General features: G+C 46.6%; 61 protein-coding genes, 7 pseudogenes and 1 riboswitch (2 of these 69 running past the window's edge). Of the genes and pseudogenes, 13 read left to right on the top strand and 55 right to left on the bottom strand.

Features of this window, described 5'->3' with window-relative positions:
* The 4 genes in view from P8F77_RS09325 to P8F77_RS09310 are tightly spaced (at most 13 nt apart) and all read right to left on the bottom strand, a layout consistent with a single transcriptional unit that may run on beyond the window.
* Positions 1–675, bottom strand: the 5' portion of a protein-coding gene (locus tag P8F77_RS09325; protein WP_024727589.1) for a purine-nucleoside phosphorylase. Its footprint begins 159 nt before the window's first position; the window shows 675 of its 834 coding nt (coding positions 1–675); the start codon lies at positions 673–675; its stop codon lies off the left edge, out of view.
* A gap of 13 nt (positions 676–688) precedes the next feature.
* Positions 689–1,252: a SprT family zinc-dependent metalloprotease gene (locus P8F77_RS09320; protein WP_287519704.1), complete on the bottom strand. Its 564-nt coding sequence runs from the start codon at positions 1,250–1,252 to the stop codon at positions 689–691.
* A complete protein-coding gene (locus P8F77_RS09315) occupies positions 1,237–1,839 on the bottom strand; it encodes a YdcF family protein (protein ID WP_024727591.1) in 603 nt (200 codons plus the stop codon). The genes P8F77_RS09320 and P8F77_RS09315 overlap by 16 nt, the downstream gene beginning before the upstream one ends.
* A gap of 13 nt (positions 1,840–1,852) precedes the next feature.
* Positions 1,853–2,254, bottom strand: a complete 402-nt coding sequence (locus P8F77_RS09310; RefSeq protein WP_148460015.1) for a hypothetical protein — start codon at positions 2,252–2,254, stop codon at positions 1,853–1,855.
* Between the two features lie 249 nt (positions 2,255–2,503).
* Between P8F77_RS09310 and P8F77_RS09305 the strand changes: the two genes are divergently transcribed.
* Positions 2,504–3,700: an FprA family A-type flavoprotein gene (locus tag P8F77_RS09305; protein ID WP_024727593.1), complete on the top strand. Its 1,197-nt coding sequence runs from the start codon at positions 2,504–2,506 to the stop codon at positions 3,698–3,700.
* A gap of 64 nt (positions 3,701–3,764) precedes the next feature.
* Here P8F77_RS09305 and moaA read toward each other — a convergent pair whose 3' ends face one another.
* From moaA to cobA, 19 genes and pseudogenes are all read right to left on the bottom strand, one after another.
* Complete coding sequence (moaA, locus tag P8F77_RS09300; RefSeq protein ID WP_287519708.1) at positions 3,765–4,739, bottom strand: GTP 3',8-cyclase MoaA; 975 nt, start codon at positions 4,737–4,739, stop codon at positions 3,765–3,767.
* 15 nt (positions 4,740–4,754) lie between these two features.
* The gene (locus tag P8F77_RS09295; RefSeq protein WP_024727595.1) at positions 4,755–6,125 is read right to left on the bottom strand and encodes an aldehyde dehydrogenase; all 1,371 of its coding nucleotides are present in this window, start codon (positions 6,123–6,125) and stop codon (positions 4,755–4,757) included.
* The gene (locus tag P8F77_RS09290; RefSeq protein WP_270430491.1) at positions 6,122–6,730 is read right to left on the bottom strand and encodes an SOS response-associated peptidase; all 609 of its coding nucleotides are present in this window, start codon (positions 6,728–6,730) and stop codon (positions 6,122–6,124) included. The genes P8F77_RS09295 and P8F77_RS09290 overlap by 4 nt, the downstream gene beginning before the upstream one ends.
* Before the next feature lie 16 nt (positions 6,731–6,746).
* Positions 6,747–7,365 (bottom strand): annotated as a pseudogene (locus P8F77_RS09285) (V-type ATP synthase subunit D).
* Positions 7,366–7,393: 28 nt separating this feature from the next.
* Positions 7,394–8,500, bottom strand: a pseudogene (locus tag P8F77_RS09280) (V-type ATP synthase subunit B).
* A 45-nt stretch (positions 8,501–8,545) separates the two neighbouring features.
* Positions 8,546–10,064 (bottom strand): annotated as a pseudogene (locus tag P8F77_RS09275) (V-type ATP synthase subunit A).
* A 65-nt stretch (positions 10,065–10,129) separates the two neighbouring features.
* Positions 10,130–10,561 (bottom strand): hypothetical protein, encoded by a 432-nt coding sequence (locus P8F77_RS09270; protein WP_287519711.1) that lies wholly within the window; start codon positions 10,559–10,561, stop codon positions 10,130–10,132.
* A gap of 24 nt (positions 10,562–10,585) precedes the next feature.
* Positions 10,586–10,690: pseudogene (locus tag P8F77_RS09265) on the bottom strand (ATP synthase subunit F); the annotation flags it as partial.
* A pseudogene (locus P8F77_RS09260) lies at positions 10,688–10,786 on the bottom strand (ATPase); the annotation flags it as partial. The pseudogenes P8F77_RS09265 and P8F77_RS09260, both read right to left, overlap by 3 nt.
* Before the next feature lie 142 nt (positions 10,787–10,928).
* Positions 10,929–10,997: pseudogene (locus P8F77_RS09255) on the bottom strand (hypothetical protein); the annotation flags it as partial.
* Complete coding sequence (locus P8F77_RS09250; protein WP_287519727.1) at positions 10,988–11,530, bottom strand: hypothetical protein; 543 nt, start codon at positions 11,528–11,530, stop codon at positions 10,988–10,990. The pseudogene P8F77_RS09255 and the gene P8F77_RS09250, both read right to left, overlap by 10 nt.
* 2 nt (positions 11,531–11,532) lie before the next feature.
* Positions 11,533–11,787 (bottom strand): hypothetical protein, encoded by a 255-nt coding sequence (locus tag P8F77_RS09245; protein WP_024727603.1) that lies wholly within the window; start codon positions 11,785–11,787, stop codon positions 11,533–11,535.
* The gene (locus P8F77_RS09240) at positions 11,784–11,966 is read right to left on the bottom strand and encodes a V-type ATPase subunit (protein WP_287519712.1); all 183 of its coding nucleotides are present in this window, start codon (positions 11,964–11,966) and stop codon (positions 11,784–11,786) included. The genes P8F77_RS09245 and P8F77_RS09240 overlap by 4 nt, the downstream gene beginning before the upstream one ends.
* A gap of 87 nt (positions 11,967–12,053) precedes the next feature.
* Positions 12,054–12,716, bottom strand: a complete 663-nt coding sequence (locus tag P8F77_RS09235) for an HAD family hydrolase (protein ID WP_287519714.1) — start codon at positions 12,714–12,716, stop codon at positions 12,054–12,056.
* 8 nt (positions 12,717–12,724) lie between these two features.
* Positions 12,725–13,384, bottom strand: a complete 660-nt coding sequence (locus P8F77_RS09230) for a ribonuclease H family protein (protein ID WP_287519715.1) — start codon at positions 13,382–13,384, stop codon at positions 12,725–12,727.
* Positions 13,385–13,498: 114 nt separating this feature from the next.
* Positions 13,499–13,753, bottom strand: a complete 255-nt coding sequence (locus tag P8F77_RS09225; protein WP_009289659.1) for a hypothetical protein — start codon at positions 13,751–13,753, stop codon at positions 13,499–13,501.
* Positions 13,754–13,863: 110 nt separating this feature from the next.
* Positions 13,864–14,202: a helix-turn-helix transcriptional regulator gene (locus P8F77_RS09220; protein ID WP_024727606.1), complete on the bottom strand. Its 339-nt coding sequence runs from the start codon at positions 14,200–14,202 to the stop codon at positions 13,864–13,866.
* Between the two features lie 421 nt (positions 14,203–14,623).
* Complete coding sequence (locus tag P8F77_RS09215) at positions 14,624–14,908, bottom strand: cysteine-rich small domain-containing protein (protein ID WP_148460024.1); 285 nt, start codon at positions 14,906–14,908, stop codon at positions 14,624–14,626.
* A complete protein-coding gene (cobA, locus tag P8F77_RS09210; protein ID WP_024727608.1) occupies positions 14,905–16,419 on the bottom strand; it encodes a uroporphyrinogen-III C-methyltransferase in 1,515 nt (504 codons plus the stop codon). The genes P8F77_RS09215 and cobA overlap by 4 nt, the downstream gene beginning before the upstream one ends.
* A 67-nt stretch (positions 16,420–16,486) precedes the next feature.
* Positions 16,487–16,667, top strand: a riboswitch (cobalamin riboswitch).
* 148 nt (positions 16,668–16,815) lie between these two features.
* Here cobA and P8F77_RS09205 point away from each other — a divergent pair.
* From P8F77_RS09205 to P8F77_RS09180, 6 genes are all read left to right on the top strand, one after another.
* Positions 16,816–17,577, top strand: a complete 762-nt coding sequence (locus P8F77_RS09205) for an energy-coupling factor ABC transporter permease (protein WP_024727609.1) — start codon at positions 16,816–16,818, stop codon at positions 17,575–17,577.
* The gene (locus tag P8F77_RS09200; protein ID WP_287519720.1) at positions 17,567–17,899 is read left to right on the top strand and encodes a cobalt transport protein CbiN; all 333 of its coding nucleotides are present in this window, start codon (positions 17,567–17,569) and stop codon (positions 17,897–17,899) included. The genes P8F77_RS09205 and P8F77_RS09200 overlap by 11 nt, the downstream gene beginning before the upstream one ends.
* Entirely contained in the window at positions 17,889–18,662 is a 774-nt protein-coding gene (cbiQ, locus tag P8F77_RS09195; RefSeq protein ID WP_081723837.1) for a cobalt ECF transporter T component CbiQ, read from the top strand. The genes P8F77_RS09200 and cbiQ overlap by 11 nt, the downstream gene beginning before the upstream one ends.
* Positions 18,659–19,501, top strand: coding sequence for an ABC transporter ATP-binding protein (locus P8F77_RS09190; protein WP_024727612.1), 843 nt, complete (start codon positions 18,659–18,661; stop codon positions 19,499–19,501). The genes cbiQ and P8F77_RS09190 overlap by 4 nt, the downstream gene beginning before the upstream one ends.
* Positions 19,502–19,527: 26 nt before the next feature.
* Positions 19,528–20,313 (top strand): sirohydrochlorin cobaltochelatase, encoded by a 786-nt coding sequence (locus P8F77_RS09185; RefSeq protein ID WP_024727613.1) that lies wholly within the window; start codon positions 19,528–19,530, stop codon positions 20,311–20,313.
* A gap of 176 nt (positions 20,314–20,489) precedes the next feature.
* Positions 20,490–21,824 (top strand): MATE family efflux transporter, encoded by a 1,335-nt coding sequence (locus P8F77_RS09180; protein ID WP_287519723.1) that lies wholly within the window; start codon positions 20,490–20,492, stop codon positions 21,822–21,824.
* Positions 21,825–21,870: 46 nt separating this feature from the next.
* Here P8F77_RS09180 and ltrA read toward each other — a convergent pair whose 3' ends face one another.
* From ltrA to P8F77_RS09150, 6 genes are all read right to left on the bottom strand, one after another.
* A complete protein-coding gene (gene ltrA / locus P8F77_RS09175; protein ID WP_347256432.1) occupies positions 21,871–22,968 on the bottom strand; it encodes a group II intron reverse transcriptase/maturase in 1,098 nt (365 codons plus the stop codon).
* Positions 22,940–23,110 (bottom strand): hypothetical protein, encoded by a 171-nt coding sequence (locus tag P8F77_RS09170; RefSeq protein WP_347256132.1) that lies wholly within the window; start codon positions 23,108–23,110, stop codon positions 22,940–22,942. Before P8F77_RS09170 ends, ltrA begins: the two co-directional genes overlap by 29 nt.
* A 548-nt stretch (positions 23,111–23,658) precedes the next feature.
* Positions 23,659–24,294 (bottom strand): CatB-related O-acetyltransferase, encoded by a 636-nt coding sequence (locus P8F77_RS09165; RefSeq protein ID WP_334300198.1) that lies wholly within the window; start codon positions 24,292–24,294, stop codon positions 23,659–23,661.
* A gap of 231 nt (positions 24,295–24,525) precedes the next feature.
* On the bottom strand, positions 24,526–25,125 hold the full coding sequence (locus P8F77_RS09160) for a reverse transcriptase domain-containing protein (protein WP_235824669.1): 600 nt from the start codon (positions 25,123–25,125) through the stop codon (positions 24,526–24,528).
* 202 nt (positions 25,126–25,327) lie between these two features.
* Positions 25,328–27,055 carry a DUF2075 domain-containing protein gene (locus P8F77_RS09155; protein ID WP_330625617.1) on the bottom strand — a complete coding sequence of 576 codons (1,728 nt, stop codon included), beginning with the start codon at positions 27,053–27,055 and terminating at the stop codon, positions 25,328–25,330.
* A gap of 93 nt (positions 27,056–27,148) precedes the next feature.
* A complete protein-coding gene (locus P8F77_RS09150) occupies positions 27,149–27,415 on the bottom strand; it encodes an isoprenylcysteine carboxylmethyltransferase family protein (protein WP_347256440.1) in 267 nt (88 codons plus the stop codon).
* On the opposite strand from P8F77_RS09150, the gene P8F77_RS09145 reads away from it, so the two are divergent.
* The 4 genes and pseudogenes from P8F77_RS09145 (at position 27,318) to P8F77_RS09130 (ending at position 30,557) form a co-directional block, all read left to right on the top strand.
* Positions 27,318–27,530, top strand: a complete 213-nt coding sequence (locus P8F77_RS09145; protein ID WP_347256451.1) for a hypothetical protein — start codon at positions 27,318–27,320, stop codon at positions 27,528–27,530. The two genes, P8F77_RS09150 and P8F77_RS09145, sit on opposite strands and share 98 nt — an antisense overlap.
* A 314-nt stretch (positions 27,531–27,844) precedes the next feature.
* Positions 27,845–28,321 (top strand): annotated as a pseudogene (locus tag P8F77_RS09140) (hydrolase).
* Positions 28,322–28,496: 175 nt separating this feature from the next.
* Complete coding sequence (locus tag P8F77_RS09135) at positions 28,497–28,760, top strand: CD3324 family protein (protein WP_287518321.1); 264 nt, start codon at positions 28,497–28,499, stop codon at positions 28,758–28,760.
* A 462-nt stretch (positions 28,761–29,222) separates the two neighbouring features.
* On the top strand, positions 29,223–30,557 hold the full coding sequence (locus P8F77_RS09130) for a hypothetical protein (protein WP_287518324.1): 1,335 nt from the start codon (positions 29,223–29,225) through the stop codon (positions 30,555–30,557).
* Here P8F77_RS09130 and P8F77_RS09125 read toward each other — a convergent pair.
* From P8F77_RS09125 to P8F77_RS09115, 3 genes are all read right to left on the bottom strand, one after another.
* Entirely contained in the window at positions 30,554–31,714 is a 1,161-nt protein-coding gene (locus tag P8F77_RS09125) for a cation diffusion facilitator family transporter (protein ID WP_287518327.1), read from the bottom strand. The two genes, P8F77_RS09130 and P8F77_RS09125, sit on opposite strands and share 4 nt — an antisense overlap.
* Positions 31,701–33,095 (bottom strand): MATE family efflux transporter, encoded by a 1,395-nt coding sequence (locus P8F77_RS09120; RefSeq protein WP_287518330.1) that lies wholly within the window; start codon positions 33,093–33,095, stop codon positions 31,701–31,703. The genes P8F77_RS09125 and P8F77_RS09120 overlap by 14 nt, the downstream gene beginning before the upstream one ends.
* 112 nt (positions 33,096–33,207) lie before the next feature.
* A complete protein-coding gene (locus P8F77_RS09115) occupies positions 33,208–33,768 on the bottom strand; it encodes a TetR/AcrR family transcriptional regulator (RefSeq protein ID WP_024727624.1) in 561 nt (186 codons plus the stop codon).
* Positions 33,769–33,956: 188 nt separating this feature from the next.
* Between P8F77_RS09115 and P8F77_RS09110 the strand changes: the two genes are divergently transcribed.
* Together P8F77_RS09110 and P8F77_RS09105 are read left to right on the top strand one after the other, a co-directional pair.
* A complete protein-coding gene (locus P8F77_RS09110) occupies positions 33,957–34,394 on the top strand; it encodes a MarR family winged helix-turn-helix transcriptional regulator (RefSeq protein ID WP_287518336.1) in 438 nt (145 codons plus the stop codon).
* A gap of 19 nt (positions 34,395–34,413) precedes the next feature.
* Positions 34,414–35,181, top strand: a complete 768-nt coding sequence (locus P8F77_RS09105) for a sulfite exporter TauE/SafE family protein (protein WP_024727625.1) — start codon at positions 34,414–34,416, stop codon at positions 35,179–35,181.
* Here P8F77_RS09105 and P8F77_RS09100 read toward each other — a convergent pair.
* From P8F77_RS09100 to hemA, 23 genes are all read right to left on the bottom strand, one after another.
* Complete coding sequence (locus tag P8F77_RS09100) at positions 35,156–35,479, bottom strand: isoprenylcysteine carboxylmethyltransferase family protein (protein ID WP_081723839.1); 324 nt, start codon at positions 35,477–35,479, stop codon at positions 35,156–35,158. The two genes, P8F77_RS09105 and P8F77_RS09100, sit on opposite strands and share 26 nt — an antisense overlap.
* A gap of 109 nt (positions 35,480–35,588) precedes the next feature.
* Complete coding sequence (locus tag P8F77_RS09095; protein WP_347256431.1) at positions 35,589–36,188, bottom strand: polysaccharide biosynthesis C-terminal domain-containing protein; 600 nt, start codon at positions 36,186–36,188, stop codon at positions 35,589–35,591.
* 91 nt (positions 36,189–36,279) lie between these two features.
* Complete coding sequence (locus P8F77_RS09090) at positions 36,280–36,909, bottom strand: precorrin-8X methylmutase (protein WP_287518349.1); 630 nt, start codon at positions 36,907–36,909, stop codon at positions 36,280–36,282.
* A complete protein-coding gene (locus P8F77_RS09085; protein ID WP_287518352.1) occupies positions 36,909–38,423 on the bottom strand; it encodes a cobyric acid synthase in 1,515 nt (504 codons plus the stop codon). Before P8F77_RS09085 ends, P8F77_RS09090 begins: the two co-directional genes overlap by 1 nt.
* Entirely contained in the window at positions 38,405–39,472 is a 1,068-nt protein-coding gene (locus P8F77_RS09080) for a threonine-phosphate decarboxylase (RefSeq protein WP_024727629.1), read from the bottom strand. The genes P8F77_RS09085 and P8F77_RS09080 overlap by 19 nt, the downstream gene beginning before the upstream one ends.
* Positions 39,473–39,489: 17 nt before the next feature.
* Complete coding sequence (cbiB, locus tag P8F77_RS09075) at positions 39,490–40,458, bottom strand: adenosylcobinamide-phosphate synthase CbiB (protein WP_287518356.1); 969 nt, start codon at positions 40,456–40,458, stop codon at positions 39,490–39,492.
* Positions 40,449–41,057, bottom strand: a complete 609-nt coding sequence (locus P8F77_RS09070; protein WP_287518359.1) for a histidine phosphatase family protein — start codon at positions 41,055–41,057, stop codon at positions 40,449–40,451. The genes cbiB and P8F77_RS09070 overlap by 10 nt, the downstream gene beginning before the upstream one ends.
* Positions 41,054–41,437, bottom strand: coding sequence for a bifunctional adenosylcobinamide kinase/adenosylcobinamide-phosphate guanylyltransferase (locus P8F77_RS09065; RefSeq protein WP_287518361.1), 384 nt, complete (start codon positions 41,435–41,437; stop codon positions 41,054–41,056). The genes P8F77_RS09070 and P8F77_RS09065 overlap by 4 nt, the downstream gene beginning before the upstream one ends.
* 10 nt (positions 41,438–41,447) lie before the next feature.
* Positions 41,448–42,212, bottom strand: coding sequence for an adenosylcobinamide-GDP ribazoletransferase (locus tag P8F77_RS09060; RefSeq protein ID WP_024727633.1), 765 nt, complete (start codon positions 42,210–42,212; stop codon positions 41,448–41,450).
* A gap of 9 nt (positions 42,213–42,221) precedes the next feature.
* Entirely contained in the window at positions 42,222–42,734 is a 513-nt protein-coding gene (locus tag P8F77_RS09055; RefSeq protein ID WP_270432952.1) for a bifunctional adenosylcobinamide kinase/adenosylcobinamide-phosphate guanylyltransferase, read from the bottom strand.
* A gap of 12 nt (positions 42,735–42,746) precedes the next feature.
* Positions 42,747–43,796, bottom strand: coding sequence for a nicotinate-nucleotide--dimethylbenzimidazole phosphoribosyltransferase (gene cobT, locus P8F77_RS09050; protein ID WP_270432949.1), 1,050 nt, complete (start codon positions 43,794–43,796; stop codon positions 42,747–42,749).
* 1 nt (position 43,797) lies between these two features.
* Positions 43,798–45,186, bottom strand: a complete 1,389-nt coding sequence (locus P8F77_RS09045; RefSeq protein WP_024727636.1) for a cobyrinate a,c-diamide synthase — start codon at positions 45,184–45,186, stop codon at positions 43,798–43,800.
* Positions 45,176–47,188 (bottom strand): precorrin-6A reductase, encoded by a 2,013-nt coding sequence (cobK, locus tag P8F77_RS09040; protein ID WP_287518370.1) that lies wholly within the window; start codon positions 47,186–47,188, stop codon positions 45,176–45,178. The genes P8F77_RS09045 and cobK overlap by 11 nt, the downstream gene beginning before the upstream one ends.
* Entirely contained in the window at positions 47,181–47,864 is a 684-nt protein-coding gene (gene cobJ / locus P8F77_RS09035) for a precorrin-3B C(17)-methyltransferase (RefSeq protein WP_051405212.1), read from the bottom strand. Before cobJ ends, cobK begins: the two co-directional genes overlap by 8 nt.
* A 40-nt stretch (positions 47,865–47,904) precedes the next feature.
* A complete protein-coding gene (locus tag P8F77_RS09030) occupies positions 47,905–48,951 on the bottom strand; it encodes a cobalt-precorrin 5A hydrolase (RefSeq protein ID WP_024727639.1) in 1,047 nt (348 codons plus the stop codon).
* Entirely contained in the window at positions 48,948–49,709 is a 762-nt protein-coding gene (gene cobM, locus P8F77_RS09025; RefSeq protein WP_024727640.1) for a precorrin-4 C(11)-methyltransferase, read from the bottom strand. Before cobM ends, P8F77_RS09030 begins: the two co-directional genes overlap by 4 nt.
* Entirely contained in the window at positions 49,706–50,401 is a 696-nt protein-coding gene (gene cobI, locus P8F77_RS09020; protein ID WP_024727641.1) for a precorrin-2 C(20)-methyltransferase, read from the bottom strand. The genes cobM and cobI overlap by 4 nt, the downstream gene beginning before the upstream one ends.
* Positions 50,398–51,546, bottom strand: coding sequence for a cobalt-precorrin-5B (C(1))-methyltransferase CbiD (cbiD, locus tag P8F77_RS09015; protein ID WP_024727642.1), 1,149 nt, complete (start codon positions 51,544–51,546; stop codon positions 50,398–50,400). The genes cobI and cbiD overlap by 4 nt, the downstream gene beginning before the upstream one ends.
* A 178-nt stretch (positions 51,547–51,724) precedes the next feature.
* Positions 51,725–53,017, bottom strand: coding sequence for a glutamate-1-semialdehyde 2,1-aminomutase (gene hemL / locus P8F77_RS09010; protein ID WP_024727643.1), 1,293 nt, complete (start codon positions 53,015–53,017; stop codon positions 51,725–51,727).
* Positions 53,017–54,000, bottom strand: a complete 984-nt coding sequence (hemB, locus tag P8F77_RS09005) for a porphobilinogen synthase (RefSeq protein ID WP_024727644.1) — start codon at positions 53,998–54,000, stop codon at positions 53,017–53,019. Before hemB ends, hemL begins: the two co-directional genes overlap by 1 nt.
* Positions 54,001–54,024: 24 nt before the next feature.
* Positions 54,025–54,903 (bottom strand): hydroxymethylbilane synthase, encoded by an 879-nt coding sequence (gene hemC / locus P8F77_RS09000; RefSeq protein ID WP_024727645.1) that lies wholly within the window; start codon positions 54,901–54,903, stop codon positions 54,025–54,027.
* Positions 54,885–55,343 (bottom strand): bifunctional precorrin-2 dehydrogenase/sirohydrochlorin ferrochelatase, encoded by a 459-nt coding sequence (locus tag P8F77_RS08995; protein ID WP_024727646.1) that lies wholly within the window; start codon positions 55,341–55,343, stop codon positions 54,885–54,887. Before P8F77_RS08995 ends, hemC begins: the two co-directional genes overlap by 19 nt.
* Before the next feature lie 12 nt (positions 55,344–55,355).
* Positions 55,356–56,142: the 3' portion of a glutamyl-tRNA reductase gene (gene hemA, locus P8F77_RS08990; protein ID WP_270432939.1), read on the bottom strand. Its footprint extends 443 nt past the window's final position; only the last 787 of its 1,230 coding nucleotides appear in the window; the start codon falls outside the window, past its right edge — the gene reads right to left on this strand; it ends in the stop codon at positions 55,356–55,358.

The following is a 56,142-nucleotide window of genomic DNA, read 5'->3' as shown; positions in this document are numbered from 1 at the left end:
TCCCATATGCTTTGCGGCTACGGCTTCGCAGGCCGTACTCATGCCGACCGCATCCGCACCCAGTATTCTGCACATTTTGATCTCCTGTGGAGATTCAAAATTCGGTCCGCTGAGCTGCACATAGACGCCTTCCTTCAAATCGATTTCAAGTGTCCTGGCGATTCTGCGAAAAATGTCCTGGAATCTGTCATTATAAATGCCTGTCATATCACAGAAACGTTCTCCCAGCTTTTCCAGGTTCGGTCCGATCAGCGGAGAAGGAACGAAGGTAGAAATCTGGTCAGTGATCATCATGAGATCACCGGCGTCAAATTCGTCGTTGACGCCTCCTGCCGCATTGGTAAGGATCAGGGCTTTGGCACCCATCATTTTCATCAGACGGATTGGCAGGACCACATCTGTCATGTCATAACCTTCATAGTAATGGACTCTTCCCTGCATGATCACCACGGGTACCTTTTCTACATAACCAAAGATAAATCTTCCTTTATGGCCTTCCACTGTGGACACCGGAAAATCCGGCAGATCCTTATAGTCTACGGTTGTCTCGATCTGAATATCCTCTGCAAAATCGCCGAGTCCTGATCCAAGTACAATGGCTATCAGCGGCTTAAAATCTGTTTTTTCCTGCATGCTCTCATAGCATATCTGTAATTTTTCATAAACCGCATTCATTACGGTCCCTCCTTTATGAAATCAACTGAACTTTATATTCTGCACCATGTTTCGACAGCCATGTTTTCGGCTGTTCATAATCCGGCATATACTGTGCGACTGCCTGATAAAATGCCGGGGAATGGTTCATGACTTTTAAGTGGGCAAGTTCATGTACCACCACATATTCAAGAACTTTTCGCGGCATCAGTATCAGCTTCCAGTTAAAATTTAAGTTTCCTTTGCTGCTTGCGCTGCCCCAGCGTGTCTTCTGTTCACGGATCGTTATTTTCCCGTAAGCAACTCCCATCTGTCCTGCATATATCCGACAGAGCCGTGTGATCACAGTTTTCGCCTCCTGTATATAGGTTTCCCGTTCTTCGGCCGTCATACGGATATTTTTCTGATTACTTTTTCTCTCCTCTGAAAGCTTCACGTGGTGTCTGATCCAGTCTTGTTTATCTTCGATAAATCTGCGGATCTCACTTTTTGGAAATCGTTCGGGCGCTCTGATAATCACCTGTCCGTCCGCAGTCACTGTGACGGCCAGAGTTTTTCTGCTGCTGTAAATCACTCTATAGTCTAACGCCTGATCCACTGATAAACCACTCCCTCCAGCAGTGCCTTGGATGCGGCAAAATATTCCCGTACTCTGTCTTTGTGTCTGCTTTGATAGATCATCGTATCTGCGATAACCGCATGGGCGTTAAGTCCTGCGGCTTCTGCCAGATAATCTGTCCTTGGGACATACAGCTTCTGCGTGCACACATAAAATGATTTTCCGCGAAACGCGGAACTTGTATTCTTCATTGTGCGGAATGTATCGAATCCTTCTCGGTCTTCATATAGATTTTCCTTTGGAATTCCTCTTAAAAGCAGGTACATTTGCATGAACTTTACTTCCTTTTTCGTTCCTGAGATCAGAATAAACCTGCAGACACCGGCCCGGTAAAGCCTCAGTGCCCCGTCCAGACGGTCCTTAAGCTGTGCGCCTATGACACCGTTTTTTACGAGGGCGCCCGGAACTAAAATGCCGTCCCTCCTTTTGAGCGCCTCACAGAAGAATACATCCGGCACTGCCCTCTTTTGTTTTCCATGCAGCCTTCTATATGAAAACAGAGAAAAACCTGCGGCCAGGATTTCCGGAAGAAACCAGAGCCAAATATGTCTTTTTTTGCCTTTCATCTCTCATAACTCCTTATTGAACGTTATCTTCAGTTTGTTCCTGCTGCTGTTCCGTTGTGGCCGGCTGTTCCGTCGTGGCAGGTTTTGGTGCCTCGGTCTTTTGTTGTGTGGCTGTTGTCGTTTTCTGCCGTTCGGCCGTAGTCCTCTTCTGTCTGCGCGTCGCCGTACTCCTGTGGGCTGCGGTCGTACTCTGTTTTCCGGACCTGGTGCTTTCTGTGCCGCGTTCCGGCGTCTGATGATCTTCGGAAGATCCGGTATCTTCCAACGTTGTCTCTTCCGAGGATGTCTCAGTTACTGCTGAGTCTTCTTTATCCTTTTTAAATCCGCCGGAAAACATTACTACAATGACCATGCAAATGATCACAGCAACTGTCCCGAAGATCAGTGCGATCATATTTTTTTTACTGATCTGCATTGTCTTATCTCCTGTTCTTATATGAATTTTTGTTTTATTTTCCTTCTCTATGCCGTCTCCATTATAAAAGAGGAATGGAAATGTGTCAATTTTTACTAACAAAGAATTTATATAATAAAAGCATGCTGGGAATTATGTAGAATCTTTTTCAGTTGGTATATTTGACTTGTAAAATGCATTTTGGGACATTATACTAGTATTGATATAATATTGACAAAAAATAATCAAACAAGCTAAGGGGATGAAAACATGTATTGTACAAAAAATATTACAGACGACTTATATTGGATCGGAGGAAACGACAGGAGACTCGCCCTGTTTGAAAACATTTTTCCGGTGCCAAACGGTGTTTCTTACAATTCTTATGTGCTGTTAGATGAAAAGACAGTGCTTTTCGATACGGTGGACAAGGCTGTCAGCGAGCAGTTTTTTGAAAACCTTGTCCATGCGCTCGGAGAACGCACACTGGATTATGTGATTATCAACCACATGGAACCTGATCACTGTGCCATGCTCAAAGAAGTAATCATGCGATATCCGGATGTTCAGATCGTATGCAATGCAAAGACGGCGGACATTATCAAACAGTTCTTTAAGATCGAGACAGACGCTGTCATCGTGAAGGAAAACGATACCCTCTGTACCGGAAAACATACTTTCACATTCCTTATGGCACCTATGGTACATTGGCCGGAAGTTATGGTCACATATGATACGACGGACAAAATATTATTTTCTGCAGATGCCTTCGGAACTTTCGGGGCGATCAACGGAAATCTGTTTGCCGATGAGATTGAATTTGAGCACAAATGGCTGGATGACGCCAGAAGATATTATACGAATATCGTAGGAAAATACGGAGCTCAGGTACAGGCTCTGTTAAAGAAGGCTTCCAATGTGGAAATCGGAATGATATGTCCGCTCCATGGTCCGGTGTGGAGAAAAGACCTTGAGTGGTTCATTGAAAAGTATCAGAAATGGAGCACTTACGAGCCGGAAGACCAGGGTGTCATGATCGCTTATGCATCTATTTACGGCAACACGGAAAATGCAGCCAATGTACTGGCTTCCCGCCTTGCTGACAAAGGTCTTAAAAATATTGCCATGTACGATGTGTCTGTAACCCATCCGTCTGTGGTTGTTTCCGAAGCATTCCGCGCAAGCCATCTGGTATTTGCGTCTCCGACATACAACGGCGGTATTTTCCCGAATATGGAGACCGTGCTGCTTGATCTGAAAGCACATAATCTTCAGAAACGTACCATAGCGTTCATGCAGAACGGAACGTGGGCGGCAACTTCCGGCAGACAGATGAACGAGTTGGTGTCAGGTATGAAAGAAATGACCGTCCTGGAACCAACCATAACGATCAAATCTGCGCTGAACGACAGCCAGTCAGAGGAAATCGACGCAATGGTTGATGCAATTTTGGAATCTATGAACTAAATAATATATATGCTAAAAGACGCTTTTAAAGGCCACCTCAATAGGCCATTTAAAAGCGTCTTTTTTATCCTCCGATCTGTGACATTTTCCGGCTGTCTGCTTTACCGTTCGGGTCTCTCTCAGAAAATCGGTGTCCTTCAGGCTTATCCAGGACAGTCTGGCATATGAGTTGTGAAAGCTCTTCTCTTGATATTCCGGATCTTAATTTTTCTCTCAGAGGTATGCCGCGGCTGTAATACAGACAAGGCTTTAAGAAACCTTCTGAGGTGAGCCGGATTCTGTTGCACTTTCCGCAGAATTTACAGTGGACCGCATCGATGAACCCCACGGCTCCGCAAAAACCGGGGATTTTTAAATATCTGGCAGGTCCGTTTCCCCTGACCTGTTCTTCTTTTTTGATGCCGGGATATTTTTCACGGAGCAGAGACATGATCTCATCCGAATCCATTCCGGTGAATTGTTTTCCAAAGCCGATGGGCATTATCTCGATGAAACGGATATCAACGGCATCTTTTCTGCCTATATCCAGCAGATCAAAGATTTCCCCGTCGTTGATACCCTTCATAATCACACAATTTATTTTGGTGTTCAGTCCCATGCAGGCGGATTTTCTGACGGCCGACAAAACCGTCTGTACTCCTGTTTTCCCGGTAACAGCTTTATACTTTTTCTCGTCCAGTGTGTCCAGGCTGACGTTAATGCCGTCGATCCCTGCCTCTTTCAGCCGTTCAAGATATGGTTTTAGGAGGAGGCCGTTGCTGGTCAGGGTGACCTGCCTGACTCCGGGAAGCTGTTTCAGCCTTTCTATAAAGCCAACACATCCTTTCCTCACCAGAGGCTCTCCTCCCGTGATCTTAAACTTACAGATGCCCAGATCTGCGGCGCTCTCACATATGCTTAACAGTTCTTCGTAGCTTAAAATATCTGCATGTTCCACAGATTGAATATCTTCCGGCATACAATACCGGCACCTTAAATTACAACGGTCAGTGACGGAAATCCTCATGTAATCAATTGTGCGTCCGTAGATATCTTTCATCACTGTGTGTCCTTTCTATCTCAAAAACAGATGAAGCAGCCTGTTTTTTCTCTCGTGGTATGGGTGGTACCGGATGGGAAGATCCATCCATGTTGATTTCTTTACAATACTCTTTCTGTGACTGAATGTCCGAAAACCATATTCGCCGTGATAGGACCCCATGCCGCTCTCACCGACTCCTCCGAATCCCAGGTGTGATGTGGCGAGATGTATGACGGTATCATTGATACATCCGCCTCCGAAAGCCAGATTGTTAAGAGTCCATTGTTCCATTTTCTTATTTCTTGTAAACAGATAGAGAGCCAGAGGCTTCTCCATCTGTCTGATATGCCGTACCGCATCTGAAAATCTGCGGTAGGAAATCACAGGCAGCACAGGACCAAAGATCTCTTCCTGCATGACGGGGGAATCCCACGATACCTCTGGAAGGATGGACGGTGCTATTTTCAGTGTTTCTTCACAGCCGTACCCCCCGAAGGCGGCAGTCTCTCCTTCGATCAGCTTCATAATCCTGTGATATTGCTTTTCATTGATAATCTTTGGGTATTCACCGTTTAAGAGAGGCTCCTTTCCGAGCATACGGCAGGTCCAGTAGATCAGTTCTTTTATCAAAGCCTCTTTTACAGATGCATGTACGAGGATGTAGTCCGGTGCCACACAAGTCTGGCCGCTGTTTAACAATTTTCCGAACACAATCCTCTTGGCAGCCAGAGAAAGATCTGCCGTCTTGTCAACGATACAGGGACTCTTTCCGCCAAGCTCCAGGGTTACGGGTGTCAGACGGCGGGCCGCATGTTCCATGACAATTTTTCCTACTGTCTTGCTGCCGGTAAAGAAAATATGATCAAACTTCTGGCTGAGAAGCTGTTGGTTCTCCTCTCTTCCGCCTTCCACAACAGCGATATAACCTGCGGGAAAAGTCTCTTCTACGATGTGCCGGATCAGAGCGGATGTGTTGGATGCGTCCCTGGACGGCTTTAAGATACAGCAGTTTCCGGCAGCCACGGCTCCGATCAGAGGGGCAGACGTCAGCAAAAAAGGATAGTTCCACGGAGCCATGATCAAAACCACACCCAGAGGCTCGGAGATTTCAAAGCTTTTTGCGTGAAACTGGCTAACCGGCGTGGGCTTTCTCTGCGGTTTCATCCAATCTTTTAAATGTTTTTTTGCATAGTTTATTTCACTGTAAAACAATCCGACTTCTGTCATATATGATTCAAAGCCGGATTTATTCAAATCTTTTTTCAAAGCACGTATCAGCTGTTTTTCATGGCTTTTTACTGCCTGTTCTAAACGGCACAGAGCTTCCATCCGAAAAGTATATGATTGTGAAGCACCTGTATAATAAAAATTTCTCTGAAGTTTTACTAATCGGTCAATGGTCATAAAGGTTCCTCCTTATGGAATAAAAAAGAAAAAGTCATCTGTTCATAGTCAGACTTTTTTTCCAGTGGGCCGGGTATTTTCTGTAATATGAATTCGGTCTGTCCGTCATCCATAAGCCATATCCATGCATCTTCCGGGTCCAGGATGAGAGGCATTCTGTGGTGGACACTCTTCACAGATTCATTTGCTTCTGTGGTAAGGATCACGAAACGCTGACAGGCGCCAAACTGATTCCAGCATCCTGCCATCAGGAGCGGTTTTTTGTCTGTACGTTGAAAAGTATATTTCGTCTTTTTGCTGTCCCACTCATAAAAACCGCGGGAAGGCACGAGGATTCTTTTGGTACGGACGCTGTCCCGGAACATCCTTTTTTCGAGTGCGCCCTCCGCCCTCGCATTGAAGATCAGCTGATTTTTTTCAAAACCGGGAAATCCCCATCTCATCCTTTCAAGTCCGATTCCTGCCGGTGTGCGTACCAGAACATCCGCAGTGTCCGCGGGATGAACGTCCTCTGCCGCCGGGACAACATCTTCTGTCCCGGGAATCCTGAATGTATCATAGAGTTCTTCTGCCACTGAAGGGTCTGTAAAATATCTTCCGCACATAGTACTCTCCTGTCCGTTAAGCTTTATTTTTTCTCCGTTTGATCACTTTAAGCCTGGTGAATTCCTCTCTCCTTCTCTTCCAGGGCATTGGATATCTCGGTCACAAGACTCCTATAAGAAGGAATCGTAATATTTTTTAAGGCATTTGTACGCTTCTGCGTCTTTTTGATGCTGGCCGCCAGCCGATAGGCAGAGTTTTCGGCCATGGAAAGCCGGATGGTCAGATCTTTGACCTTCCGGAAAGCCTCTCTTGCTTTGTCTATGGATTCCCCTGTGGTGCTGAAGGAATAGGTCGGAATGTTTTGATCCGGTGTATAAGTCACCAGAGGGATCTCTGTTCCCATGATACTGCGGCTTTTTATTTAAATAGAATCCTCGATGGGCACCGTATAGGCCAGCTGGTCTGTCTCGCTGATGCCGTGTTCGATATTTGCGGCCTGAAGACATTGATAGGCGTAAGTAAAGGTCACATCGATCTGTTTCTGAATATCCTTCGCCTGGTCAATCAGGTTCATAAGCTCTCTGATCAGAATGTTTCGTTTCTTGTCCATCAGATCATATCCCTGTATAGCCAGGGCGAGAGAGTTTTTAGCGAGCATCAGATTACCCTTAGTCGGAAAAGTCCTTGGATCCATACGTCCCCCTCCTTTCTTTCAGCTTGGGCTAAAACATCAAAGAATCTGTTGCCGCCGGAGGCCTGCTGTCCTCCGGTTTTTTGGAATAAGTATCCTTATCCCCGGTCTTTCGATAATAACGGTCCAGAAGTTTCGTATTAACACGGTCCAGTTCCTCTCTCGGAAGAATAGTGAGAAGTTCCCAGCCGAGATCGAGGGTCTCTGTCATCGTGCGGTTTTCCTCACTTCCCTGTTCGATATACCGTTCCTCAAACTCTTTTCCAAACTCTAAATACTTTTTGTCGATCAAAGACAGCTCGTCTTCTCCGATGACAGAGGCCAGATTTCTGGCGTTCCCCACTTTTGCATATGCGGAGAACAGCTGGTTTGCCAGGTCCTGATGATCTTCCCTTGTATAGCCCTCTCATAGATCATTGCCAGTTCACTGTATAAATAACCGGGAAATCCTTTTCTGCTTGGAATCTCTCCTTTGGAGGAGAAAACTTCCCTCATGGCCTCCGCAAAGGCCGTCATGTCGGTCAGAATGACCAAAATATGCATATAATGTTCAAAGGCCAGATATTCTGCCGCAGTCAGCGCCACCTTAGGCGTGATCAGCCTCTCAGCTACCGGGTCGTTAGCCATATTTAAAAACATCGCCACATGGCTTAAGGCACCGCTCTCCTCAAATGTCCTGCGGAAAAAATCCGCGTCGTCGTGTTTGACACCCATGGCGGCAAACACGATGCCGAAGTTATCCATGCTGTCCCCGGATCAGTGTCATCAGGCCGTCGATTGCCGAAATCCCTGTGCATATAAAATTCCTTGGATACTCCCTGCGGACCGGATTCAGAGGCAGTCCGTTGATAGATTTTCCAAGGCCGTTTAATGTCCTTCCAAGGATGTCGGGGGAGAGAGAAATTTCCATGGGATGTCCCGTAAGCCTTGTATGAGTATTGGAAAGCCCCATATTATCTGTCGTGTCAAACACCTGAATGATCGCCTTGTCCTCATAAAGCTCGATGATCTTACCAAGTTTTTTCCTGTTTCCCTCTATGACAAACTCTACTATTTCCTCATAAAAAGCATCTCTGCAGCCCTCCAGTACCACTAAAGGACCATTGATCCTGTCAAGTCCCAAATATTCAATCGGCATGTTAAACACTCCTTTCAGGTACAATCCTTTTACACTGCAGACAATTTAACCGTTTTTCTCGATTATCTTCCGGTAAAAATCATCCACCGCTTTTCGATATTCATCAAACATCTTCAGCCTGTCATTGGGCACATCATATTTCATGGATATCACAGCTTCAAAGATTGTATCGTCTTTATGAAAGGCATTCTGCTGCAAAAATCCAAGACGGATCACTCTGGCGATCTCCAGGATCAGCTTCCGATCAGCTTGACGATTTCCATCAGGCCGCTTTCCTGATTTAAGAGAGCCATGATGCGATTCCTGTGGTCCACAAACTCCATGGAGACGTGTTCGCCATACCAGGGAGCCAGATCTTTTAAGTATTCGCTGTAACTGGTCAGCCAGTGGATAGCGGGGAAATGTCTGGAATATGCAAGACTTTTGTCCAGTCCCCAAAAGCACCGCACAAACCTCTTTGTATTCTGGGTCACCGGCTCTGAAAAGTCGCCTCCCTGGGGCGATACCGCGCCGATGATCGATACGGAGCCTTCCGTGCCGTTTAAATTCATCATCGTTCCCGCCCTCTCATAAAAGGCCGACAGTCTTGAGGCAAGATAGGCCGGAAAGCCTTCCTCCGCCGGCATCTCCTCCAGCCGCCCGGAAAGTTCTCTCAGCGCTTCTGCCCAGCGGGACGTAGAATCTGCCATGAGTGCGGTCCATCAAAGGATTCCCGTTCCTCGGGTCCACCAGTTTTGAAAACTCCTCCAACACCTGTGTCATCTCATTTCCGCGCTCTCCGCATCCGATATAAATGATAATGTCGGCATCCGACCACTTGGCGATCTGGTGCTGGGTCATAGTCTTGCCGGTTCCAAAACCGCCCGGGATGCAGGCCGTACCGCCTTTTGCAATGGGGAACATCGTATCCAGAATTCTCTGACCGGTGATAAGGGGCCTGGAGGCCGGATAGCGCAGACTGACCGGTCTCGGAACTCTGATGGGCCACTGCTGCATCATAGAAAGTTCCCTGAGATCACCATTTTCCTGCCTTACTGTGACCAACGGTTCATCGATGGTATAACTTCCGTCGCAGACAGTCTTTTCAACGATACCCTGAACACCGGGAGGCACCATGCACCGGTGGGTGATGGCGGCCGTCTCAGGCACCCTGGCTATCACATCCCCCGGTTTTATCTGCTCTCCCGCCGATACGGCGATATGTGTTTCCCAGCGTTTTTGAAAATCCAGGGAATCCACCTGGGTTCCCCGTCTGATAAATTTGCCTGACTGAGCAGCGATCTGTTCAAGAGGGCGTTCAATTCCATCAATAATATTGTGGAGAATCCCCGGTGCCAGTGACACAGAAAACGGATATCCGGAGGCCTCTGCCTGGTCTCCGGGACGGATGCCGGTCGTATCTTCAAAAACCTGTACTGTAGCCGCATTCTTGTCCAGAGAGATCACTTCTCCAACCAGTTTTTCCGGTCCCACATAGACCATCTCGGACATTTTAAACCCGATATCCCCCCTTCACGTAGACCACCGGTCCGTTGATTCCGTATATACGGCCTGCCTCAGACATTTTTCTCACCTCCCCGGAACAGAAAATCCGCGTATTCCTTCTCAAGTGCGCGGCTGAAAGAACGATCAATCAGAATATTCTTGGTCCGAATGACTGCCCGGATACCGCCGATAAAATCTTCGCTGCCGACAGTCAGCATAGAGCATGGCTTCTCTGACCTGGCGGCAGAGAAGGTCCAGATATTCCCCGGTTTTCATATAATCCTCAAGCAGATGAAAGACCCGCCCGAAAAGTTTCTTTTTTAACGCTTCCTGATAGTCATTCAGCTCTCTTCTGAGCCTTAACTCATATTCTGAAATCTCTCTGTTTTGCCTTGACCTGGACCGGTTTTTTTCATTCCTGATCCTGTTCTCGGCCTGTATTCTCATTTTCTCCTGATGTTCTGACAATCTCCGGGACATGAAATCCGCATGTCCTTTGATCAGGGCATTTCCCTCGGCCCTTGCCTCTTTCATAGAAACCCTTTGCAGGTTCTGGATTTTTTCTTCCAATGTCATTTGGGGTCACCTTCTTTGCGATCATTAAAGCTTCAGTCCAATGGCTTCATTAACATATGATGTGATAAAGTCTTTCCTGTGTCCGGTTCCGTGGCGGTCTGGGATTTCGACAATCAGGGGCATTTTCCTGGATTTCTTTTTCTGCCCTAAAAGGTAGTATCCGAACGGTATTATAACGCTTAAAATCAAGGCTGCAATCAGCACAAGCTTTGTTAATGTATTCATAGTGAAGACCTCCTTCCATCAGACAGACAAAAAGGTTTCCGAATACGATCACTGCCCAGTTGATATGCCCTTCTTCCGCTCCGGACAGCATCATGACGACTCCCATCATGGCTCCGAACATAATTCCGAAAATAAGCGGGTAAGTCATTGCAATAAATATCGTCGGATCGATTTCATTGTGGGACGGCAGTCCGTACATTTTCACGAACATTTCAAATGGCTTGAGCACTTTTGGATTGTGCAGTTTCGTAGGGGCTCTCCGAAGTAATCCTCGTGTTTGTCTTCCACACATGCAGCCATCTTCCTCACATCAAAATTTGCCGATAAAGCCGCTAAGGTTTCCCTGGCAGCATAAATCTTATCCGCATTTTCGTTCAGTGTCTGTGTCATCTTATTATCCAGAGTCTTCTTTTCTTCTGTGAGAATAGAAAGTTTTCGGTTAAGGTCGTCATAGGCCTCCTCCGGAGTTCCGATGAACTCGTCCGGGATGAAAATCCTTTCAAAGTGAAGAGACTTGAAAATGGCATCGATCTGTTCCGATTTGGACCTGGACGTAAAATAGACCCCATACCCGTAGCTGTTATTTCGTACCCCCTCTACAAAGATCACATCCTGATTGTGTTCGATGAACTCCAGCATCTTTTCAAAGTATTCCAAAGGTACCCGTCCGAAGCGGAATTTCACGAATTGAAAGTGGAACACTTCTCTCAGGACAAACTGCATGGGGCGGAATGGTTCAATCATTTTTATTTGTTCAGTGAGATGCTTTTCCTCAAGCTCCAGTGCTTCTTTTTGAGCCTGAATACTGCGGCTTTATCGACCCGTTCCAGAGGCTTTTTATAAGGGTTCGTATCCGTGAACGGCTGCAGGTTATCAACCGTCTTTAATTCCGACAAAGCATTTTCAAGCTGAATCTCGTATTTTGACAGATAATCGTTGGTGACTCTGTCGATGTCGCGCTTTGGGCCCGTGAGAGTTATAAACTTCATCTTAACAATCATACCCCGATAACTCCTTTCATATAACCTGCCGTCTGTTCAGGAGGCAGGCCGTAACGGACGCGTTCCATAATGGTGATCAGTCTCTGTATCTCCTCTTCCTTATAGAAGAGATATGCGGTCAGGCTTGCGATAGAGCCAGCCTGTTTACAATCGCATCCATCCTCACACCCCCTTCTCAAGTCAAAATGTTTTTTTCATTATACACCTAATGCATAAAAAAAGCATCTGAAAACCCAGAGATGTTTCCCTGTTTCCAGATGCATATTTCAGTCGGACCATTTTGAGTGCAGGATGTTAAACAGACCTTTTTCATCTGACACCGTATAGTCTGGAGATACTTTGCCGTCCGGCAGAATATCCTGTCTCCGGTTCAGCCAAATGCTATTCCAGCCGGCATTTATAGCTCCGCTTATATCTGTGGCATATGTATCCCCTATAAACCATGTATCCTTCCTGTCAAGTCCAAATCTCTGCTCCGCGAGTTTGAAAATCCCGGGGTCCGGCTTGCGGACTCCCTCGTCCCCGGATACAATGATCCGGCTGTCAGGTATCCATGCTTCCAGGTGAAGATTCTTTACTTTGTTCCACTGAGCACGGGAGAACCCATTTGTTATGACTCCGGTGAAAATTCCTTTTTGTCTGCAAAACTCCAGAATGTTTTTCATTCCTTCTGTCAGCGTGATCTTTGTCTGTTCTATCCGGTATACCTCATGAAATTCCATCACCTCTGACTCTGTAATCTGAATCCCGAATTTCCTGAAAGCTTTGCGGATTCTTTCAATAACAGGGATGTCATGAATTCTTCCCGCCAGAAACAGGTCCATAGAAGGAATGGAATATCTCTCTTTAAAAACCTTCTCGCATGCGTTGCAAAAAGGTATGGACACATCATAGAGTGTATCATCCACATCGAACAGTATAGCCAACATCCTCCACCTCACTTTTTCTCTTGATTATTTTGCGGCATCCACCGGTCTGATCCGTCTGAGACAAAGCTTCCGTCACCGATGCCAAGCGCAGACTTTGCAAGCATATCTGCCCTGTCATTGTACTCATCATTGGAATGGCCTTTTACCTTTACAAACCGTACCTGAAGCCGATCCTTCACACTATTGTAGAAGGAACAGTAGGCCTTCGTCCCCTCTTTCTTTGCGGCCCACTCCCCGGTGCACCATTTTGCGATTCCCTCATAATCATAGTAAATGGCCAGCTTTTGATAGCCTCTGTCCACAGCATACTGCATTGCCTTTTGAGCGCCCTTGATCTCGCCGGCCACATTTCTCATAGAGGCTAACGCAGGATCTGCATATTTTTCGGCAAAATACAATTCTCCCTCTTTTTTTCTGATGACCATGCCATATGAAAATTCTTTTTTTCGATGGTCATAGCTCCCGTCTACATAGGCTGTCAGGGTCTGGCCGTCGATCTCCATATCCTGCCCGGCCGAAGAGTTAAGAAATGCCTCGGCCTCGGTCAATGCAGGAAAGCTTTTAAACTGAGCACACGGAAATCCGGAAACCTGTGCCTGACAATCCTTCCATGTGCGATAAATCCCCGGGTTACGTCCTTGTCTGACTGCGTAAAATTTGTTTGCCACGATGTAAATCCTCCATATTTTTTCCGCTTTTTATTATAACAGAAACAGGAAGTATCTGAAAGTACAGATACCCCCTGCCTGATTGCCGCTATTTCAATGATAAAAGATGAAGTTTTAGTTATTCGACAAATTTACAGAAAAACTGTATGTAGCATTTGCTTTGGCAAGGACCTTCTGTTTTACAGAACAATCGTCGATCAGATAGGAAAATTCTTTCATGACATCCCATAAGTCCCTTGCCTCCTGACCGCTTAATTCGGTTGTACGGTCATTCAGTAATTTCCCTACGGCGGCAGCGGTCTGCCTCACATTCTCTGTACTAAAATCATTTCCAAGCAACTCTAAAAAAACTTCAGACATATATTTCATATTTGCTCCTTTTATTATCTTAAAAGTAACACTGCTCATGCTTATAGAGTAAAGCAAAATTCTGAAAAAGTCTATTCTTTTCGACAGACATAAAATGAAGGAATCCGTCTCTATTCGACAGAATCTCCGTTCATACTTTTCTGAAAAGTATCCAGCAAATCTGATAATATACGTTTTTGTTTGGGAGTCAAACTTTCTACTTTCAGGAGAAGTTTATTTTCACTCTCAATTATTTCCGGATCAAATTGATCTTTTAATATTTCATTTGGTGCTGTTTTTAATGCCTGACATATTCTGATGAACAGAGGCAGACTTGGAAGCCTGATCCCTGATTCTATCTGCCTGATGTGTCCGGCATTTACATCACAAATTTCTGAAAGAGCTTCGGAAGTCAGCCCTCTTTCTTTCCGAATCTGGTTAATCCTCTTACCCAACAATCTGCGTTCCATGTGCATGGCTCCAATCGGTATTATTTTCTCTCTCTCATATCCTTTCACAGCCTTATCTATAAGGTTTTAACATACATGTATTTCATTATATACAAAAGGTTTCCCGTTTCACTAGATGCGTAGACGTATGTATTGTCATCTCTCTGCACACAAAAAGATGGATTTGAAAATGCTTCTTCTTTTATGTCGAATTTTGTCATCCATTTTCTATTTATATGATTCATAAGAAAGCCGTCTATCAAACGTGACAGGAACAGGATATCAAAATGAAAATAAATTTATGAGTCATCGGGAGCGCAGCTTTTGCAGCCATCGCTGCAGAGCAGGACACTATTATGGAACTAATGCGGAAGGATATGTCAGATATATCGGCTTCATAAGAGGAAATCGGAACAATGAATGCGGAACTGAAAAGGAAGGATTATTTCTGCTGCTGATCTCTGGAAGCTCTCATTGCAGCGGCAATCTCAGAAAATTTTCCGGTGATATAGCCATAATTTTTTCTTTTATGAGGGATCATGCACTGACTGCAGTCTTTCACGCCGTTTTTTAATCTAAAGCTGCCGCCGCAGTTCTCCCCAAGCATATAAAGCGGACAGTAACAAAAAAGGCAATTAAAGTTATCGATATCATCCGTTTCATGGCAGGGGAAATACTCACAGTCTCTGTGCCGGAAAAATTGATAGTTTTTTTTCTCTTTCTTCATAATTTACTTCCTGTCTGATGTTCTAAAATAAGGCGGACGAGACTTTCGACCGATGCCTGCTCTGCAGTATATACATTCATCTCAAATTCTTTCGCCGCCTGGGCGGTCTGCTCTCCGATACATGCTGCCTTCATCCCTTTGATGCACGTATCCGCCAGGGCGGCCGCAAATCCCCGAACTGTGGAGGCGCTTGTAAAGACTGCCCAATCGATCTCTCCCGATTCGATCATTTCTTTTACAGGGACCAGCTGCCAGTTCTCACATCGAGTCTCATAGATTCCTATATCATCTGTCTGAATCCCGGGCTTTTTCTGAAGAATCCGTACAATTTCCTGATTTCCCGAAGCTGCCCGCGGCATCAGGATATGCTCCGTACCTGAAAGTCTGTCCGCGAGTGCCCTGGAAAGAGAAACTCCGTCATAATGTTCGGGTACCAGATCACAGAACAGGCCTTTCTCTTCCAATGTCTTTTTCGTACCCGCACCGATGGCGGCAATCCTGCAGGAACCAAGGCTCCTGATATCTTTTTTCTGCTTTTTCATTTCTTCGAAGAAAATCCTGACTCCATTGATACTTGTGAACACGATCCAGTCATAAAAATCGATCTTTTCAAGAGCCATGGAAAGTTTCCTCTGGTCTCTTGCCGGCTCTATGCTGATAGAAGGCATTTCCAGGACTTCGGCCCCTTGTTCCCTGAACATGGCAGCCGTCTTTGAGATAAGCTCTTTTGGGCGGGTCAGTAAAATGCGGCATCCCGCCAGAGGAAGGTCTTCATACCAGGCAAAATCTTTTGAAAGTCTGCACACCTGTCCGACGACAATGACCGCAGGAGTCTTTATCCGGCTTTTGCACACGGCCTCCGGAAGTTCACAAAGCGGCGCAGAAACTCTTTTCTGTCCTGCCGTGGTTCCCCTGGAAAGCACTGCCGCCGGCATCTGAGGGTTCATTCCCGCAGAGATCAGGGAGTTTGCGATATCTGGAAGTGATGAAATACCCATCAAAAACACCAGAGTACCTTTTGTCCTCACGAGAGCTTCAAAGTCGATATCATATTCTGCTCCTGCTTTTTTGTGTCCGGTTATGATATGCACGGAAGAACTGAAGTCCCGGTGAGTCACAGGGATACCGTTATATTCCGGCACCGCAACCGGTGAGGTGATGCCCGGAACGATCTCAAATGGAATATAGTGTTCTTTTAATAGTTCCAGTTCTTCTCCTCCTCTGCCGAACAGGAAGGGATCTCCTCCCTTCAGCCGCACGACAAAACGGCCTTTTTGAGCTTCATTAAGAAGCAGCAGATTGATTTCTTCCTGAGGCATCGTGTGCTGTCCGGAACGTTTTCCGACATAAATGTAATCAGCCTGTTTTGGAAGTGCCGATAATATTTCGGTGCCGATCAGGTTGTCGTAAATGATCACATCCGCCTTCTTCAGCACTTCCGCTGCTTTTATCGTCAAAAGGCCGATGGACCCGGGCCCTGCGCCCACCAGCCATACTTTTCCAGTCTTCATCGGTAATTTCTCCTTTTTATTTCCATCATAGCATATTGACAAGGTTCTAACAACTCGATAAAATGGGAGAAATTGAATGTTTACAGGTGCCTTTGATAAAGGAGAATAGGAAAGCGGGTGAGATTCCCGCACGGTCCCGCCGCTGTATAGGAAGAGCCGCATTTCAATTATGTCACTGGGAAACTGGGAAGGCGGAATGCGGCAGTGAAGCCTGAGTCAGAAGACCTGCCGTGAACATGCGATTTACACCGGTCTGCGAAAGACAGCCGGTGTAGAATATACCGTCGAAGGAGCCGCGCCCTTCTGCGCCTATATTCGATGCACCAGTATATCTGGCGCTTTTGGTGTTGCAGTTTTTACACCGAAACACAGTTAAGTGAATCGAAAGGAGCAAACATGAAAAACAATCAAAAAATCATTGTAACCGCTGTACTGGCGGCGGCTGTCATCTTCGGCTTCGGCCGCACAGCCAGCGCCATGCACATCATGGAGGGGTATCTTCCTCCACAGCTCTGTATCTCCTGGGGAGCTCTGAGCCTTCCGTTTTTAGCCGCAGGATTTTTCTCCATCAAAAAGACGGTCAGCAAAGACCGGCGTCTGATGACGATACTGGCTATGTCAGGAGCATTTATCTTCGTTATCTCTTCTTTAAAAATCCCCTCTGTCACAGGAAGCTGTTCTCATATGACCGGCACCGGACTCGGAGCCATTTTGTTCGGCCCTTTGGCTGTGAGCATTCTGGGCATCATTGTGCTGATCTTCCAGGCAGTCCTCTTGGCCCACGGGGGATTGACGACCCTTGGCGCCAATACTTTTTCTATGGCAATTGCAGGGCCATTTTTATCCTTCGCAGTGTATAAGGTCTGTCAAAAATGCCGGCTGAACCGCCGGATCAGCGTATTTTTGGCCGCAATGCTTGGAGACATTTTTACATACTGCATCACCAGCGTCCAGCTGGCACTTGCGTATCCATCAGAGCAGGGTGGCTTTCTGGCCTCCGCGGCAAAATTTCTCGGAGTTTTTGCTCCAACCCAGCTCCCTCTCGCCATCGTAGAAGGAATTCTGACCGTTGTAATCATCATCTCGCTTGAGTCCTATGCCCGCCCGGAACTCAAGATTCTTGACTTCATCAAGGAGGGACATGCATATGAAAAGTGATAAGAAAAAAGTCATCATCCTGCTTTTAGTGGCCGCCTTTATTGCTGTGGTCCCTCTGTTTACCCTAAAGGGCGCCGAGTTCGAAGGCTCTGACGATGCGGGCAGTGTCATGATATCAAAGATAGAGGGAAGGGAATATCAGCCATGGTTCACTCCCGTCCTGGAAACTTTCATTGACAGAGAGCTTCCGGGCGAAGTGGAAAGCCTTCTGTTCTGTGTACAGACCGGGATCGGTGTCGGGATCATTGCCTATAACCTGGGACGTTTAAGGGAACGGAAACGTCTCCTTGCTTCGGCAGAGGCGGCAAATGATGCTGATTGATCAATACGGTTACCGGTCCGGGCTCAGAAAAGTAAACGTCATGGAAAAGTTCTGCTTTTCTGTGACGACGCTTCTGCTCTGTATCCTGAGCAGATCTTTTTCTGTTTCCATTCTGGTTCTTTTAAGCCTTGGATGGCTGACAATAAGAAAAGGAGGTATCCCCGTCCGCCGGTATATAAAGCTAATGCGTATCCCCGCAGTCTTCCTGCTCTTGAGCACGCTGGCGATCCTCGTCAATATTTCCAAAACTCCTCTGGATGCCTATGCAGTGCCGGCAGGTCCCTACTATATAACAGGAAGCACCGAATCGGTCATCTTTGGTCTCAGACTGATCCTGTCATCCCTTTCCGCGGTGTCCTGCCTATATTTTTTGTCCCTGTCAACCCCGGTAACCGATCTGATCGGCATTTTAAAGAAACTTAGATGTCCGGCACTGCTCATAGAATTGTTTCTGCTCATTTACCGGTTTATTTTTGTCTTAATGTCAGAGGCTTCTGCTGTAAGGATTTCCCAGGAGTCCAGACTTTCCTGCCGGAATTTTAAGACGGCAGTCCGTGCATTCGGAGGTATGGCCTCTGCTCTGTTCATTCGGGCAGTGATGCGCTCCGGCAGATTATACGATGCCATGGAATCCAGATGCTACGACGGGACCATACGGGTCCTTTTGGAAGAATATCCGCCGAAGAAGAAAGAAATCATTTGCATGATATTGTTTGAACTTCTTCTGCTGTCTATCACGATAGGAAGGAATATTTACATATGAAAACAGAGTCTATGATAACAGCTGATAATCTGTGGTTTACTTATGACGGAGAGGATATCCCGGCCTTACAGGGGCTTTCTCTGGATATTAAGAGGGGGAGCAAAACTGCGGTTATGGGAGCAAACGGTTCCGGAAAGTCCACGTTTTTTCTCTGCCTGAACGGTATTTTGCGTCCCCAGAAAGGCGCCCTGTCTTTTTGCGGAGCCCCTTATTCCTATGATAAGAAAAGCCTGTTAAATTTGAGAAGCAGGATCGGCATCGTATTTCAGGACCCCGATAACCAGCTGTTTTCAGCCAGTGTCCGGCAGGAGATTTCTTTTGGCATTTTAAATCTTGGGGCAGACAATGAGACAGCCCTGAGAGAGACGGAAAAAATCATGGATGCGCTGGATATTACAGAATTAAAAGACCGCCCTACACATGCCCTAAGCGGAGGACAGAAAAAACAGGTGGCTGTCGCCGATATCCTTGTCATGCATCCTGATATTGTGATTCTGGATGAACCTGCCGCGGCCCTTGACCCGAAGCATACAGACATGTTAAATAAAATCATCGATCAGATGACAGAATCCGGTATTACGGTTCTGATCTCAACTCATGATCCGGACTATGCTTTTTCATGGGCAGATCAGATCATCTTGTTTCATCAGGGCAAAGTTCTCAAAGCCGGATCACCCCTGGAAGTATTTTCTGACAGGCCGGCTCTTAACCTCACCAATTTGTCTCAGCCGGCTGTACTCTCTATATATGAAAGTCTTTGCCGGAAAAAGATGATCAATGAGAAATTTCCGGCTCCCAGAAGTCTCATGGAGCTTTTACATTTCATCGAAGGAATCTGAAGATTCCCTGTCTGCGGAGGAGAATAATGAACGATACTAGAAAAAAAGCAATATTAGCGGTCAGTTTTGGGACCAGCTATGAAGATACACGAAAAAAAACGATCGAAGCAATCGAAGATACATTAAAAGAACATTTTCCGGATCACAAAATGTACCGTGCCTGGACCAGCCGGATGATCCTTGAAAAAATAAAAAAGAGAGACGGAATCCATATTGACTCTGTTCCCGAAGCCATGGAGCGCATGAAAGCCGACGGCATTGCAGATGTGATCATCCAGCCCACCCATGTGATCAACGGCGTGGAAAACGATCAGATGAAAACAGACGCTCTTTCCTTCCGGGACTCTTTTCATTCTATTGTCTTCGGGGCACCTCTTCTCTCATCGGAATCCGACAATGAAACGGTTGTGAATGCGGTGGCATCGGAATTTTCGTGGATCTCTGACAAAGATGTCCTGGTTCTGATGGGACACGGCACTACTCACTATGCCAATACTGTCTATGCTGCCCTTGACTACCGGTTCAAGGATATGGGGTTTAAAAATATCTTTCTGGGTACAGTAGAAGCCTTCCCGAATATGCATTCCCTGATGCGTATGGTAAAAGAATTCCATCCGAAGAAAGTCATTCTTGCGCCTTTTATGATCGTGGCCGGAGATCATGCAAGACATGATATGGCGGGAGACGACCCGGATTCCTGGTACTCTCAGTTTGTGTCGGCGGGATATCAAGTAGAATGTGTAATGAAAGGACTCGGGGAATATGACGGGGTCAGGGAGCTGTTTGCAGAACACGCGAAATCCTGTACCTAGATATTGACTTTCTCAGTCAATATGATATTCTATAAAAAATAGCATAAATGTTAATTACCGCCGGGTAACGTCTTATTCATTCCAGTAGGCCTTTGTTGGAATGAGTAAGACGTTTTTTATGCCATAGGAAAGTCCTGCGGAGATGTACACAAATGCATAAGGAAGGTATATACCATATGAAAGAGATCTCATGTTTTAAAGTTTTTTTGAAGTATTCTTCGCTCAATGTACTGGGTATGTTAGGGTTGTCCTTTTATATCCTGGCAGATACCTTTTTTGTCTCCAGGGCATTAGGCGCTGATGGACTGACCTCCTTAAACCTTGCAATTCCGGTTTACAGCTTTATAAACGGCAGCGGATTAATGCTCGGAATCGGAGGAGGAACAAAATATTCAATTCTAAGAAGCCAGAAAAATAAAGTCAAAGCGAATCAGGTATTTACAAATGCTGTGGTTTTGACCGGAATCATCGCAGGTATCTTCTTCCTGCTTGGTATTTTCTGCTCCGGCCCTATGGTCAGTATGTTGGGAGCCAACGAATCTGTGTTCAAAATGACAAAAACTTATTTACAGGTTATTCTGTTGTTTGCCCCAATTTTTATGACAAATAATCTTTTGCTGTGTTTCATAAGAAATGACGGAAATCCCCAGTTATCCATGACAGCCATGATCTGCGGCAGTCTGTCTAATGTTATTTTGGATTATATATTTATATTTCCGCTCGGAATGGGATTGTTCGGGGCAGCGTTTGCCACCGGACTGGCACCGGTAATCAGCATTTTGATTCTGTCCCCTTATCTGATAAATAAAAGAAATCAGTTTCATTTAAAGAAATGCAGACTTTCGGCAAACCTTCTGCTTGATATTTTTTCAAGCGGACTTCCGTCTTTGATTACAGAAGTTTCTTCCGGTATCGTGATCATTGTATTTAATGTGATCCTGCTGCACATTGCGGGGAACATCGGCGTTGCGGCCTATGGTGTCATCGCGAATCTGTCACTGGTCGTCATGGCAGTCTATACAGGCATCGCACAGGGGATACAGCCTGTCTTAAGCAGCAATTACGGTGCCGGAAACCATAAAAATGTTACTGCGATTTTACGTTACGCTGTCACCGCGGTTATTGTAATCTCCGCCTGCGTTTATCTGTGTATGTTTTTCGGTGCGGAACCGATTACCGGACTCTTTAACAGCAATCACAATAAGACACTTCAGGATATCGCAGCCGCAGGACTGAAAATATACTTTACAGCCTCTGTATTTGCTGGTTTCAATATTGTGGCTGCCGTTTACTTCACTTCAACGGAATACCCCCGGCCGGCACACATGATATCGATCCTCCGGGGATTTGTCATTATCATTCCTATGGCTTTTATATTGTCTGCCCTGGGAGGCATTACAGGAGTCTGGGCAGCCTTTCCCATGACCGAACTGCTTGTCAGTCTGATTGGAATGATCCTGCTTTTTAGGTTTATTACAAAAACACAGAAGCAATCGAGTAGGGGAGATTAAATCTCCCCTCTCACACCACCGTACATGCCGTTCGGCATACGGCGGTTCAACATAACTTCAAAGCATGACGTTCCATGTAATAATCGTAGCAACTCACAAGCCCTGCCTGTTTCAGCTTTTCTTTTGAGATTGCCCTGACTACACAGGTTTTCGTTACTATCCATTGATAGTGGTCTCCCATGTATGATGTCTGTCTTGCAAGGTCTTTTCCTATACCCAGCTTCTGCAATCCCCACTGCCGTTTCTTCGGTACTTTCCATTGTTTCCAGATTATTACTCGCAGTCTTGTACGCAAATGTGCGTCTATGTCGGTCATTGCTGTTTTCATCCTACCTATTGCAAAGTAGTTTATCCAACCTCGGATTACCCTGTTGAGCTGTTTTACCCTTTCCGCAAACGCCATTGATTTTCTTCTTTCTGTCAGCTTCTTTAACGTCCTCTTAAATTTCTGCACAGAATCCTTGTGTGGTCTGCACTTCCATTCTTTCGTCTTGGAATCTTTCCAGAATCCAAAGCCGAGATATTTGAGGTTCATTGGTCTTGTTATGTGTGTTTTATCTGCATTTACTTTCAGACCAAGCTTCCTCTCTATCCAGTCCGTTATCGAATACATAACACGTTTGGCACTTGCTTCGCTTCTGACTGCTATTACACAGTCGTCAGCGTACCTCACGAAGCCCAATCCACGTCTTTCCAACTCTTTATCCAGTTCATTCAGCATGATATTAGACAATAGCGGCGACAGATTGCCACCCTGCGGCGTTCCCTGTTCTGTTTTCTCATACCTGCCCTGCACCATGACTCCTGCTTTCAGATATTTCCGTATCAGCGATTCCGTATCTCCGTCATTTATGATGTTGTGGACAAGGCTCATCAACTTATCCTGCGGTACGTTATCGAAGAATTTCTCTAGGTCTATGTCCACTATCCACTCATATCCCTCATTGAGGAACATGAGCATATCTTTGATAGCCATTTCACAGCTCCTGTTTGGACGGAATCCGTAACTGTGGTCTGAAAACAGCGGCTCGCACATAGGGCTGATTATCTGTGCTATACCCTGCTGGATTACCCTGTCCATGACTGTCGGTATTCCAAGTTTTCTTTTGCTTCCGTTAGGCTTCGGGATTTCTACACGCCTCACGGGTTGAGGTTTGTAACTCCTTCCTCTGATTTGCTCCCTGTTCCATGCCGTCAACGCCGCCTGCACCCTTATTGGCACAGACTTTCTTATATGCTTCGTTCATGTTCTTTTTCTCCAGTATCTTTTCCAACAATTCCGACATACTTTGTGTGCTTCGCTCCTTTCCGCTCCCTGTGATTTGTCCTATGTTTATGCGTTTACAGCTCATATACGTTTCGCCTACATCCGCTTGTCGAATACTCACAGGTACATACATTCGTCTGCACGGTTACATTGTTCAGCCCTTCAGATTTCTCCTACTATGGCTTCTGCTGACTTCTCACAGTTCGTTGTTACTACGGCTGATGAAACCGCCTGTGAGACCTCACGGGATAAGTCCGTGTTCTTTCCTCGTCTACCCTCCCGATTTACGCACATGGGTTACGGCTACCTTTAGGGCTTCGTTGCTTTAAGTCAACTTACCCACCATGTACGCCTTAATATCGGGTTTCTGTCCGTAGGGCTACGATTTCGCTATCCCTTCTTCTCGCCCACACCTCACGATGCAAACCTTGGGAGTCGCTTACAAGTTCGTCGGTAGCTACGCCTATGTGGACTTGCACCACAGAACACGGACATGCCCGTCATACTTAAAAACCCGGTATAGCCTGTTCGGCTATACCGGGTTTAAATTTCATACTCTCCAAATGTTTAGTGTATCAGGCTTTTCAGACCTTTTATATCACCGGACTGAATATAGGGAATGGCTTCGGATATTTTTTCCACAGGCCAATTCCACCATTTGATTTCCTGTAGAAACAAGATATCTTCTTTAGAAAACCGCCTTCGTATTGGCCTTGCAGGAATCCCGGCGACAATCGTATAGGGCGGTACGTCTTTTGTCACGACTGCACGCGTGCCGATCACTGCACCATCGCCGATCGTTACACCCGCCATGATCACGGCTTCAAAGCCGATCCATACATCATTGCCCACGACGATATCTCCCTTGTTGTCCCAGGACTGTTCCGGCGTAATGCCGTGCCCCCATTCTTCACCGAACAGTGGAAACGTATAGCCGGACAGAGAAGACAGCGTATGATTCGCACAGTTCATCAAAAATTTTGCTCCGCACGCGATAGAACAAAATTTTCCGATATACACTTTGTCATGATTGATCGGATAATGATACAGCACACTATACTTCTGAAAATCTCTCGGATCATGTACAAAATCGTTGTAAATTGTAAAATCACCGACTTCTATATTCGGACAGTCGATCACATTTTTTAAATAAATTGTCTGGCTGTCACCGGCTCTTGGATAAATTTTTTTAGTATCTGGAATAGTCATAGCACTTCTCCTATCTTTGCTTCGTGTTTTTTTAGACCATTCCAGTGACTGCAATACATAATTTCATAAAAAGTCGTCGAGTAGACTTTGCCTCGACTTTTCACTTCCTTTCATCTATATTCTCTTGCGATGAGAGGTTCAAGTCTCAAAAGCCCCTCACAGAACCGCACGTGCCCTATTAAGGCATACGGCTCTTCAATAAGCCATTCGCCTAATAAGCACTTGTTACATATATCTTTGGAGTTTCCAGTGGGTGTATCTTCCAAAGGGAAGTATCCTGCTTTTATCCTCTGCGATTTCCAGTCCGAATTTCTTCAGTCTCTCAATCAGAAGCTGATAGAACTTCCGTGCTTCATTCTCGTATTGGAACAGACATACAAAATCATCTGCGTAACGCACCATGTACATCTCTCCCTTAAACTCGCGCTTCTTCACATAGTCAAACCACGTGTCTAAGGTGTAGTGCAGGTACACATTTGCCAGCACTGGCGACATCAGACCTCCCTGCACTGTTCCCGCTTCTGTTTCCAGCCGCTTCCCGTCTTCCATGACTCCGCCTATCAGAAACCGTTTGATATATCGTATAAAGTTCTTATCGGCTATGTCATGCTCCAGAAATTGAATCATCCATTCATGGTCGATGTTATCGAAGAAGCCTTTGATATCGGCATCCACAATATAATTTACCTTGTCTGCCATGATGTGTCTGTTTACTCTCTGGATTGCATCGTGACAACTCTTATTTGGCCGGAATCCAAAAGAAAACTCCTTGAACTTTGGCTCATATATTGCCTCAAGTATTTCCTTGAATACGCCCTGAACCACTTTGTCCTCGAATGAGGGGATTCGTACCTCACTTTCAAAAGTAGTATACCCTCTACTCGGAATAATAGCAATGCTTTCGGAATAATATTTCTCATTTATCGGAACAATATAAATTTCCGACAATCTCACTCATGATTTCGCAGGGCCACAACATCCACAGATACGATATAATCGAGAATATATTTCTATCTTCGAATTTCTCTCATCTGACAGCTTCCTCCAATGCCTTTTTCAATTCTTCATCACAAGCATAAATATACAACCCATTAACTCCCCGAGTCATTAAAACCCTCACTTCATGCTGGATCAACGTTTCTCCAAATTTCTTCATGGTACCATCTGATAATGTACGATTTCTTTTTGCTTTTTCGTTAAAACTTTCACTTGGATCAAAAACAATCTTTCCATCACGATATTTTACAGAAGGCCCAAGAATTACACCTGCATAATTCAAATCGAATCCCTGTATTGTAAATGTGGATCCTACCTCATCAATGGTCTGCGGCTGTTCTGCCCAGGAAAGTGTTTTATTTTTCCGCTTTTGTTTTCTTTCCATATCTTTTTCCAACTCACGGTTCCATGGTTTATGCCAATCACCGATCAGAACCTCCCAATATTTCTTCATTCTCTTTTCCATTGATGAATTTTTGCTATATTCCCAATCATAAGTTGCAATGAGCCTGGATAATTTATGTTCTTGTTCCCCCGCCTTTTCTTTAATTGCTTTCTCAAGCTCTGACGGCTGAGAAAAAACCCTTATTTCATATCCGGTCTTATCTTTTGGAATATCTGATATACGTTTCTTTTTTGTAAAGTCATCGATCCATGAAATTGTTTCGTCCGATGCAGTCACTCTCAACTGTTTTGTCAATTCAAAATAATTATCACTCTCTTTGGCTTGCTCTCTATAACCCTTTAAAATCTGTTCTTCCCAATATTGCTCTGTCGTCAAAATTTGATTTTCGTCAAACATCACCACTGTGACTCTCGCCCTATTTATAATATCCTCAAGTTGGTTTTTTCCTTGGTATGACTGTTTTCCCTGTGTTAGCAGCAAATGAGCCTCATCAATAAATGCTACATCAACCGGCTCATCCATTGAATGATTATTGATAAATGACGTTGGTTTGCACACAACTTCTTTTCCATCTTTATTTTTTAGACCAAGTTTCTCTGCTATCTGTTTATAGACAGTTATCTGCTCATCATGATTTACAATTAAATAACACTGAAGATCATCTTTTTTTCGCTCCTCTGCCTTCAAAAACACCTCATAAAAGGTACTGCTGTTAAGTACAGTTTTGCCTGTTCCTGCTTCACCGTCAATGAATATAAGCTGTCCCTGTTTCTCCTTATCCAAAGCAGTAAAAACCTTCTCAATTATTTTTTCTTTTATCTCTTCCTGCTCCTGCGTTAGCTTATGTAAAGGGGAGGCTTTAAATAAAGCGGAATCTTTTATCTCACTCTCTGCAGGAAATAAAACTTCATCTTTTTTTCTTAAATTGTTCCAGATTTTTCTGAAGATAGCATTTGCTTCACAATCGGGATAATATCTGTTCTGAGGATTTGTCCTCTTATTGTGCATTCTTTTAACAGATTCTGCTCCCATCATATAATGCATTAAACGATTTTCAATATCCAGGGTAAAAGATTTATTGAAATGATCATACCCGATAATATATAAACTAGATGTTTTCTTTTTCAGTTGATACTGCCATTTTGATTTATCCCCCGATTGATCAAAATGCTGCTTTGTCCTCTGGATCACATTATTCGACTCCCCAACATACACCTCATAACCTTCTCCCTTTTTCCAATCATGAATATAAACTGTCGGGTAATCAAACAATACTTCTTTTTCCAAAATTTTATTTTCTAATTTCTCCTGTAAAGTTTGTAAACTATTTAGATCATCATCTATCTTATACACAATAGGTTTCAAGTTCATTCCTTTGTATGGAGTTTATAAAAACGCAACCCCTACATTTCCTTTCTTGTAAAATACATCATTTTTATCAATGCCCTACAGATATCTTCTAACATTCTTCATATAGCTTAAATACTCATCTCCAAATTTATGAATACACCATCTTTCCTCAGAAATAATGATCCAATGTGCAGATATTTGAAATATAAAAAGTGCAAAAAATAACAAAATAGAACGAGTCAAAAGAACGCATCCTAAAAAATATATGAAATATCCGATGTACATTGGATTTCTGGAAACCTTATATATTCCGTTTGTATTTAATCCATCCTGCCTAGGTTTGGCAAATGCAATGGTTGAAATTGTAAGAATGCCAATACCTGCAGCATATATTATTAGGGCAATAAAGGATAGCAGAGTACCAATCCTTATTTGTAATAAAAAAGAATATAAGAAAATAAAAATATTTGAACATTGATAAAATAAGTATGCCGTCCTCTCTCTGCCCTCCAACGGAGCAAAAAAAGCGGCACGGCTTAATGCTTCTTTGTTTATTTGTCCTAACAGGATAAATCTTATGAAAAAAAGTGGTACCATCAGCAGAAATGCGTTCATTTTATTGTAATTCCCCTCTTGAAATTCTTTCTCCTTAAATTCTAATATCTTCCTATATGAATGTCAAACCCAAAACCGTCATAAGATCCCGTCCTTCGCTGTTTTACTTTCCCCATCTCAAGTGCTAAAATAAAACCAAAGCAAATGATAAAACACCATACCAACAAAGGAGGACCTATGGAAGCAACAATAACACGTGATGAAGCCTTTAAGCTTCTAAAAAAATATAATAAAGAACCCTTTCACATCCAACACGCACTGACAGTGGAAGGTGTCATGAGATGGTATGCCAATGAATTGGCTTACGGACAGGAGGAAGACTTTTGGGGGATCACCGGACTTCTTCACGATATTGACTTTGAATTATAACCGGAGGAACACTGCCAAAAGGCCCCGGAACTTTTGCGAGAAGGCGGCGTAGGGGAAGATATGATACGTTCCGTCTGTTCCCATGGCTATGGGATCTGTTCTGACATCCAGCCGGACCACCAGATGGAGAAAGTCTTATTTGCGGCAGGCTGCTCCCGGGATGTGATCTCCCAGGGCGCCCAAAATCTGGGCTGGGAGTTAAACGAGCTCTTTGAGAAAACAATTCTGGCCATGCGCTCCTGTGAAGATTCTATTAAACAGGAAATGCAGAAATACGACCAATAGGCGGTGATTCTTATGTGTATCAATAAAAAAAGAAAAGCAGATGAAAGTCTCCATGCAGGGCCCAGGAATTTCCTATGGAATAAAAGAAGCGCCGTCTGCATGGAGTAAAAGGCGCTTTCATATTCTTAACGGCCTTGTTTCCAAAAACAATACTGTTTAAGGAGTGAGACCAATTATGAATTATAAAAATGCAGCTTCCATTCTTCCCGCATCCCTTTTGGAACAGCTTCAGGACTATGTACAGGGAGGTTATCTGTACATACCTAAAAAAGAAGACCAGCATAAAAAATGGGGTGATAAGACAGGGAGCCGGACCAGGACTTCCCAGCGCAATCAATGTATCCGAAAGGATTATCATTCAGGGATGTCCATAGAAAAACTGTCAGATACATATTTTCTTTCCGTACATACCATTCGAAAGATTGTATACGGCAGATGAATAAGCTGAAAACATCTGAAAAAGCAGTGGATATCTATCACTTGATATTCACTGCTTTTCTGATTGGACGGCTATCTTAAATATACCCAGAAAACAAAATCCCGTCTCATCCCCTTCCCATGGTAATCTGCTTCATAAGTATACCCACAGGGCACACCGTATTTTATACCCTTCGGGTGCACGCGCTTCGCGCGTTAAGGTATACCCACAGGGCACACCGTATTTTATACCCTTCGGGTGTACGCGCTTCGCGCGTTAAGGTATACCCACAGGGCACACCGTATTTCATACCCTTCGGGTGTACGCGCTTCGCGCGTTAAGGTATACCCACAGGGCACACCGTATTTCATACCCTTCGGGTGTACGCGCTTCGCGCGTTAAGGTATAAATTGTTTCTGTATGATCTTGGATATTGAAGGCTCTTTCCACTTCTGTTATCTTTTGATACAGGAGGTGTTACTCATGAAACAAAACCAAAACACTGCTTCTTTCGGATTTGCCGAAACTAATATTACCCCGGATGGTCCGGTCCAGCTGGTAGGGTTTCCGAGAATTGATAATCAATCCAGAGGTGTCCTTCATTCATTAAATGCCCAGATCCTCATTTTCAGATCCCAGGAAGAAACCATCTGCCTGGCTGCTGTGGACAGCCTGGGTTTTACCGTGGAGCTGACCCTGAAGCTAAGAAAAAAGATTGCCAGCGTTCTCAATATTACAACAGATAAGATCATGGTCTGTTTTTCCCATACCCATTCTGCCCCTAATGCGGCGGAGGAACCCGCTTACTTTTCCTTTGTATGTGATCGGATATGTATCGCAGCAAAAGAGGCAGAGAAACAAATGAGACCATTTCATGCGGCTTGGGGGATCGGGGATCATTTGATCGGCATCAACCGGAGATCAGATACATCCGCCAAAGAACCCCGGCTTGGGATTTTAAAGCTGGCGGATCCGGATGGGAAACCGGTACTGCTTCTTCTCAGGGTGTCAGCCCATGCCAATGTGCTCACAAGCGACAACTATAAGGTTTCTTCGGATTATTTCGGCCTTACAAGGCAGAGGCTTTCCAATGCTTTTGAATGCCCTGTTATGATGGTCCAGGGGGCATCCGGAAATCTCCGGCCAAGATTTCAGCAGGAAAATGCAGATTTTATGGAAATCCAGGGTGTGGATGCTTTAGAGAAGCCGTACACTGACTTTGAAAAACAGAAGTATTTTCAGCAAAGTCTAGATGCATTGGAGAACATGGCAGATTCTGTCCTTTCCTCCGTCGCACCCGTGTTAAAAAAATTAAAGACAGAGCCGGTCTGCAGGCTGGCAATGTTTTCTGTAGATCATCCGTTTGCAGCTGATGTCCCTTCCTTGGAACAGGCCGAGGAAATCGCAGAGGAAGCCGAAACTGAAGCTGGTATAGACGGAAACGGATGGCTTATGGAAGTCCGCAAACTCCGCGAACAGCATATATTTACGCAGACAGCGGACATTGAATTTCATTATTTTATGTTAAATGACGGCTGTTTCTGCGGTGTTGCAAATGAAATCATGTGCGAGATTGCACTGGACGTGTGGCAGAAATCCAAGAATCCACTCTTTTTTCTGAACGGCTACACCAACGGGGTAGACAGCTATCTGCCCACTGCCAAAGAATATGACAAAGGCGGCTATGAGGTTCTCTGGTCTAACCTGATCTACTATCCGTATCATGGCAGAGTCATGGCGCTGAACCGAGACTCTGCCGGACAGATGGCTTCCTTTGCCGTATCTGACCGCAGTCATTTTCTGGACATGAACCCTTAGCCCCATCCCTTCCGTTTTTTAGATTTCTTCAGAGTCTTCCAGGACCGGATATGGTTATTTTCCACAAAAGGGCTTAGTTCCAGTTGATACTGGATTCCGGCCTTTCCTGCTGTCTGACTGAGTTCTTTTAAAATCATATCTTCCTTCTTCTGAAGGGAAATAGGAATGCAAAGGTCTGTCGTGATCAGGGTATGTTCTCCTGCCCTGATGAAACGGTAGTTTTTGAGCTCCAGCAGCGGATGGATCTCCCCTGCTTTTTCATTCAGGTCTTTTCTTAGTTGTTTTATTTTGTTGGACTCTTCTGCCGCGATCCCGGCCTGAACCGTACAGTTGCAGTTGTACTTCTGCTCAAGCATTAAAGAAAGTTCCAGGGCTTTTGTAAAAATACCACTGTCCTTACCCAGTATTTTGACGGAAACGATGTAGTGCTTGAGGCCGTAGTCATGGATGTTTAGACCATAAAAACATGCAACGCCTTCCTGCTTTGATATGATATCCTCAACCTCCTGCAAAATACTGCCCTCCGGCTGTGTTCCGATCACTTTTTCTACGATCTCTGTAAAACTTTTCAGGCCGTTGGCCAGGATGAGGACTGCAACCCCTATGCCGCACCACCCGTCAATATTCCACTCAGTGAACCTTGTGACGAAAGCAGAAATGAGGACTGTTCCTGTCGCAAAGGCATCTGATAAAGAGTCCTTAGACATGGCTTTTAATGTCGCTGACTCCATGGCAAGACCAGCCCTTTTTTGATAAAAGTACATCCATATCTTTACTGCCACAGAGAGGAACAATACAAAAAACACGGCGGTTTGATAGTCCGATTGCTGTCCTCTGTATAAGGCTGAAACCGATGTTTTTAACAATTCAAATCCTATGGTGATAACGGAGGCTGACGCCAGCATTCCAAGGAGCCACTCCAGCCTGCCGTGTCCGTATGGATGGTGTTTCCCCGCGCCGCAACCTGCCGCCCAGAGGCCGAACATGGTCACGGCCGTTGTTCCCGCATCCGTTAAGTTGTTCCACCCGTCTGCCGTCACGGTCACGGAATGGCTGACAGCTCCCGCTGTGAATTTTAGGATACTCAGAAAAAGATTTAAGCCAATACCCAATACGGTCAACTGGAAAAGGCTGGCGCCTTTTTTATCCTTTTTCATGTATACACTCCTCCCCGGAACCAGGTGCCCTCTTCTTTGAGCTGATCCCAAGTATTTCGTTCATGTTCCAAGCAAACCACAAAGTCACCAGGGCCGCACATACATCAGCCGCCGGCTGGGCCCAGACGATTCCTGAAAGTCCAAACAGCCTCGGAAGCAGAAGGATCAGCGGAAAGAAAAAGATTCCCTGTCTTCCCAGGCTTAAGATACTTCCTGCGCCGCTTTTTCCGACGGAGAGATAGAGAGACGCATACACCATCTGGAATCCGAAGGTCAGCAGTAAGACTGCATTAAAACGCAGAGCCCGGCCGCCCAGCAGGATCATCTGTGGATCAGTGCCAAATAGTCCGATCAGCTGTTTGGACAAGAGGAAACATACGGCCGACATGAGAACACAAAAGCTGGTGGACCAGAGACAGCAGAGTTTTACCGCCTCTTTTAGCCGGTCATACTGTCCGGCTCCGAAATTAAATCCCGCAAATGGCTGGAATCCTTTCATAAAACCAAACACCACGTAGATCCCAACGGTCATGATCCTGCTGACTGCGCCCATGGCAGCCACCGCGTAATCCCCGTATGCTTTTGCCGCAGTATTGGTCAGTCCCAATGCGATACTGGCAAACAGCTGGAATACCAGTACCGGAATCCCTATTTTTAATATCTCAGAATATATCTTTTTGCTTGGTGTGATGTTTCGGACAGACAGATGCAAAAGTCCTTTTCCCTTCATCAGGTAAACCACGTACATGGAGGAATTGACGCACAGGGAGATTACCGTGGCTGCTGCCGCTCCCCGGATCCCCATGTGCAGTCCATAGATCAGCAACGGATCCATAATAACATTGAGGATACTTCCGGTTATCATGGCTGCCATTGTAAACCGGGTTGCGCCCTGGGCTGTCAGGAGATTGTTCATTGTTACATTAAATACATTGAGAATCGATCCGGTCACATAGATGAGAGCATAATCCCTGGCATAGGGCAGAATGGTCTCTGTAGCGCCAAGTGCGGATAATACCGGTGTCAAAAAGATCAGGATCCCGGCGATGACAGTACCTCCCGTCAACAGTCCGGTAAACAGAGCCGTGGAGGCCGTCCGGTCAGCCAGCTCATACTCTTTTGCCCCAAGCAGCCTGGATATATAGGAAGATGCTCCTGCCCCGAACATCATTCCAAGTCCGATCACCAGCTGGACAATAGGGAAGACCACAGAGACAGCGCCCATCTGACTGGTTCCCAGCCCTCCGACAAAATAGGCGTCCACGGCGTTGTAAAGGGCAGAGATCAGCATTCCGATCATGGTCGGGATGCCAAGTTTTAAAAGCGCTCTTGCCACCGTCTCCTCCCCCAGAAGATAATTGTTTTTTTTCGCTTCTTTCATTTTTCTCCTCCAAATTTTTTATTTATCTGAACGGATCCAAAGACCGTACAAATCCTACTCAGTTCAATATTGAACATATATTCAGCATTGTTCAATAAAAAAAGGAACCGGTTTAAAAACCGATTCCCTGTAAATACATTTTTGATATCTTGTTTAATAGTTTCATGGCCCACTCCTCGCTTTCATAGTGGTATGCGATCTGCAATAGTGCATCTAAAAAATTATTGGCTATGATGTGTACAAACACTGGATCGTAATGCCTGCACAGATCCCGGTGCGAGTTCAGATGGCCCTCGATCTCACATACCAGGTTTTCCTTTTCACACTCATATTTTGTCTTAGTGCTTTTATCCATCATAATGATAAACTCTCTGTGGTGTCTGAAAAGACTTCTGATACAGTCCTCTTCCATCTGGCTCAGATACTGGTAATTCTGATGGTCGGATGATCCGCTGCCTTTCATGACCCGTTTCCAGTCAAAATGCACCGGGCGGAGGACTTCATCAAACAGGGCCTCTTTATTTTTATAATAAGAATAAATGAGACCAGCCGGTATCCCGGCTCTGTCAGCGATACTGCGCATGGTCGTCCGGACATATCCGTTTTCATAAAACTCCTCCAGGGCCGCATGGAGAATCCCCTGCCGGATCTCTTCTTTTAAGACTTGAGCCATAATCCCTCCTAATATTGAACTGCCATTCAATATTATAATATATCTGATTCTTTGTCAACGGTGATTCCTAATAGAACTATATCTAAACCGTGTCATCCCGACATATTTTTTAATTTATTGACAGTTTGCGCCCAAATAGTTATAATTAGAACTGTTATAAAAATAACTTATATTAGAAAGGAATGTTTATGCAGAATCATGTTTTGACCTATGCAAACCATTTTAAGCATTTGTATCGGCAGACATTCCAGCCTTTGTCGGATCAGTACGGACTTTCGCAGCTGGAAATTGATGTCTTGCTTTTTCTAAAAAATAATCCAATGCATAATACTGCCAAGGATATCTCCGTCATGAGGGGCTTTGCCAAATCCAATGTCTCGAAGGCCGTGGAATCTCTCAGAATGCGGAGGTATCTCACTTCTTCTCCGGACCCTGTAAACCGGAAGGTGCACCGGCTGATCCTATCTGCTGATATGAAAGACCGGATTAATGCCCTGGCTGGCTGTCAGGAACAATGCTTTACACTTTTGCTGGATGGTTTTTCTAAGGAAGAACGGGAAAAACTCCAGGAGTTTTTCAGCAGGATCGATGATAATATCACAAAGTCACTGAAAGAAAAAAAATAACAAGTATGAGGTAACGATTATGTTATATAAATTTATCATTTGTTTTTTGGCAGGAATCGGCGCGGGGCTGGGCACAGGTTTTGCCGGTATGAGCGCAGCCGCTGTCATCAGTCCCATGCTCATCGCCTTTCTCGGAATGAATCCTTACATGGCAGTGGGCATTGCCCTGGCAAGCGATGTGTGTGCCAGCGCTGTATCTGCCTATACCTATGGCAAACATAAGAACCTGGATATTAAAAACGGATTGGTCATGATGGCCTCCGTGCTATGCTTTACTTTAGTTGGGAGCTATATTTCAAGCCTTGTACCAAGCACAGCCATGGGCGGTTTTTCTACTTTCATGACCTTGCTGCTTGGAATTAAGTTCCTCGTCCGCCCGGTCATGACCACAAAAAGCAGCATGGAATCTGTGAACGCAAAAAAGAGATTCCTTCAGTCTGTCATCTGCGGTGCTGTTGTGGGATTTATCTGCGGTTTCGTCGGTGCAGGCGGAGGTATGATGATGCTTCTTCTGCTGACCAGTGTCCTGGGATATGAGCTGAAGACTGCCGTAGGCACCAGCGTTTTCATCATGACCTTCACAGCACTGACCGGATCCTTAAGCCATTTTGCCATCGGAGGACGCCCGGACATGTTAAGCCTGATATTCTGTGTATTAAGTACCTTCCTCTGGGCCAGGGTCGCAGCCAAATTTGCCAACAAAGCTTCAGCCATTGTATTAAACCGTGCCACCGGAGCGGTTCTCACGGTACTTGGACTGGCTATTGTTGCTGTGAATTATTTTTAGACAATCGGAAGGAGGACTTTCTTCCAAAGTATCGGTAAACTTTGTTTTTATAATTGATATAGTCATTTCCAAAGACCTTTGGTAAATACTGCTCTTCTTGTAATATCTGCAGATGAAGCATTATAATTGCAAAGACAGAAAAAATGAGTAGTATTGGATTAAAAAACATGAGCAGCAATCCTATGTATACACAATCAAACCCCAGAAAGGCCGGGTTCCTGCTGATTTGATAGATTCCGCTTGTTACGATTTCAGTTTTATCATTCTCTGCGATCCCGGCCCTCCAGCTGTCTTTCATTGTCTTTACCGAAAAAAAAGATCACATCTCCTGCCACAGCAAGTATCATAATCCCAACAATCTTCATATTATTCTCCCTTTCCAATTTGAAATGTCCACGATGATATGCCTAGGCATCATTCGGAAGATGCTGAAAGAACTGTACCACAAACGGAACGGTGATCACAAATGTCAGAAAATCCGCCACGGTCTGGGATACTTCCACTCCGGTGAGCCCCAACATACGAGGCAGCAAAAAGATCACCGGGATAAAGCAGATTCCGCTTCGAAGCATTGCCAAAAAGGAAGCGGTCCCATTTTTTCCGATGCTCTGGAACATCATGTTGGCACATACCGACATTGGCTGCAGAAACAATGTGAGAAGCTGGGCTCTTAACGCAAAGGTCCCGATCTCAATGACAGCGGGATCATTCCGAAACCAGCCTGCCAGCTGTGAGGATAGGAAGAAGTCCACCACCTGAGACACTGCCGTTGAAATCCCGGCTCCCAGGATCCCCATATGAAATTTTGTCATCAGTACCCAGTCTCCAAAAATATTCAGAAAACCTCCGGCTGTCAGACCGATCATAGCCAATGATGCCTTTCCCTCATACCGCAGAATATTGTTAAGAACAAAGCTGCTTGTCATCAAGGGCGCGGAAATAAGGATACAGGCGGCATAGGTTCTGGCATAAAGGAGGATTGTATCCGTACTGCCCAGCAGCCTCATCAGAGGATTCAGAAATTTTTATAATGCTCTGCCGCATTCTCTTCCACTTTTTCACCTTCTTTTTACTGTAAAAGTCCTGACAGCGTTTCCCTCACTCCATCATATAAAGCAGTGCATTTACAATACACGCCGCAATATTGCTCCCGCCTTTTCTTCCTCTTGCCACAATATACGGAACTTCTGCATCCATGATCAGTTCTTTTGACTGAACCACATTGACAAATCCCACGGGAACCCCTATCACCAGGTGAGGATCCAGTTTCCCTTCCCTGATCAGTTCATACAGCCTTATCAGTGCCGTCGGGGCATTCCCAACTGCAAAAATGAACTTCTCACCTAAAGCCGCCGCTTTGTCCATACTCGCCACAGCCCTTGTGGTGCCGTTTGTTTTTGCTGCTTCTGCAACATCTTTATCAGACATAAAACACTGAACTGTTCCTCCATACCGGGCCAGTTTCTTTTTATTGATCCCGGCCCTGCCCATCTGCGTATCTGTCACAATGGATGCGCCGTTTTTGATGGCATCTATGGCAAGCGATACTACATTATCCGAAAAGCAAAGATTTTTTGCGTAATCAAAGTCAGCGCTTGTATGAATACAGCGTTTTACAATAGGTTCTGTTCCGGGAATCAGAGGAAACTCCCCCAGTTCCTCTGTTATGATCTCAAAACTTCTTGCCTCGATCTGTGCAGGCTCCACATTCTCAAGTTCAATCTTCATCAGTCTTTTGCTCCTTTATCGAGGATTTCATATATTTTTTCCATATCCAGATGCTTTCTCAGTTCATCTGCCAGCAGATCATACTGATCTTCCTTTAACTGCCGGTAATCCGTCGCCGGAGCATCGGAAAGATCGATCCCTTTCTTTTCTCCAATGGCACGGACAATCTTTTCCGCCGTATCCGCAAGGTCAAAAATCCCATGGACATAAGTACCGTATACATTTTCCCTGCAAATTCCACATGGTTTCTTGACACCATTCACTCTATCTTCAAGACATATCATAGGCTTTCCATCGCCATGTTGAGTAGAGACCCCCATATGGATTTCATATCCCTCAAAAGAGGCTCCTGAGAGCGAACATAAATCTCCATCCAGTTCAAGGAACCTTCCCTCTACCCGGCTTCTTGTTTTTTGTTTGGAAAAGACGGTGTCGATCGGGAGCAGTCCCATTCCTTTGACCGTTCCGCCTGTCTCCACATGATGAGGGTCAGACAGCACTTCTCCCAGCATCTGATAGCCTCCGCAGATTCCAAAAATAATCGTTCCCCCGGAGGCTTCTTTCAGAATCATATTTTCCAAGCCGGACTGACGAAGCCACAGGAGATCCTCAATGGTATTTTTGCTTCCCGGAAGCAGGATCATATCCGGATCTCCGAGTTCTCCCGTTTTTTTTACATAACGCAGAGACACATTGGGAATGAGCTCAAAAACGTTAAAATCTGTAAAGTTAGACATTCTCGGAAACCGGATCACAGCAATGTCGACCAATTCCTTTTTTGTCTTCCGGTCAAACCTCTCGGTCAGGCTGTCCTCATCGTCGAGTTCAAGATTCATGTATGGGGTAACCCCTACGACGGGGATCTGCACTTTTTCTTCCAGCATCTCAATGCCGGGCTCCAGGATCGTTTTATCTCCCCGAAACTTGTTGATGATCATTCCTTTCACTCTTTTTTGTTCTTCCTCTGTCAGCAGAATCATGGTTCCGGTCAGCTGTGCAAAGACGCCTCCCCGGTCGATGTCTCCCACTAGAAGTACAGGTGCATTGACCAGCTCTGCCATACCCATGTTGACAATATCGTCCTGTTTCAGATTAATCTCTGCCGGACTGCCTGCACCTTCTATGACAATGATATCATTGTCCCTGCTCAAAGCATCAAATGCCTTTTGGATTTCAGGAACCAGTGTTTTTTTATATGCAAAATACTCCCTGGCGCTCATACTCCCAAGGACTTTCCCGTTTACGATTACCTGTGAGCCGGTATCGCTGGAGGGCTTTAAAAGAATCGGATTCATACAGACAGACGGTTCGATTCCCGCCGCCTCTGCCTGCATAACCTGAGCACGTCCCATCTCCAGTCCGTCTTTTGTTATGTATGAGTTCAGCGACATATTCTGAGACTTGAACGGAGCGGTTTTATAGCCATCCTGCTTAAATATTCTGCAAAGCCCTGCGGTAATAAGACTTTTCCCAACGTTTGACATCGTTCCCTGAATCATGATTGTCTTTGCCATGCTGTTTCTCCTTTCGAAAACGCCTGAAGGATCTGAATGAACCGCCTGTTTTCCTTTTCCGTCCGGACTGCGATCCTGAACCACCCCTTAGACAGCCCCTCATAATTTTCACAATCTCTGATCAGAATTGAGTTAGAAAGACAGTATTTATAAAAATCCTCCGGACCTTTAAAAAATAAATAGTTGGCTCTGGACCCATAAACTCGAAAGCCTGCTTCCTCCAATGCTTTTTTTAATATATGTTTCTGTGCAGCTACGAACCGTACTGACCGCTTTAAATAGGACTGCTCCGACAAAGCCGCAGTTCCTGCGGCCTGGGCAGGCGATGACACTCTCCATGGCTGAGTCACTTCCTCCATTCTGAAAAGAACATTTTCATCAGAACAGATACCGTATCCGAGACGGAGACCGGCCATGGCGTAACGCTTTGTAAATGCCTTCAGCAAAAAAATATTGCGGTTATGTTTCAGGCAGCCTGCCAGCTCATAGTCCTGTCCATCCGGGACGAAATCTAAGAAACACTCGTCCACTGCTAAAAAAACCTGATTTTTTCTGCACTCTTCTGAGAGTTTCAACAGTAATTCCCTGTCGGTCAGCTCTCCCGTGGGATTGTTCGGATTGCACAAAAACACCATATCCAGAGCCGGGGTGATCTCTGAAAGGATCTTCTCTGTCACAAGAAATTCCTCCTGCTCCGTCAAATAAAAATAGGTTATCTGACAGCCTACGCTTTTCAGTGCCTGTTCATATTCTGCGAAGGTCGGAGCCAGGATTAACGCCCTTTTAGGCTTTAACGCCAGTGTCAGGGCAAAAATAAGATCCGCGGCGCCGTTGCCGCAGATCAGCCAGGATTCAGGAACCTGTTCCCAGTCTGATAATGCCTTTTTTAATTTGCTGCAGTGAACGTCCGGGTAGTATTCGACGCCGTCAGCCGAATTCCGAACAGCTTCTCTGACACTCTCCGGCGTTCCGAGAGGATTTACATTGGCAGAGAAATCAGTCACATGCCCGTGACGGTAAATATCTCCCCCGTGTATATGTTTCTTCATGCCAATCCTCCTTCCGGTCAAAACTTCCATCCGATGCACATAAGTATAAACCCAAAAACGGCGGCTGCCAAGAGGCTGCATCCATACATGAGGCCGTTGGCTCTTTTTATATCCTCCGGCTCAGGAGGCCTTAAATCATCACCAATTGTAGGTTTTTCATATAGTTCTCCGAAGTACCAGGCATTTCCTGCCAGCCGGATGTGCAGAGCCCCTGCTGTCACTGCTTCCGTATGGGCGGCATTGGGACTCTTATGATTTCTCCGGTCTCGCCTGTAAATTTGTCTGGCCGCCAATACATCATTTCCAGTAAAAATACAGGCAGCGATCATGAACCATGCAGACAGCCTGGCAGGAATATAGTTTGCCAAGTCATCCAGCTTTGCCGGATATCTGCCGAAATTCAGATATTTTTCATTCTTATAGCCTACCATGGAATCCATCGTGTTGATGGCCTTGTAGAGAAACATCAGTGGGACACCGCCTAACGACATATAAAATAACGGGGCTACGACTCCGTCCGATGTATTTTCTGCCACTGTTTCCACGGCAGCCTTTATAACGCCGGTTTGGGTAAGTTCTTTTGTATCTCTTCCGACGATCATAGAGACTGCCTTTCTGGCCCCCGCAAGAGAGCCTTCAGTAAGCTCTCTGTAAACTTTCATACTCTCATCTTTCAAACCTCTGGCCGCCGTCAGCTGATAACATAAAAAAGACTCCAGGAGAAATCCTGCCGTCTGGCTCCAGCCGTACAGCATTTTCAAGACAAAAAACGGGAGGGCGAAGGAACCGGACCCGATCAGAAGGATCAGAAGAATCCCTCCTGCTCTTTCCCCGCAGGGTGTTTTAGGAAAAACAGCCCGGATTCCCTTTTCCACCGCAGAAATGGCTGAACCGATCAGGCGGATGGGATGATAGAGCCAGCGGGGATCACCAAACAGGAAGTCCAGAAAAAACCCAAACAATAACGCCGCTGCTCTTATTTCCATATGTCTGTTCCCTCTCTTCTTACATAGATTTCACGCCTCCCTGAGGCCCACTGTTTTTCATCTGTCTCTATTTCATATCCCTCCAGATTTTTCACCTGCCAGTGAAAATAATCTCTGTGAGGGATGGCAAAGCCGTCTAAAATACTCATGATCGTGCCTCCATGGACTACCATTGCAAAACTTTTATATTGATACTGTATGCAGTGCTCTATGCATAGACAAAACCCTTCAAGACACCTGACCTGAAACTCTTCTCTGCTCTCGCCTTCAGGAAATGGGAGGGTTCCATTACTGGCGATCCATTTCTGATACTCAGGCTCGCCGGATAACTCTTTGTAGTTCTTTCCCTCAAAAATGCCGAAATCACACTCAGCGAACTGTTCCCGGATCACAGGCTTTTTTCCGCAGTAAAGAAGTCCGGCAGTCTGTATACACCGCCTCATAGGGCTTGTATAGACCACGTCTGTCTGCGGATATATCCTGTCCAGACACAGGCTTATCCCTTCTGTACTTAAAGCTTCATCTGTTCTTTTCCCGGCATAGCGGCCCAAAGCATTGCTCCCGGTCATGCTGTGCCGGATCAAATATCCTCTGATCATCCCTTGATCACCGTACCTATTCCGCACACGACCCGGTGCACTTCACTGCTCATCCCGGCAAGACAGGTAAGAAGTCTCCCCTCTGTCTCCCGAAAGTTCCGGTCGAATGCATTTACCGGCACAACACCGCAGCCGAGTTCATTGGCTATGAGAACCAGCTCTGGATTTGCTTCGAAAATTTTCCTGGCTTCCTGTTCATAATCCTTTATGTCCGGCAGTTTCCGCCTGACCCATTCATGAAAATGATAAAGGCATTGGCAGGAATAAATCTCCTCCAAAGAACACTCCGCTCCGTCTGTCATCTGGTCTCCCGAAATGCCGGTGACCCTTTCCGCATATTCTTTTTTTCCCTGAAATGCTCCTCCTATGATGATAATCATGACTGCTCCTTTACATTATTTTCTCTATTACGGCCAGGCATATGGCCGCAGACAGCTCACATATCTGCAGAAACCACCCTGCGAGATCCCCTGTGATGCCCCCAAACTGCTTCATCGAGATCCGGTAATACCAGACGAAGGATAAAACGGCTCCTCCGATGCACAAAAGTCCGGCGGCAGGATTCAGGAAGCACATGACGGCCGCAGAACCTGCCGCCGTCACAGCCGAGACTCCGCGCACCGCTTTTTTATGGGCAGCCCCGGAGAAGGATGCCGCAAGCCCTGTTTCTTTTGCCATGGGAAAAGAGGCGATAGAAAATGCACTCAACGCCCGCGACAGCACAAATCCCCAGGCAAGGATCAGAAGATTTCCTCTCCCGATCTCGCTGACGGCACCTCCATATGCCAGAAAATAGCACACACATGAAAGAACGGCAAATGCTCCGCAGTGTGGGTCTTTTAAAATAAGCAGCTTTTTTTCTCTGCCCCGGAAAGATCCCAGAGCGTCTGCAGTATCCATGAATCCGTCCATATGGATGCCTCCGGTGACAATGACCGGGATCAGAGTTAATCCCGCCGTGCGGGCCGGCATCCCAAAATCAAGAAAGCGGCTGAAATCGGACCAGCAAATGACAAGAAGTCCCACAATAACCCCGACTGCCGGAAAGAAACAAAGGGTATATTTCATATGTTCTTTTGTCCATTCACTTCCCGGCACGGGAATTCTGGAATACATGGAAAATGCGATTTTAAAACTGTTCCAAAGCTGGTTCATTTCTTTGCCTCATCCTTTCTGTCTCAGTGGAATCCCGCATACCACTTCCACCACCCGGTCTGCCAGCTCAGCCATCCGGCAGTTCAAAGCCCCAAGACATCTCTGATAGCGGATCGTTTCGGCGCCGTATTCTATTCCGTCTGAAAAAATCTCATTGGTGACAATACATACATCCTCTGCAAATGCCAGAAGATTTTCTATGCCGGAGAGAATGGAATCCCTTGTGCCAAGCCCAGCCCCCTCTTCTGTATACATTTCATTGGCCGTGAGATTTGACATACAGTCCAGCAGTACATGACACCCCTCCGGGAGATGGAGGGCAGAAAGCCCGGTAAAACATTCCACAGTGACAAATCCTTTGTCCCTCCTCATAGCCCGGTGTCTTTGAATTTTCTTTCCGGTCTCCTCATCAAACGGCATCATGGTTGCCACATAGATTTTCGGATCGTTCCAGGAATCTGCAAGACTCTCTGCATATTCTGATTTTCCGCTGCCGCTGCCGCCGGTGACTAATGTAAACATCCGGCCCTCCTTTCAGCCGAGAGGAACATACTGTTCCACGTTGATTTCATCAAAGGTGCTCATTTTTTCATAGATATCCAATGTCATGTCCAGCAAAGGAAACAGCATAAGCGCTCCTGTTCCTTCTCCAAGACTCATGCCGCAGTCCAGGCAGGCATCCAGCCCGAGCGCGTCCAGCAGCAGTCCTGCCGCCGGCTCCTTTGACTTGTGGGAAGGAAGCATGGAATGGACTGCATCTGGACAGATTTTCGCTGCCGCCAGAGCCGCTGTCCCGGAGATAAAACCGTCAACCACTATAGGAAGTTTTGCCGCTGCCCCGCCCAGAAAGAATCCTGTCAAAGCGGCCAGATCAAAACCACCGACTTTGGAGAGAACATCCAGCGGGTCCTTACTGTCGGGACGGTGCAGGTTTACTGCCTGTTCGATCACCTGAATCTTGCGCCGGAGTCTCTGATGATCGAGACCCGCTCCCCGTCCGGTCATTTCTTCTGCCGGCCGGTCCAGAAGAACGGATGCGACCGCACTGCTGGTGGCCGTATTTCCGATACCCATCTCTCCGGTGGCCGCGATACAATAACCCTGCCGGGAAAGCTCAAATGCCATGGAAATTCCAGCATTGACGGCCCTGACGGCTTCCTCTCTGGTCATCGCAGGCTCTTTCAGCATATTTTTTGTTCCAAAAGCTGATTTCTTTTGGATCAGAGACGTCTCGCATGCGACTCCCACGTCCAAGGCAAACAAATCTGCACCCAGATGCCGGCACATTACACTGGAAGTGGCCCTGCCGTTTAACATATTTTCGGAAACGATCGCCGTGACTTCCTGTCCTGACTGGGAGATTCCCTCTTCCACGACTCCGTTGTCGGCACACATACAAACCAGTGCTTTTTTTGTGAGATTTATGTGCTCACTTCCGGTGATTCCCGCGATCTTTACGATCAGATCTTCCAGCTTTCCAAGGCTGTGCAGCGGTTTTGCTATGCTGTCCCAGCGCTCCCTGCACCGTTTCACAGCGTTTTCATCCGGTTTCTTGATATGACTGCTGATTTCTGTGATGTCCATTTTATCTCCTCTTTTTCGCCTTGTATTGACGGCATTTTATTAAAAATGCCTTTGGAAGTTCCGGAATGCCATAGTAATAAAAATGAGGAAAGCCTGCAAACAAAGTGTCGGATGCGAATATACATTCCCAGCCTCTGCTGCCCACAGGTTTTTTTGCATAGAAATCCTGCCCGCAGCAGTCGGAATCATAGTAGTGAAATTCGTGGGCTGTAAGTTTTGCCGGACCGGTTCCAAACAAGGTTCCCGATCTCTGATGTAAAGAAATATATCCGAACCTCGAAAGTCTGTCCTTTTTATATGCCTTCCCCGGAATCACGCCTGCCATTTTCCTGAAAACGCCGTCTTTATCCTCCATCTCCCTGTGAAGATACAGAAAGCCTCCGCACTCGGCCATACATGGAAGGCCGGAGGACACAGCAGATGCAGTCTCTCGTCTCATCGCATGATTTTCCTCAAGTTCCATTCCATAAAGCTCCGGATAACCGCCGTAAAAGATCAGTCCGTCCAAATCTTTCGGCAGGTGTCTGTCATGAATGGGCGAAAAAAACACAAGTTTTGCTCCCATGTCACTGAGCAGTTCTAAATTTTCTCTGTACATAAAACAAAAGGCCTCATCTTCCGCAATTCCAATCCTTACCTTAGAAAGGTCTGTGTTCTCAAAATAATCCGGAGGATCTGTTTCATCATCTGCCTCCAGAGAAGCGGCACCTTCCGCAATCCTGAATAATGTATCCCAGTCAATGGTTTCTCTCATAATGCCTGCAAGACGGTGAAGCTTATCTTTGATATCCGTAATCTCCTCCGGCAAAATAAGCCCGAGATGGCGGCTTTTAAACACACAGTCCGGGACTTCCGGCACATATCCCACAACCGGGATGTCCAGCTGTTCCTCAATCAACTGCTTCATCCGGGGATAGAGCATCGGAGATATCCGGTTTAAAAGGACTCCCCTGATCCCGCTGTCCTTTTTCCATGATAAAAAGCCATGGATCTGAGCCAGAACAGAGGTGCTCACCCCTTTTGCATCGACGATCAGGACTGCGGGAGTGCCTGTGATTTTACACAGTTCATATGCACTGGCTTTTGTCGTTGTCCCTCCGAGGCCGTCATAATACCCCATGACCCCTTCCATCACAGCCAGATCGGCGTTTTTTGCATGGCGGACCAGCAGGGATCTGACTGCCGGGCCGGGTGTCAGAAAGGGGTCTAAATTCCAGGCATCGGTTCCGACTGCTTTGCGGTGAAACATCGGATCAATATAATCCGGTCCGCACTTAAAGGACACCGTCTTTCTGCCCATCCCGCCGAGGGCGGCAAGAATGCCGCAGGTCACCATCGTCTTCCCGCCTGCACTCTGCGGGGCCGTAAATAAGAGTCTGTCAATCTTCACGGCACGCCTCCCCGGTTCCGGAGCAGGCAAGGATATAAACAGGATTTTCTCCCATCATCAAATGATAGCTGCCGGCTTTTTTCGCCCTGCTCACCGTCACATTCACGATATCCGGCTCCGTAACAGGCAGAGTTTGAAAGGCCTTGACTGCCTCTGTAAGTGTCTCCAGAGTAATGCAGTTCATAACGATCCTGACCCTGGGATTTTTCTTTAATACAGAATGAAGGATTTCTGTAAGATTGCCTGAGGTTCCTCCAATAAAGACATGGGTTGGGGGTTCCAGCCTTTTTATTGCCTCCGGTGCCGTTCCTTCCACGATATGAATAGAATCCATACAAAATTTTCTCCGGTTTTGACGGATCAAATCTGCCGCTTCCAGTTTCTTTTCCACCGCATATACGCGTCCTTCATATGCTTTCTCTGCCATCTCTATGGAGACAGATCCTGTGCCTGCACCGATATCATAGCAGACAGCATCTTTTAAAAGCTTAAGCTTTGAAAGAGTGATGCTCCTCACTTCCTGCTTCGTCATGGGAACCTTCCCGCGCACGAACAGATCATCCTGTAAACTGTGAAGTGCAAAACGTTTCCGTGGCCTGGGATTTTCCACACAGAGCACACTTAAAGCATCCGTCCGGCAGCAAAGGAATTCCTGCGGCAGACCGGATCTGATCTTTTCGTCGGGGTAGGAAAGCCGTTCCCCCGTATGGAAGATAACGTCGTCAAGGCCATATTGAAGGAGTTCATTTGCCAGCTCCCCGACTTCTGTTCCTGTGCCCAGGATCGCAAATACCTTCCTGCTGGACGCTATTTTCTGTACAAGATGTGTTTTCTGTCCATGGCAGCTTACCATCACTGCATCTTCCCAGGAAAGATGCAGTTTCGCCATGAAATAGGACAGAGAAGAAATACCGGACACCGCTTTTACATTCCATTCTTTTTCTGAAGACAGCAGTCCGTACAGTTTTTTTGCCCCGCTGTAAAACCCGGGATCTCCTGACATAGCAATGACAATATGGTAATAAAATGGATGAGACTTTATGAAGGAAAAGATTTCCTCACTTTTGTATTCCTTATAAAGCTCTGCCTTATGAGCGTTTCCGGCCGCTTTTTCTGCTGCCTCCAGCACCCGGCCGGCTCCGATCAGAAGATCTGCATTTTGGCATGCACGCACTGCCTCCCCGGTCATCATTTCGATACTTCCCATTCCCACGCCTGCAAGAGTAATCTCCGGACGGTATGGTATCTGAAAACGCTCCCTAAGCATCTTCCGGCATTCTTTGAAGTTAAGCCCCTCTTCCTTTTTCGGCCTCCCGATAATCAGAAGCTTTGCCCCCGCCTCTTTAGCAGCCTCTAATTTTTCCGGAAATCCGCCTTCCATTCCGGAGGCCTTTGTCACCATCCATTTACAGTCATACTGCCTGAGCATTGCAGTATTCAGTTCCTTTGAAAACGGCCCCTGCATGCAGATCAGGCGGCTTCCCCGAAACCCGAGTCCGGCACAGCTTTTTGCCACGTCCGGCAGGGAGAGGACTCTCGCATAAATCCTCTCTTCATAACCAGGAACCGCGGTAAACTCTGCCAGATCTTTGCTTCCGGTTGTCAAAAGAACATTTCCCTCTGTACGTGAAAGAAACTCCGCTGCTTCTTTTGCGGAACTGACATATGTAATGTCTCCTCCGTCCCATGTCCCCTCGTCCCTGACCAGCCGTATCAGCTCCGTATGGGTATGGATACAGGCTGACCGTATATTCTCCGTCACCAATTCTGCATACGGGTGTGTGGCGTCTACCACAAGATCCGGTTTTTCGGTTCTGATCTGTTCTTCCATCTTTTCTGCGGAAAGCCTTTCATAGGACAGGACCATATTCTCCGCTTCCCCGATCAGGCTTTTTCCATATTCAGTTGCAGTAAATACAAAGACCTCCACACCGGCCCGGCTTAGAAACCCCGCCAGTTCCCGGCCCTCTGTGGTGCCCGCAAATAAAAATACTTTATACATCTTTATATCCTCTCGGAGTGACCATCGCTTCGGACAGGGTCTTTGTCTGGGAATTCCCAACAAATACTGTGGTAAACATATCGGCCTCTGCATCTTTAAGGTCCTTAAGAGTCAGGAGAAACTTTTCCTCCCCCTCTCTTCCAATATTTTTTACGATTCCGCATACCGTGTCCGGGGATTTATACTTGAGCATGAGTTCACAGGCCTTTTTCAGATAATCCCGCCGCTTTTTGCTGGACGGATTGTACAGACAGATAGAAAAGTCTGCCCTGGAAGCCGCAAGAATCCGTTCCTCGATGGTTTTCCATGAAGTCAGCAGATCACTCAGGCTGATGACACAGAAATCATGGGTCAATGGAGCCCCAAGCAGCGCTGCTCCGGCTGTGGCCGCCGTGACCCCCGGTATGACTTCCAGTTCTGTATCAGGATATTGTGCGCCGATTTCATACATCAGACCAGCCATCCCGTAGATTCCCGCATCCCCGCTGCAGATCATCGACACGGTCTTTCCCTTCCGCGCCTCCAAAAATGCCATCCGGCACCGGTCTGCCTCTTTTGTCATGGGGGTAGATAAAAATTGTTTTCCCGGCAGGTGATCTCTTACAAGATCAATGTATACGGTGTATCCGATGATGACATCGCTCTGTCTTAAAATATCTGCCGCCTTTGCGGTCATCTGTTCAAACGCTCCCGGGCCGATGCCCACTACATATATTTTATGACTCAAACCTGATCCTCCAATCTTTTAACGCAAGAGCTGCGGTCACGCCGTTTCCTGCCTGTCTGCCCACGATCAGTTCTCCTCCGTCTCCGGCCGCCAGAAGGGCGCTTCTCTCACATACATTATCTGCGCCGGTCACACGGCTGACAAAGGCAGAGGACATAAATGCTCCTTCTGCCTGCATCAGCTCTTCGGCAGTGAAACTTTGAAAAGGAATTCCTTTCTCCCGGCAGAAAACAAGGAGCCCGCGTTCTTCCTTTTTTAAATCAATGCTGGCTGTCAATCCCAATGCCAAAGGCTCAATCCGGCCTTTTTCACAGGCCTGTAAAAAAGCCTGTTTTATGGCTTCTTCCGGCGTGTCTTTTCTGCATCCCACTCCAAAAACGACTGCTTTCGGAATCAGCCTCAGGGTTTTCTGAAAAGGAAGAAAATCCTTCCTCACAGAAATGCAGATGCCGAGTTTTGTGTCTTCTCCCCGTACCAGTCCCTCCGGCAGATTCCCAGACACCGGAAAGTCACTGTGAAACCCGACCGGAGTCCCTGACAGCAGAGAGGCTGATATTTCTTTGGCAAGCCCAAGATCCATGATATGCAGACGGTGCTTTTTTGCAAACAGATCCACCGCAAACACCTGATTTATATCCGTAGCCGTAGTAATCACAGGAACAGCCCCCGTGAGGAAAGCCGCCTGTTCTGCCAGATCGTTGGCGCCTCCCAGATGTCCGGACAGCAGAGGAACCGCAAAGCTCGCTGCCTCATCGACCGCTATGACTGCGGGATCAGTGTCTTTGCTTTTGACAAAAGGTGCAATGGCCCTCACTGCGATCCCACAGGCCCCGATGAAAAATAAGGCTTCTTTTTCCTGAAACTGTCTTGCGGTCCAGTCATTTAATGATTCTGTCACACAGTGTACATCCCGGTTCTTAATATATCTGGATTTCACTGAGATCTCTGCCTCGTGACCTGACTTTTTGAGACCCGTCTTCAATTTCCCGGCAATATTCAATCCTCTTTGGCTAAAGCAAATGATGGCTGTCTTCATTTTTCGATTCCTTTTCTGTATCCCGTAGTAAACTCCGGATCATAGAGCTTAGACCTCTTATAATGGTGATGGGAGACCGCATCTCCCACAATGATCAGCGCTGTTTTCGTGATCCCGTGCTCCCTTACCGTCTGGCAGAGAGTCCCCACAGTGCAGAGAAAGGTCTGCTCATCCTCCCAGGTCGCCTTATAGACGATGGCCGCCGGTGTCTCCCGGGTGTATCCGCCTTTCACAAGCTTCTCTGATAATTCTTTTATCATTCCTGTACTGAGGAAAATCACCATGGTGGCCTGATGGGCAGCAAAGGATTCGATGTTTTCTTTTTCCGGGACCGGAGTCCTTCCCGCCATCCTTGTGATGATGACGCTTTGTGACACATCGGGAAGTGTATATTCTAAGTTCAGGGCAGATGCCGCTCCGCAGAAAGAACTGACACCAGGACAGTAATCATAAGGGAGTTCTTTTTCATCCAGAAGGTCCATCTGTTCCCTGATGGCGCCGTAAAGACATGGATCTCCAGTGTGCAGCCGGACTGTGTCCTCTCCCGCCAGTTCCCCTTCTTCCATGACCTTGAAAACTTCTTCCAGTGTCATTTCTGCGCTGTTATAGAGCTTACAGTCAGGTCCGGCATATAAAAGAAGCTCCGGATTGACCAGAGATCCGGCATAGATCAGGATATCCGCTGTCTCGATCAGCTGCTTTCCCCGAACGGTGATCAAGTCCGGCGCTCCGCTGCCTGCTCCGACAAAATAAATCATTGTACATCCTCCTGTTCCTTTACGATAATCAGAGAGTAATACCCTGCCTCCTGGGGGATCTCTTCAATGCTGTCATAAAGTCTTTCATTTTTCATTCCGCAGTTTTCTACCATTCTTCCGGCCAGTTTTTTTTCGGACAATTTCTCCTTCACCTGAGCCAGTTGTTTTCCGGCCTTCATGAATACTTTTGTCCCCGAAAGTTCCAGCCAGTCTTCCACCTCATATGCAGCCGGTATAATGTGCAGTGCCTGATCTTTCTCTGCAAGCCCTGTTTCCATCCTGGCAGCGGCCGCACAAAAGGAAGGAATACCGCTTATGATCTCTGCCGGAAATCCCTGTTTTCTGACGATCTTATGTAAATACAGGTAAGTGGAATACACTGTGGGGTCACCGAGCGTTAAGAATGCGACATCCATCCCTTTCTTAAGACATTCTGTCAGAAAAAAAGCCCCCGATTCATGGCTCTCCCTCAGTTTTTCTTCATCTCTCGTCATAGGCATGTGGATTCCGATCAGTTTTTTATCTTTTATTTCCGGACACGCCTTTGCCGCGATCTGAAAAGCTGTGCTTTCTTCCGGATTTCTGCCCGGAACAGCGACTGCCCTGCACTCCCTGATCTTTCTCACTGCCTTTAAAGTCATAAGTTCCGGATCTCCCGGGCCTACTCCAATTCCATATAGTGTTCCGCTCATTCTGTCTCCTTTAGTTTCTGCCATAATAAATCGGTGTGTTTCGTCTGCCCCAGAAATCCGTGCCCGCCAGAAAAGACCACGGCACCGGTCAACAGCCTGTCATAGGCCCTTCGGGAAAGATTTTCCCCGATCCTTTCTAATACGTCTTCCATCGTCCGTTCCAGAATCCCTTCTGATTCCAGAAAAGAAATGCCTTCCTCCGTCGTCTTTATTTGAAGGATCTTTTTGACCGTTTTAAGGCCGGCCCCGTTTCTTACTGCAGCGGCTGCCATAAGCTCTGCCCGGCAGTCTGCCTCTCTCGAGTGGGTATTCATGATCCCGCCTGCAAGCTTGATAAACTTTCCGATATGGGACACAAACAGAATTCCCCTGGCTTTTAAATTGACAGCCATGTCTATCGTATCACCCACAAAGTTACTGCACTTTAGTATATTGTCTCCCGAAATGCCGCAGTGTGTTTTTACATAGTCAGCCCCGTAATTGCCGGGCGTCACTAAAAGATATCCGTTTCCCTCTGCGAGAAGAATCCGCATCTCTGCCTCAATACTTTTGACCATCGCCGCTTCGCTCATAGGTTCTACGATCCCGGTGGTCCCGAGAATTGAAATGCCGCCTTCGATCCCGAGGCGCGGATTGAAGGTTTTCTTTGCCGTCTCCCCGCCCTCCGGCGTCCGGACGGTTACTGAGAGGCCGCCTTCATAATCGGAACGGTCAAGGACTTCCCGCACGGCATCTGTGATCATCTCTCTCGGCACAGGGTTGATGGCCGCCTCGCCGACTGGCAGGAAAAGGCCTTTTCTTGTAATTCTGCCGATCCCCTCTCCTCCTTCGATGAAAATTCCGGGAGAAGGGATTTTTTTCACCTCCGCATAAATATGAATACCGTCTGTGACATCCGGATCGTCCCCGGCATCTTTGGTAACACAGCAGGAAACCGAATTATCTGATACCCTGAAATCCTCCAGGGGCAGAAAAAGACGGATACCCGCAGGTGTCAGAAGAGAAACATTTGATTCCTGTGTTCCCAAAAGCAGGGCTGCGGCGGCTCCTTTGGCAGCGGCGGCCGCACAGGAGCCTGTCGTAAAACCGCATCTCAGTTCTTTATTCTGTTTTATGACCTTATGCTCTTTAAGTCCCCTGCTCATAGAATTCCTCCCGGTTGTCTTCTCTAGCACAATGTGGGCAAGCCCACTTCAACGCCCCAATCCCTTACTCTTTGAGGGGCTTGATAACTTTGCGTGCCAGATGCGATTTGCCGAAGGCAAATAATTTCCTTACGCATCTGTGCACAACCCGCGGAACGTTTTTATTTCATAGGGAAGGTCATAGGACTTTCCTGTGAAATGAAAAAAAGGAATCCATCACTTCCAGTGTCAGATCTACATCCTCCTGTTTCATAGCATTGTTAAAGAAAATAGCTTCAAACTGAGAGGGGGCCAGATGGATTCCGTGATCCAGCATATAATGAAAATACTCTGCAAATGCCTGTACATCGGAAGTCTTTGCGTCCTCATAATTGGCAACCGGACGGTCCGTAAAAAACAGACAGCTTAAAGACCCTGTCCCTGTAATCTGATATTCCTTTCCGTGCCGCCTTAGGATCTCTTTTACACCGCTTCTGAAAGACTCTCCGAGTTTCTCAAGATGCCGGTAGATTTCCGGGTGTTCTTTCAGAATCGTAAGTTCCGTGATGCCGGCCGCCATGGCAACCGGATTTCCGCTCAGAGTCCCGGCCTGATAAATGCTGCCGAGAGGTGCGATCATTTCCATGATCTCACGCCGTCCTCCGTAGCAGCCTACCGGCATGCCTCCTCCGATGATCTTTCCGAAGGTGGCCAGGTCCGGCGTCACGCCGTAAGTTCCCTGTGCACCTGCAAGTCCCAGCCTGAAGCCGGTAATGACCTCATCAAAGATCAGCAGTGTCCCGTTCTTGGTACAGATATCTCTGAGTTCCTGCAAAAAGCCTTCTTTCGGCAATACAACCCCCATATTTGCCGCTGCCGGTTCAATGATCAGCGCGGCGATCTGTCCCGGATTTTCTTCAAATAGTTTCCTAACGCTGTTTATATCGTTATACACCGCAGTCAGGGTATCCTTCGCACAGCCCTTTGGCACACCGGAGCTGTCCGGGATTCCTGCCGTCATCACACCGGACCCCGCTTTTACGAGCAGTGCGTCAAAATGTCCATGATAACATCCCTCAAACTTGATGATCTTATCTCTGCCCGTAAATCCTCTCGCAGCCCGGATCGAACTCATCACGGCCTCCGTGCCCGAATTGACCATGCGGACCATATCAAAACACGGCACCAGATTGCACAGCAGTTCTCCCATCTCCACTTCGATCTCTGTAGCCGTACCAAAGCTCAGCCCATTTTGTGCGGCTTCCACGACCGCTTTTTGGATCTCCGAATGGTTATGTCCGAGGATCATCGGTCCCCAGGAGCCGATATAATCCAGATAGCGTTTTCCCTCTTCGTCATATACATAAGTACCTTCCGCTTTTTTAATGAACCGCGGACAGCCTCCCACAGACTGGTAAGCCCTCACCGGGCTGTTGACGCCTCCTGGCAGCACCCGTTTGGCACGGTTAAATAAATCTTCTGATCTGGTCATCATCCGATCCTCCCTTCCCTCATAAATCCGGCAATCTCCTTAGCAAAGTACGTCAGGAGTATATCACAGCCTGCCCGGTAAATCCCGGCTGCCGTCTCACAGATCATCTGATCCTCATCGATCCAGCCCTTCATGGCTGCCGCCTTGATCATGGCATACTCCCCGCTGACGCTGTATGCAGCTACTGGAAGATCTACCGTACTGCGCACTTCTCTCACAATATCCAGATAAGAGAGAGCCGGTTTCACCATGATGATGTCCGCTCCTTCTTCACAGTCCTGTTTCACTTCCTTCAGGGCCTCCAGGCGATTATGATAATCCATCTGATATCCCTTCCGGTCTCCGAAGGAAGGGGCAGATCCTGCGGCATCCCGAAACGGGCCGTAAAAAGCGGAAGCATATTTGGCCGCATAGGACATGATCGGCACATCTGTGTAACCGTGCTGATCCAGCAGACTTCTGATCTCAGAGACCCGGCCGTCCATCATATCAGACGGGGCTACCATATCGGCCCCGGCCTGTATCTGGGACAGGGCTATCTTAGCGATCATGGGCAGAGTCTTATCATTGTCCACCCGGTGTCCGCTCAAAATGCCGCAGTGTCCGTGGGAGGTATACTCACACATGCACACGTCTGTAATGTAATAAAGATCCGGCACTTCCTTCTTTGCCTTTCTCAATGCCTTCTGGATGATGCCGTCCTCTGCCCACGCCCCGGTGCCGCACTCATCCTTTGCATCCGGAATTCCAAACAGCATAACACTCGGCACCCCGGCATCTGCCATTTCGTTCAGAGCTTCCGGCATGCGGTCCAGACTGTACCTGAACTGTCCCGGCATGGACGGGATTTCTTCCTTCACATTTTCTCCCTCCCGCACAAAAAGCGGATAAATGAGAGAAGACGCATCCATCCTCGTCTCCCGCACCATCTTTCTCAATACCGGTGTAGACCGTAGCCTTCTTGATCTTATTGTCATATCCATTCTGCATCCTTCTTTCTGTATCATTTATTCTCGTATCTGTTCTGCAAGGCGCCGGCCAAGCTCACCGGCACTTTGTGCTTTTCCCCGAATGCTCTTTTCCCTTCCGGTGCCGTCTGATTCATCGCAGTAAAACCCGGTAAGGTTAAGGTCGCTTCCTGTAATCTCTGCATATGCCGCGATCGGAGAAGAACAGCCCCCGTCCAAAGCACGTACAAAACTCCGTTCCGCCTCGGTCACAAGTTCCGTCCCCCTGTCATGGATACATGAAAAAAAGGACTGGTCAAAATCTTTTCTCACCTGAACGCACAGTGTCCCCTGTCCGGCCGCCGGCAGCATTTCTTCCACAGAAAAATAACGGCTGATCCGCTCTTCAAGGCCTGCCCTTTTTAGTCCCGCGGCCGCCATGATCAATGCAGAATACTGTCCGCCGTCCAACTTACGAAGCCTCGTATGGATATTCCCTCGGATACTTTGAAATTCTGCTTCCGGAAACAGGCCTCTGGCCTGCAGAACTCTTCTCGCACTGGAAGAACCGATCACCTGTCCGGGTTCCCCAAAATCTCCGGTCAAAGGCAGCACAATCACGTCTCTTGGATCACCCCGTTTGGGCACTGCCGCCACGGGAAGGTCATCGGAGATCTCCATAGGCAGATCCTTCATGCTGTGGACCGCCATATCGATCCTTCCGTCCAGAAGAGCCTGATCAAGCTCTTTCACAAAGAGTCCCTTTCCTCCGATCTTATCTAACGTCTTATCAAGAATCTTATCCCCGGTAGTTTTCAGAGTCACCAGCTCAAAAGAAAGATCCGGATAATTTGCTTTTAACTGCTCTATTACAAGTTTTGTCTGAGCCACAGCCAGAAGGCTTTCGCGGCTTCCGATCCTCAGTCTTTTTGGTTCCATATCAAACTCCTGATTCTGTCTGCTGTCTGTTTTGTCTTTTTATGGTCGGTGCCTCCGGATGTGACCCCGATGACAATATCGCCGTCCTTTATAACAGAAGGAAAATAAAAACTGCACTCTTCTTTGCAGTCGCTGATATTGACGGGCATTTTCTCCCTCCGGGCTTCCAGAAAAACAGCGTGATTGACTTCCCTGTTATCTGTTGCGGCAAGCACCATATCAAAATCTTTCAGGTCTCCCGGAACATAACTCCTTGAAATCCAGGTGACAAAGCCGTCAAGGACCATATCTTCTATCCCTTTGCAGACAGACAGTGATATGACTGTGATATGTTCATGAAACATTTGGAGTGTCTTAAGCCGCCGCAGGGCGATTGCTCCTCCTCCGACCATCAAAATCTTGAAATCCCGGATATCTGTGTACATCGGAAAATATCCCATGGTCAAGCCTCCTTAAAAAATATCCACCTCATCTGCCGACAGTTCCAGCGCCTCAAAAATATGTTTCCACTCCTGCCTCGGGAGCACATCCTTAAGGCCGAAGAGAATCCGTTCAACCGCTGATTCTGATGCCCTCATCACCTCTTTTTTAAGGCCGCATACATCCTGGTGTTTTTTTCTGAGTTCCCTGTATGTTTTCTTCAGCTTGGCATTGGTCAGCTCCCCGGCAGCACTGCCGACCGCCCGGACCAGCGGAATATAATCCCTGAAATAATACCAGTTCATAAATTCATCGGACTGCTCACAAATAATTTCTTCTGCCTTCTTAAGCTCCCCGTCATCTGCCGATACCTGAAGGCCCAGATCGTCCATATCTAAAAGGCAGCATCCGGGCAGCTCTGCAAGACCCGGGTCCAGATCCCTGGGCACTGCCAGATCTGTAAACACATAAGAGCGGTGCTCTTTAAAAGTCTCTGCCGCCTGCTGTGCGCGTATCGTATAGTGCGGGCTTCTGGTGGCACTGAAAATAAACTCCATAGCTCCCATGGCGCTGTAACGGTCCTGGTAAGAGACAACACCGCATCCTGCCGGGATCATGACGTCCTGTTTCCGATACTGCCGCAGAGTCATGGAAACACAGGCCCCTTTATGTACCAGCCATGCGGCCAGAAGACGGCCCATTTCTCCGTTTCCGATAACCAGACATTGTTTTCCTTTAAATGAGCCGTATTTGTCTTCCAAAATCGAAACAGCCCGTTCCGGCACGGAGGTGTCCCTGCTTCCGATCCGGGTTTCCGTT

Origin of the sequence: Anaerostipes sp. PC18 (assembly GCF_039789045.1) — a bacterium.
Classification (GTDB): domain Bacteria; phylum Bacillota; class Clostridia; order Lachnospirales; family Lachnospiraceae; genus Anaerostipes; species Anaerostipes hominis.
This window is presented reverse-complemented; position numbering and strand designations above follow the sequence as displayed.

Excerpts from the sequence above, each read along its gene's own strand:
- P8F77_RS09315 (WP_024727591.1), bottom strand. The coding sequence starts at position 1,839 with ATGAAAGGCAAAAAAAGACATATTTGGCTCTGGTTTCTTCCGGAAATC.
- P8F77_RS09310 (WP_148460015.1), bottom strand. The coding sequence starts at position 2,254 with ATGCAGATCAGTAAAAAAAATATGATCGCACTGATCTTCGGGACAGTT.
- P8F77_RS09305 (WP_024727593.1), top strand. The coding sequence starts at position 2,504 with ATGTATTGTACAAAAAATATTACAGACGACTTATATTGGATCGGAGGA.
- moaA (WP_287519708.1), bottom strand. The coding sequence starts at position 4,739 with ATGAAAGATATCTACGGACGCACAATTGATTACATGAGGATTTCCGTC.
- P8F77_RS09295 (WP_024727595.1), bottom strand. The coding sequence starts at position 6,125 with ATGACCATTGACCGATTAGTAAAACTTCAGAGAAATTTTTATTATACA.
- P8F77_RS09290 (WP_270430491.1), bottom strand. The coding sequence starts at position 6,730 with ATGTGCGGAAGATATTTTACAGACCCTTCAGTGGCAGAAGAACTCTAT.
- P8F77_RS09270 (WP_287519711.1), bottom strand. The coding sequence starts at position 10,561 with ATGACATTGGAAGAAAAAATCCAGAACCTGCAAAGGGTTTCTATGAAA.
- P8F77_RS09250 (WP_287519727.1), bottom strand. The coding sequence starts at position 11,530 with ATGATTGAACCATTCCGCCCCATGCAGTTTGTCCTGAGAGAAGTGTTC.
- P8F77_RS09245 (WP_024727603.1), bottom strand. The coding sequence starts at position 11,787 with ATGATTGTTAAGATGAAGTTTATAACTCTCACGGGCCCAAAGCGCGAC.
- P8F77_RS09235 (WP_287519714.1), bottom strand. The coding sequence starts at position 12,716 with ATGTTGGCTATACTGTTCGATGTGGATGATACACTCTATGATGTGTCC.
- P8F77_RS09225 (WP_009289659.1), bottom strand. The coding sequence starts at position 13,753 with ATGAAATATATGTCTGAAGTTTTTTTAGAGTTGCTTGGAAATGATTTT.
- P8F77_RS09220 (WP_024727606.1), bottom strand. The coding sequence starts at position 14,202 with ATGGAACGCAGATTGTTGGGTAAGAGGATTAACCAGATTCGGAAAGAA.
- P8F77_RS09215 (WP_148460024.1), bottom strand. The coding sequence starts at position 14,908 with ATGAAGAAAGAGAAAAAAAACTATCAATTTTTCCGGCACAGAGACTGT.
- cobA (WP_024727608.1), bottom strand. The coding sequence starts at position 16,419 with ATGAAGACTGGAAAAGTATGGCTGGTGGGCGCAGGGCCCGGGTCCATC.
- P8F77_RS09205 (WP_024727609.1), top strand. The coding sequence starts at position 16,816 with ATGAAAAACAATCAAAAAATCATTGTAACCGCTGTACTGGCGGCGGCT.
- P8F77_RS09200 (WP_287519720.1), top strand. The coding sequence starts at position 17,567 with ATGAAAAGTGATAAGAAAAAAGTCATCATCCTGCTTTTAGTGGCCGCC.
- cbiQ (WP_081723837.1), top strand. The coding sequence starts at position 17,889 with ATGCTGATTGATCAATACGGTTACCGGTCCGGGCTCAGAAAAGTAAAC.
- P8F77_RS09190 (WP_024727612.1), top strand. The coding sequence starts at position 18,659 with ATGAAAACAGAGTCTATGATAACAGCTGATAATCTGTGGTTTACTTAT.
- P8F77_RS09185 (WP_024727613.1), top strand. The coding sequence starts at position 19,528 with ATGAACGATACTAGAAAAAAAGCAATATTAGCGGTCAGTTTTGGGACC.
- P8F77_RS09180 (WP_287519723.1), top strand. The coding sequence starts at position 20,490 with ATGAAAGAGATCTCATGTTTTAAAGTTTTTTTGAAGTATTCTTCGCTC.
- P8F77_RS09170 (WP_347256132.1), bottom strand. The coding sequence starts at position 23,110 with ATGTCGGAATTGTTGGAAAAGATACTGGAGAAAAAGAACATGAACGAA.
- P8F77_RS09145 (WP_347256451.1), top strand. The coding sequence starts at position 27,318 with ATGAAATATCCGATGTACATTGGATTTCTGGAAACCTTATATATTCCG.
- P8F77_RS09135 (WP_287518321.1), top strand. The coding sequence starts at position 28,497 with ATGAATTATAAAAATGCAGCTTCCATTCTTCCCGCATCCCTTTTGGAA.
- P8F77_RS09130 (WP_287518324.1), top strand. The coding sequence starts at position 29,223 with ATGAAACAAAACCAAAACACTGCTTCTTTCGGATTTGCCGAAACTAAT.
- P8F77_RS09125 (WP_287518327.1), bottom strand. The coding sequence starts at position 31,714 with ATGAAAAAGGATAAAAAAGGCGCCAGCCTTTTCCAGTTGACCGTATTG.
- P8F77_RS09120 (WP_287518330.1), bottom strand. The coding sequence starts at position 33,095 with ATGAAAGAAGCGAAAAAAAACAATTATCTTCTGGGGGAGGAGACGGTG.
- P8F77_RS09115 (WP_024727624.1), bottom strand. The coding sequence starts at position 33,768 with ATGGCTCAAGTCTTAAAAGAAGAGATCCGGCAGGGGATTCTCCATGCG.
- P8F77_RS09110 (WP_287518336.1), top strand. The coding sequence starts at position 33,957 with ATGCAGAATCATGTTTTGACCTATGCAAACCATTTTAAGCATTTGTAT.
- P8F77_RS09105 (WP_024727625.1), top strand. The coding sequence starts at position 34,414 with ATGTTATATAAATTTATCATTTGTTTTTTGGCAGGAATCGGCGCGGGG.
- P8F77_RS09100 (WP_081723839.1), bottom strand. The coding sequence starts at position 35,479 with ATGAAAGACAGCTGGAGGGCCGGGATCGCAGAGAATGATAAAACTGAA.
- P8F77_RS09095 (WP_347256431.1), bottom strand. The coding sequence starts at position 36,188 with ATGAGGCTGCTGGGCAGTACGGATACAATCCTCCTTTATGCCAGAACC.
- P8F77_RS09090 (WP_287518349.1), bottom strand. The coding sequence starts at position 36,909 with ATGAAGATTGAACTTGAGAATGTGGAGCCTGCACAGATCGAGGCAAGA.
- P8F77_RS09085 (WP_287518352.1), bottom strand. The coding sequence starts at position 38,423 with ATGGCAAAGACAATCATGATTCAGGGAACGATGTCAAACGTTGGGAAA.
- P8F77_RS09080 (WP_024727629.1), bottom strand. The coding sequence starts at position 39,472 with ATGAAGAAACATATACACGGGGGAGATATTTACCGTCACGGGCATGTG.
- cbiB (WP_287518356.1), bottom strand. The coding sequence starts at position 40,458 with ATGGAAATAAGAGCAGCGGCGTTATTGTTTGGGTTTTTTCTGGACTTC.
- P8F77_RS09070 (WP_287518359.1), bottom strand. The coding sequence starts at position 41,057 with ATGATCAGAGGATATTTGATCCGGCACAGCATGACCGGGAGCAATGCT.
- P8F77_RS09065 (WP_287518361.1), bottom strand. The coding sequence starts at position 41,437 with ATGATTATCATCATAGGAGGAGCATTTCAGGGAAAAAAAGAATATGCG.
- P8F77_RS09060 (WP_024727633.1), bottom strand. The coding sequence starts at position 42,212 with ATGAACCAGCTTTGGAACAGTTTTAAAATCGCATTTTCCATGTATTCC.
- P8F77_RS09055 (WP_270432952.1), bottom strand. The coding sequence starts at position 42,734 with ATGTTTACATTAGTCACCGGCGGCAGCGGCAGCGGAAAATCAGAATAT.
- cobT (WP_270432949.1), bottom strand. The coding sequence starts at position 43,796 with ATGGACATCACAGAAATCAGCAGTCATATCAAGAAACCGGATGAAAAC.
- cobK (WP_287518370.1), bottom strand. The coding sequence starts at position 47,188 with ATGTATAAAGTATTTTTATTTGCGGGCACCACAGAGGGCCGGGAACTG.
- cobJ (WP_051405212.1), bottom strand. The coding sequence starts at position 47,864 with ATGACCGCAAAGGCGGCAGATATTTTAAGACAGAGCGATGTCATCATC.
- P8F77_RS09030 (WP_024727639.1), bottom strand. The coding sequence starts at position 48,951 with ATGAAGACAGCCATCATTTGCTTTAGCCAAAGAGGATTGAATATTGCC.
- cobM (WP_024727640.1), bottom strand. The coding sequence starts at position 49,709 with ATGATTTATTTTGTCGGAGCAGGCAGCGGAGCGCCGGACTTGATCACC.
- cobI (WP_024727641.1), bottom strand. The coding sequence starts at position 50,401 with ATGAGCGGAACACTATATGGAATTGGAGTAGGCCCGGGAGATCCGGAA.
- cbiD (WP_024727642.1), bottom strand. The coding sequence starts at position 51,546 with ATGAGCAGGGGACTTAAAGAGCATAAGGTCATAAAACAGAATAAAGAA.
- hemL (WP_024727643.1), bottom strand. The coding sequence starts at position 53,017 with ATGACCAGATCAGAAGATTTATTTAACCGTGCCAAACGGGTGCTGCCA.
- hemB (WP_024727644.1), bottom strand. The coding sequence starts at position 54,000 with ATGGATATGACAATAAGATCAAGAAGGCTACGGTCTACACCGGTATTG.
- hemC (WP_024727645.1), bottom strand. The coding sequence starts at position 54,903 with ATGGAACCAAAAAGACTGAGGATCGGAAGCCGCGAAAGCCTTCTGGCT.
- P8F77_RS08995 (WP_024727646.1), bottom strand. The coding sequence starts at position 55,343 with ATGGGATATTTTCCGATGTACACAGATATCCGGGATTTCAAGATTTTG.